32 protein-coding genes and 2 pseudogenes (1 of these 34 only partly in view) are annotated in these 40,816 nt (G+C 45.3%); 8 read left to right on the forward strand and 26 right to left on the reverse strand.

The features are described from left to right. From BK120_RS10170 to BK120_RS10190, 5 genes are all read right to left on the reverse strand, one after another. Window positions 1–741, reverse strand: the 5' portion of a protein-coding gene (locus BK120_RS10170) for a glycosyltransferase (RefSeq protein ID WP_076267363.1). Its footprint begins 381 nt before the window's first position; only the first 741 of its 1,122 coding nucleotides appear in the window; its start codon is at window positions 739–741; the stop codon falls past the left edge of the window. A gap of 6 nt (window positions 742–747) precedes the next feature. After that, a complete protein-coding gene (locus tag BK120_RS10175) occupies window positions 748–1,440 on the reverse strand; it encodes a glycosyltransferase family 2 protein (protein WP_076267364.1) in 693 nt (230 codons plus the stop codon). Next, window positions 1,416–2,291 carry a glycosyltransferase family 2 protein gene (locus tag BK120_RS10180; protein WP_076267365.1) on the reverse strand — a complete coding sequence of 292 codons (876 nt, stop codon included), beginning with the start codon at window positions 2,289–2,291 and terminating at the stop codon, window positions 1,416–1,418. Before BK120_RS10180 ends, BK120_RS10175 begins: the two co-directional genes overlap by 25 nt. Then, the gene (locus tag BK120_RS10185; protein WP_076267366.1) at window positions 2,275–2,475 is read right to left on the reverse strand and encodes a hypothetical protein; all 201 of its coding nucleotides are present in this window, start codon (window positions 2,473–2,475) and stop codon (window positions 2,275–2,277) included. Before BK120_RS10185 ends, BK120_RS10180 begins: the two co-directional genes overlap by 17 nt. A 187-nt stretch (window positions 2,476–2,662) precedes the next feature. Further along, window positions 2,663–10,192, reverse strand: a complete 7,530-nt coding sequence (locus BK120_RS10190) for a glycoside hydrolase family 3 N-terminal domain-containing protein (RefSeq protein WP_076267367.1) — start codon at window positions 10,190–10,192, stop codon at window positions 2,663–2,665. 333 nt (window positions 10,193–10,525) lie between these two features. Here BK120_RS10190 and BK120_RS10195 point away from each other — a divergent pair, with 333 nt between their 5' ends. Next, window positions 10,526–10,972 carry a tellurite resistance TerB family protein gene (locus BK120_RS10195; RefSeq protein ID WP_076267368.1) on the forward strand — a complete coding sequence of 149 codons (447 nt, stop codon included), beginning with the start codon at window positions 10,526–10,528 and terminating at the stop codon, window positions 10,970–10,972. Window positions 10,973–11,051: 79 nt separating this feature from the next. On the opposite strand, the gene BK120_RS10200 is transcribed toward BK120_RS10195, so the two are convergent. The 16 genes and pseudogenes from BK120_RS10200 to BK120_RS10270 form a co-directional block, all read right to left on the reverse strand. Beyond that, complete coding sequence (locus tag BK120_RS10200) at window positions 11,052–11,642, reverse strand: thymidine kinase (RefSeq protein ID WP_083681829.1); 591 nt, start codon at window positions 11,640–11,642, stop codon at window positions 11,052–11,054. Between the two features lie 53 nt (window positions 11,643–11,695). Further along, a complete protein-coding gene (locus BK120_RS10205) occupies window positions 11,696–12,262 on the reverse strand; it encodes a hypothetical protein (protein ID WP_076267370.1) in 567 nt (188 codons plus the stop codon). Window positions 12,263–12,575: 313 nt separating this feature from the next. Beyond that, window positions 12,576–13,670 (reverse strand): toxic anion resistance protein, encoded by a 1,095-nt coding sequence (locus tag BK120_RS10210; protein WP_076267371.1) that lies wholly within the window; start codon window positions 13,668–13,670, stop codon window positions 12,576–12,578. Window positions 13,671–13,688: 18 nt separating this feature from the next. Then, a complete protein-coding gene (locus BK120_RS10215) occupies window positions 13,689–14,381 on the reverse strand; it encodes a hypothetical protein (RefSeq protein WP_076267372.1) in 693 nt (230 codons plus the stop codon). Between the two features lie 170 nt (window positions 14,382–14,551). Then, complete coding sequence (locus BK120_RS10220; RefSeq protein ID WP_076267373.1) at window positions 14,552–15,580, reverse strand: ATP-grasp domain-containing protein; 1,029 nt, start codon at window positions 15,578–15,580, stop codon at window positions 14,552–14,554. Between the two features lie 48 nt (window positions 15,581–15,628). Further along, entirely contained in the window at window positions 15,629–16,426 is a 798-nt protein-coding gene (locus tag BK120_RS10225; RefSeq protein ID WP_076267374.1) for an HAD family hydrolase, read from the reverse strand. Then, window positions 16,423–17,577, reverse strand: a complete 1,155-nt coding sequence (locus tag BK120_RS35910) for a cysteine protease StiP family protein (RefSeq protein ID WP_256710844.1) — start codon at window positions 17,575–17,577, stop codon at window positions 16,423–16,425. Before BK120_RS35910 ends, BK120_RS10225 begins: the two co-directional genes overlap by 4 nt. Window positions 17,578–17,604: 27 nt before the next feature. After that, window positions 17,605–18,906: pseudogene (locus tag BK120_RS35915) on the reverse strand (phosphoribosyltransferase family protein); the annotation flags it as partial. After that, window positions 18,848–20,053: an HpcH/HpaI aldolase/citrate lyase family protein gene (locus tag BK120_RS10235; protein WP_256710842.1), complete on the reverse strand. Its 1,206-nt coding sequence runs from the start codon at window positions 20,051–20,053 to the stop codon at window positions 18,848–18,850. The gene BK120_RS10235 and the pseudogene BK120_RS35915, both read right to left, overlap by 59 nt. Before the next feature lie 100 nt (window positions 20,054–20,153). Continuing rightward, window positions 20,154–20,945, reverse strand: coding sequence for a TerC family protein (locus tag BK120_RS10240; protein ID WP_076267376.1), 792 nt, complete (start codon window positions 20,943–20,945; stop codon window positions 20,154–20,156). 23 nt (window positions 20,946–20,968) lie between these two features. After that, entirely contained in the window at window positions 20,969–22,249 is a 1,281-nt protein-coding gene (locus BK120_RS10245; protein WP_076267377.1) for a TerD family protein, read from the reverse strand. A 73-nt stretch (window positions 22,250–22,322) separates the two neighbouring features. Next, entirely contained in the window at window positions 22,323–22,901 is a 579-nt protein-coding gene (locus BK120_RS10250) for a TerD family protein (protein WP_076267378.1), read from the reverse strand. Window positions 22,902–23,069: 168 nt separating this feature from the next. Further along, window positions 23,070–23,651: a TerD family protein gene (locus tag BK120_RS10255; RefSeq protein WP_076267379.1), complete on the reverse strand. Its 582-nt coding sequence runs from the start codon at window positions 23,649–23,651 to the stop codon at window positions 23,070–23,072. Between the two features lie 28 nt (window positions 23,652–23,679). Beyond that, entirely contained in the window at window positions 23,680–24,273 is a 594-nt protein-coding gene (locus BK120_RS10260; RefSeq protein ID WP_076267380.1) for a TerD family protein, read from the reverse strand. A gap of 541 nt (window positions 24,274–24,814) precedes the next feature. Further along, window positions 24,815–25,510, reverse strand: coding sequence for a response regulator (locus BK120_RS10265; protein WP_076267381.1), 696 nt, complete (start codon window positions 25,508–25,510; stop codon window positions 24,815–24,817). Further along, the gene (locus BK120_RS10270) at window positions 25,507–27,099 is read right to left on the reverse strand and encodes an ATP-binding protein (protein WP_076267382.1); all 1,593 of its coding nucleotides are present in this window, start codon (window positions 27,097–27,099) and stop codon (window positions 25,507–25,509) included. The genes BK120_RS10265 and BK120_RS10270 overlap by 4 nt, the downstream gene beginning before the upstream one ends. Before the next feature lie 262 nt (window positions 27,100–27,361). Here BK120_RS10270 and BK120_RS10275 point away from each other — a divergent pair, with 262 nt between their 5' ends. From BK120_RS10275 to BK120_RS10295, 5 genes are all read left to right on the forward strand, one after another. Then, a complete protein-coding gene (locus BK120_RS10275; RefSeq protein ID WP_076267383.1) occupies window positions 27,362–28,378 on the forward strand; it encodes a Bug family tripartite tricarboxylate transporter substrate binding protein in 1,017 nt (338 codons plus the stop codon). A gap of 108 nt (window positions 28,379–28,486) precedes the next feature. After that, window positions 28,487–28,942, forward strand: coding sequence for a tripartite tricarboxylate transporter TctB family protein (locus tag BK120_RS10280; protein ID WP_076267384.1), 456 nt, complete (start codon window positions 28,487–28,489; stop codon window positions 28,940–28,942). Window positions 28,943–28,959: 17 nt separating this feature from the next. After that, entirely contained in the window at window positions 28,960–30,486 is a 1,527-nt protein-coding gene (locus BK120_RS10285; protein ID WP_076267385.1) for a tripartite tricarboxylate transporter permease, read from the forward strand. A gap of 39 nt (window positions 30,487–30,525) precedes the next feature. Beyond that, window positions 30,526–31,947 (forward strand): NAD-dependent malic enzyme, encoded by a 1,422-nt coding sequence (locus BK120_RS10290; protein WP_076267386.1) that lies wholly within the window; start codon window positions 30,526–30,528, stop codon window positions 31,945–31,947. A 29-nt stretch (window positions 31,948–31,976) separates the two neighbouring features. Continuing rightward, window positions 31,977–32,222 carry an HPr family phosphocarrier protein gene (locus BK120_RS10295; protein ID WP_076267387.1) on the forward strand — a complete coding sequence of 82 codons (246 nt, stop codon included), beginning with the start codon at window positions 31,977–31,979 and terminating at the stop codon, window positions 32,220–32,222. A gap of 105 nt (window positions 32,223–32,327) precedes the next feature. Here BK120_RS10295 and BK120_RS34860 read toward each other — a convergent pair whose 3' ends face one another. The 4 genes and pseudogenes from BK120_RS34860 to abc-f all read right to left on the reverse strand — a co-directional run bounded on the left by BK120_RS34860 (window position 32,328) and on the right by abc-f (window position 35,968). Then, window positions 32,328–32,633: a hypothetical protein gene (locus BK120_RS34860; protein WP_144376724.1), complete on the reverse strand. Its 306-nt coding sequence runs from the start codon at window positions 32,631–32,633 to the stop codon at window positions 32,328–32,330. A 519-nt stretch (window positions 32,634–33,152) separates the two neighbouring features. Further along, window positions 33,153–33,359 (reverse strand): annotated as a pseudogene (locus BK120_RS10305) (helix-turn-helix transcriptional regulator). Window positions 33,360–33,672: 313 nt separating this feature from the next. Beyond that, entirely contained in the window at window positions 33,673–34,122 is a 450-nt protein-coding gene (locus BK120_RS10310) for a DUF4362 domain-containing protein (RefSeq protein WP_076267389.1), read from the reverse strand. A 31-nt stretch (window positions 34,123–34,153) separates the two neighbouring features. Then, entirely contained in the window at window positions 34,154–35,968 is a 1,815-nt protein-coding gene (gene abc-f, locus BK120_RS10315; protein ID WP_076267390.1) for a ribosomal protection-like ABC-F family protein, read from the reverse strand. A 433-nt stretch (window positions 35,969–36,401) separates the two neighbouring features. Here abc-f and BK120_RS10320 point away from each other — a divergent pair, with 433 nt between their 5' ends. Further along, window positions 36,402–38,276 (forward strand): StlD/DarB family beta-ketosynthase, encoded by a 1,875-nt coding sequence (locus BK120_RS10320; protein WP_076267391.1) that lies wholly within the window; start codon window positions 36,402–36,404, stop codon window positions 38,274–38,276. Continuing rightward, on the forward strand, window positions 38,273–39,157 hold the full coding sequence (locus BK120_RS10325; protein WP_076267392.1) for a DUF6999 family protein: 885 nt from the start codon (window positions 38,273–38,275) through the stop codon (window positions 39,155–39,157). Before BK120_RS10320 ends, BK120_RS10325 begins: the two co-directional genes overlap by 4 nt. A gap of 65 nt (window positions 39,158–39,222) precedes the next feature. On the opposite strand, the gene BK120_RS10330 is transcribed toward BK120_RS10325, so the two are convergent. Further along, window positions 39,223–40,461: a TraB/GumN family protein gene (locus tag BK120_RS10330; RefSeq protein ID WP_076267393.1), complete on the reverse strand. Its 1,239-nt coding sequence runs from the start codon at window positions 40,459–40,461 to the stop codon at window positions 39,223–39,225. Window positions 40,462–40,816 lie beyond the last annotated feature (355 nt).

The raw sequence follows: 40,816 nt of genomic DNA on the forward strand, positions 1-40,816 counted from the left end.
CCGTCTTCTGCTTTCCGCCTGAATAAATTCCGCAAGTTCTGAAATTGCATTATATTTAGGACCATCCCCAACAACGATTAGCTCAAGCTTATCCCACCCATAACGATAAAGATCCTTCATCGCTCGCAGCAGGACATCACATGCTGTTGCCTTTCCCCAAGCCAATCGGCTAGCGTACGTAAGTACAATTGCATCTTCAGAAATACCTAAGTCTGAGCGAAGCTTTGCGCCGCTGGATGGATAGAACTCCGCTAGATCGATGCCATTCGGGACAACGATAGACGGAAAGCCAAACCGCGTGATATAGCTTTGAAGAGGAGCACTTACACATATGACCGATTCCGAGTAAACAAGCAGCGATTTTAGAGCAGTCTGCGGATAATAGGTGCCATGAACGGTGAATATGGACGGAACTCCTAATAAATTAGCTGCCTTTGCCGTAAACAAACCGGATGGAGTCTGATGCACATGAACGCAATCCACTTTCTCGCTTCGCATAATTTCCTGCAGCCTAACGATTCGCTCCGTTTGAACTGACGCTCCAGCTGGCTGGAATTCAAACAAATATACATGGCACCCGGCATCCTCAAACCGGAACCGCATAGGGCCGTCCGCGGCAATTATACTCACTCTTTGACCTATTTTTATTAGTGCTTTTGCTAGACTTAATACATGTGTTTCCGTACCGCCGGCATCCATACTGTCCAGAGCCATTAAGACGGATAACGGCGAGCCTGCCATTTCACCTCACTCCTTTTTTGCATAAAAAGCCAATGAACGTTGGCTCGCATGCAGACGATAGTAATAAAGTATTTCAGGAATATTTTCAATACGAGCTTTGTTATTCAAAAATTTAACGATGAACTCATAATCCTCCGCTCCGACAATTCGGCGGCTCAATCCGCCAATCTGGTCAAAAGCATCGCCGCGAAACATGATCGTCCCATGGCAAACACAGTGACCGCCGCTGCGGTAAACATCAAGAATATCATCACCGAAACGCAGCCATTTTTCCTGAACATACTGCCTCTTCTCGGCCGCATCAAAGCTAGCGTAGCTCGTTCCTACCAGTGCAACCTCTGCATGGCTTTGGAGATACGCTACTTGTTTCTCTAAACGCTGCGGATGAGAGAAATCGTCCGCATCTTGAACCGCGATATATTGTCCGCGAGCGTGGAAGAAACCCGTCGTAATGGCTCCAGAAAACCCAATATTTCTAGGAAGTCGAACGAGTACTATAGATTCTGTACCCGCTACTCCGTTTGCTTCGCACCAAGCCTCAATAACATCCAGCGACCTATCGGTCGATGCGTCATCTACAATGATGATTTCTTTATTCAAATACGTTTGACTCATCAAGCTGTCCAAACATTCAATGAGATATGCTGCACGATTATAATTTGCAATAACGATACTTACTTTTCCAAATTCCCGCTGCATCCTATCTCTCCTTTCTTGCCCTCTCTCCTATAAATGGCATGCAGAGCTTCAAAATGATCCCCTATTATTTGCATCGTTGCAATGGAATGGTCTCCTCCGGCATTTTTGTGTTTGATCGGACGATAACGGTTTAAGCGATCAACTTCCACGCAGTGAACAGGCTTGACGGTCAATCCCCCGAGCAGTCCGAGCGCATAAGCTTTCGGCGGACATAATAAATTGGACCAATGAATAACATTAAGCGCCCGTCTATTCAGCGCAAATGGAACATGCACGAGTGAAGCATTCGCCAAATCCTCGCGGCCAACTGCCATATTCAGTGCTATTTTTAACGTTGTCACGGCACTCCAAGGCATGCGCATGCTGAGGTGGTGATCCAGCTTATTAACAGCCAGATCACATTCCCTTAGCAGCGCATTAGGAAAAGGAGCAAGCTCCTTCCAAGGGATATGAAAATCACCATCCACAAACAGCAGCGCATCGCCAGTAGCTGCATATGCGCCAATAGCTCTGCCTACATCCGTTCCGAGCGGCTCCTGAAAAACTATGACCGACGCGCCAAGCTCTCTAGCAATACTCTCTGTACGATCATTGCAGCCATTAACAACTACGATAATTTCAGCTGGCGACAGCAATATAGCCTCTTGAATGACACGTCCTATTGTCCGTTCCTCGTTTTGAACGGGTATAATCACTGACAAGCGCTGGTGCACCCCGCACCGATTGCCAGCTTGGGAGAAATCTCTTCCTTTTCGTAAAGGAGGCAGCACATCCTTCTCCGCGATCAATCGCTCGACATAGTCACGCCTTCTTCCATCATCCGTACAGCCATTCCTATAAAATCCGGACATATTCGATGACCCGCAAACGTATCAACACATCTTCCGTCCCACCGTATCCAGGTACACTCAAGGTTCGAACCACAATGTATGAGAAGCCTACCGTCAGCAGCACACCTGCAACCACATCCCCATTAGAGAGAATAACTTCTACATCTCTCCCTAGGTACGTGCGCAGCTTAAAATAAAATGACACATAATCAACTCCTACCGTTTGATACCCTCATCCTATTCGCTAGATTAATAGTGAGAACGGCATACGACTATTTTGAAAAAATTTTCATAGAATAGGCAAAAAAAAGAGAAGCCCTCTTTCCCACTTTATCTGTGAGTTCGAAGGCTTCTTCCTTGTCATTCAATGCGCCGCATCGCTCATCCCAATCTTATTGCTTGTTGTAAATGGCATACATAATAACTGCTGCTTCCGCGCGGGTTGTATAACCAAGCGGGTTAAGCTTAGCGCCGTCGCCCTTCACAATGCCGTTCGCTACGAGAAGAGCAGCACTGTCCGTTGCATAAGCTGCTAGCTGCTTCAAATCGGTGAACGATTTCAATTGCTCCGAGCTTCCTGCTTGCAGCTTTTTGCCAGAAATATTTAACGCTCTTGCTGTCATCGCGATCATTTCTTGCCTTGTAATGGAGGCATTCGGATCAAATGTACCGTCCGCACGGCCAGTTACTACGCCAAGCTTCTTCGCAATGGCAACCGCATCATAATAATAAGAACCTTTTGCCACATCGGTAAACTGACTATCATACGCAGCATTAAGACCTAAAGTTTTCACGAGCAGGGTAATAAAATCTGCCCGCTTCACATTTTGAGCTGGAGCGTATGCTTTATCCGATATGCCGTTGATGACGCCTTTAGCCGACATTACCTTAATCGCTTGTTGCGCCCAAGGATATTTGCCAAGATCGTCAAACGTTTTGCTTACGAATACTATGCCATACGTACTGAAATGATTTACTGTGAAAAGCACAGCACCTTGCGATTTATCATACTTCCCGCTTGGCACTGCAATCACTTTACCTGCTGCGTCGAAATACCACACTGTAATTTGCTCGCTGCTCGCCAGCTCATCAGCTGTTGGAGTATAACTAAGCGATACGTTTACTGCAGCTTCTGAATTGCTCCATTCCACTTTAACGCCGTCAACGTAGAGATTCAGCTCAACCGCAGGACGGCTACCGATTGCTGCTCTCGCTTCTTCGCTAAGCTTTGTTTTATCGATGTTCGCAATCACAATGGATACGTTTTTCGCATCCGAAGGCAGTGATTTCAACATATGGCTTGGTACAACAATCGTACCCGTACCTGTCTGAATCTCATACTGTACCGATAGCTTAGCCTCGCTAATAGTCCCTTTAGGCAATTGCACCTCGTAGCCATTAGCTCCATTTACAATCGGTACTTTAATTGTAATGGTTTGAACGGTATCATTATTTCCTTCTACTGATTTCAAAGCTTCGTCGATAAGCGTTTGGCTTATCGCAGTTTTACCAAGTCCGCTAGCCGTGTCAACGACCGGTGTTGGTGCCGGTATTGTGCCCTTTCCACTCGGAGGCGTCGTAGGAGCTGGCGTTACAACTGGCCCCGTTGGTGACGTCGGTGTTGGTGTTGGCTCCGTCGGTGTCGTCGGCGTTGGTGTTGTTGTTGGCTCTTCCCCTGGCGTAATGATATACGTAAATGGTGCAACAAAGCTATCCTTCATTCCTGCTTTAATCGCAATCGTGCGGAGCACTGTAAGCTCCAAGAGCTTAAGCTCTCCTTTGTACAATTGCCCGTTTGTACTGCTAGGCAGCGATCCATCTGTTGTATAGTAAATGGCAGCCCCTTCTGTAGCAGTCGTTAAAGCAACCGTTTTGGTTCCTTTATAGGCTCCAGCTTTCAGCGAAGCAGTCGGAAGCGCTGTGGTACCTGTAATTTGCGTAACCGCTTCAGTCTGCTCAAGTGTGATCCAATCAAGGTTTGCCCCATCATTATTGCTAGTAAATTGAATCGTTTGTACGCCTTCCGCAAGCTCTACAATGCCAGAAGCCTCCGCATATTTATCCCATCCGCCACTTGCTCCTAGCGGCGTAGTAGACAACTTTTGCCCATTCACGGACAACGTTCCACTCACGCCTGCTTGCGGCGTTGCATAACGGTAGGTCACTTTGTAGAAGCTCGATTTTGCGATATTTACGTCAAAATAAAGCGAGCCTGCTGCCGCGATAAAACCTACGTTTTTGAATAACAGCGTTTGTCCGTCCATATTGCTTTGAACAGCAGCCGCATCCGCATGGGTGTAGCTTTCCGCTTCAATTTTCATAACACCGCTCTGATCCATTACCTGTACAACATAAGGCTCAAATTTAATGCCTCTAAGCTCGTAGCCGGATGCCCCAGCCAGAATACGAAGCTTTTGGTCACCTTCAACGAGATCAATGACAATTCGCATTTCAACGACCTGGTTGTAAAGGTTTGGTACGTTAATCGTTTTCCGAACAGCGCCGTCTTGCGCCTCCAGCACGATGCCATTCACAGCTTGGCCGCCAGATGTAGCCTTAAAGGTCGCAACATAGGAACCAGTAGCTGGAACGTGTACCAAATAATCGGCATAATCGCCCGCATCAATTTGAGTTAGCCTGCTCGCGCTTCCTGTTCCAGACACTGCGAATCCTTTTAATCGATTGAACTGATCCAAGGAATCAAGGGACAAAAGATTTACTGGCTCCTTCACATTTTCGGTTCCAAGCAGCACTGCCTTAGCGTTTAACGCCGTACCTCCTGTTGAATCATCGTAGGCTTGCAGTGGAACGTTAACCTGCAATTCCAATTCATTATAGTAAACGGTTCCGCTCCAGTTCAGCGTAAGCTTCACTCGATTAGGGCTGAGAAGCTCAGCCGAGCGCAGTGATACGCCTCCTTGCGAGGTCGCCGCTCCCGATACGGTTATCGCTCCAAGCTGACTCTGCACGAATGTACCGCCAGCAAGGGTAACGATTAGCTCCTTGTTATTTACGCCATAAGCAATCTGACTCTCTGACAAGGATAACGACTCCGCATCATCAGTAGCCTTAATGATAACTTTAGAGCTCATCGTCTTACCTGTGCTTCCAGAAGCAGCTTCATATGTGCTGGCTGTTACCGTAGCGGTACGATCAGAGTCATAGTCTCTTGTCGCCCCTCCTCCTAAGGTAAGCTTAGCCATATGGTCATCAACACGATAAACGCTGTCTACAACCGTTCCCGCATACCCTTCGATGGACCAGTTGGAGGAAGTCAGCTCCTCTTTATACGTGTCGTTAAGCAGCCGGACAAAAATATGGCTTCCAGCCTCTGCACCTTCTGTTACAGCTGACGCATCTGCGATAATAGCAGGCCCAACCGCAATGGCATTCAAGTTAAAGCCTTGATCAACGATTCGAACTCTTAACGTATGAACACCTTCAGTCAGAGCAACGGTATCTGAAGCCATTGCCCAAGCATCCCAGCTCTCGCTGTTTGGAAGCTCAGTCGTTTTCAGTACATTTCCTCCTAGTGAAAGCTCTGCTTTTGCACCGTCATAGGCCGTGGAATATTGATACGTTATACCGTAGTTTCCATCCGCCGGAACCTGCACCTCATATTCCATCCAATCATTTGGATCGGCATAGCTGACCGCTGAGCCGTTTACGAGTACATTAAAGGCAGATGTGAATTTACTCGCCTCTATAGATGCGGGAAGTAAAATAGCTGCCTTATCCGCCTTCGTGAACGCAATACTTCTAACATTGAAGTCGTTATTACTAACTTTCATCGTTAATTTATGCGCACCCTCTGGAAGCATAACGCGCTCGCGGCGATTAGCGAAGTACTCCCATTGGTACGTCGTCTGATTGATCGGCAGTGACACAAGCGGCTGGCCATCCAGTTCAAAGCTAACCAGACCATCCGTTTGGAAACCTGCAATCGCCAGATCGAGTTCATACTCGCCTGCTTCTGCTACATTTACAACATAATCGAACGAAGCTGTTCCATTTGGTGCAAAAGAACCTAAGTATCCGTTCGGATTAACCTGGAACTCGCCTTCTGCTGAAGCAAAGCGCGTGGCGTCAATCGTTGCTGGAACGTTTGTTATTTGCGTACGATTCCAGCGATAGGTTGCTGCTGATTTGGCTGGAATGACCGCTTCAATTTGAAGTCCATCAACTATAATTTTAAATGGCTGCGGGTCACTCGTTTGGTTGATGACAACCGTTACAATTTCTTTGCCGTCTGGGCTTGCAAACGCAACGTTGGTTACTGTCGCAGCAGAGCCGTAATTGCTATCGATTCGCACATAACCAGGCTTCACGAATTTCGTAAACTGCCCCATCAAATAATACTCCGGCAGCAGCCAGTAGTGATCTGGATTCGAAGAATCCTGTACGACTGGGGTCGGATCAGGAATGCCTACCCATTGATGGGATGAAATATCGCTGTCCAGCATCGTAACCCAGCTGTTATAGCTTTTGGCATAGTTGCGGAAATATTGTGCGATACGGTCAGCGCCCGTAGTACCCCATACCGCACGCTCCGTTAAATACACGCTTTTCTGCGGGAACAGCTTTTGAAGCTCCGTCATCATGGACAGCTCGCCGCCATAATCGTGGAACGCCGTCCCTTCTATGGCATCGTAAGCCCCTTCTACGGAATTGCCCAGAATTTGTGCTGGATAAGCCATCGTATCGCCGGGATTATGGTCGAACATCCACAGCTTTATACTTTTGATTTTTGCATTGCTATTCTGATCGAGCTTCGCCCGCAGCAGCTTGGCTAGACGTGACGCTTGCTGCCATGACATCGCTGTACTTGGATAATCAATTTCGAGCAGCGGCTCATTTTGCAGCGTCATGCCTTCAAAGTAGATGCCATGCTCAGCGTATGCCTCAAGAAATTTCACATAATAATCTGCAAGCACAGGAAGATACTCTTCCTTCACTTGACCTCTTACCATGCTGCCCGTTGTTTTCATCCAGCCTGGAGGGCTCCAAGGCGATGCAAAAAATTGAACATCGGGATTAATCGCTTGTATCTTCTTAACGGTTGGAATGATGCCAAAATCAATATCCTTCTGAATAGAAAATTTCTTAAGTTCAACGTCCGTTTCACCGGCAGGCAAATCATCGTACGAATAAAACTTTTGCGCTGTAAAATCGGAGGTTCCGATCGTTAGGCGAATCAAGCTCATGCCGATGCCGTTATCCTTGTCGATCAATTGGCGAAGCAGCTCTGTTTGCTTCTCCGGAGACATTTTCACAAGATTATGAATCGTCGCTTCTTCCATGGACGAACCGATTCCTAGCATTGTTTGATACTTTTTATCCGGATTTATCGTAATCGTTGTCGCTTTGCTGTTATCTGGAAGGGTAATATCTAAATTTGTCTGCTGCTCCAGCTTCTTATCGCCAGCTTGATAACGATCCGCATAATACCATTTGCGGTCACCCGCATCACGTTCACTGGAGATCCATGCCTCTACAGCTCCGCTAATCAGTGCTGGCTGTTCGCCGCCTCCATTACCTGGATCAGTGCCGCCACCGCCGCCGCCAGCTGGAACATCACCTGTGCGCGTAAACTCTACCCAGTTAAAATTAATGTCTCCGGCAATAAACTCAAGCCTCAGCTTTTGAATGCCTGCTTGGCTTAGCACGATATTCTCGACGCTGGCCGTTTGCCAGCTTTGCCAGCCTCCGGTGGAGCCTACGCTCAACGTACCAAGCGTCGCTCCCGCTTCGTTCTTGATCTTAATCCCCGTTGCGCCTCCGTTGCCCGCATAGCGGAAATCGGCTTTATAGGTACCAGGTTCGCTCACTTTCACCCTATAATCCAGCCATGCGCCGCCGGACGTCCAGCCAATATTTTTGCCGCCGCCAATGTCCTGCGTGTCCTCTGTATTCAATCCGCTGCTCTTCGCATCGAACGCTTCCGCCTCGACCTTGCCTGGGATAGGCAGTGAAGGCTTCTCTGGTTCTACAGGTTTGCTCGGCAGATCAGGCGTAGCCTGCCCGCTCGTCAAGCCGTATCCGATAGGAAACAACAAATTCGGGCTGGCTTCGGTCATAATTGGATAATTATTCGTTACATAAAATGGCCATTTGATCGGGTTTTTCCCTTTAAACGGTTTGCCCCCAATCAGTACATCAGCCACGCCTTGACCTTCCGTACCTGGAAGCCATGCTGCGACAAGCGCATCCCAGTCACCCAGTTGATCCGCTATCGTAAGCGGGCGTCCGGATACAAGAACAACAACGAGTGGAATGTTTGGATCAGCTGCACGAATATTTGCAATCGTTGCGAGATCCTCTTCGTCGAGATTTAGGCTCGTACGATCTCCATTCGTTTCTGCATAAGGCGTTTCGCCTACAACAGCAATAGCTACGTCATAACCAGCAGCGCCGCGGCCATGCTTGTTGTACGTTACCGTCTTCGCGGCTCCTGCAACCTCTTTGAGCCCTTCATAGATTGTCGTTCCGGTCGTAATCGCCCCGGATGCTCCCTGCCAAGTAATCGACCAGCCGCCAGATTGGTTGCCGATATCGTTCGCATTTTTACCTGCTACGAAAATTTTGTCCATATCCTTCAGCTGAGACATAATCGGTGAACCGTTCACCTCATCGTTCTTCAGAAGAACGAGCGACTCCGCCGCAGCTTGACGCGCAAGCGCACGATGCTCAGATGCACCGAAGTAGCCTGCCAAGTCTGTATCTGTCTTTGGATTCTCAAATAGGCCAGATGAAATTTTCACCTTCAAAATACGAAGAACTGCATCATTGATACGCTCTTCCGTAATGCTGCCATCCTTAACAAGACTAATTAAATGCTCAAGGCTAGCTCTCCAGTCACCCGTCAGCATGAACATATCTACGCCTGCATTAACGGACGCTTTCAGCTGATCCTTCAAGCCGCTGACTGCTTTGCCGTCTTGATCGCGCGTGATTTGCTGAATCGCGTTATAATCCGAAATAACAAAACCTTTAAATCCAAGCTCACCCTTCAGCACATCCGTAAGAAGCCGCTTATTCGCATGCATCTTAAGGCCTTGAATGCTGTGGTAGGATGCCATTACCGTTTGTACCCCTGCATCAACAGCCGCTTTGTACATCTCTAAATCACTTGCAATGAGCTGATCCTCTGTGTACTTCGTTATATTCCCTTGGTTGACGCCGTTATCCGTATAGCCTTCACCTAAAAAATGCTTCGCAGCGCCAACGACATGTTTCGTCTGACTGCGCTCCGCTGCTGTTTCTCCTTGCAGCCCTTGAATGTACGCTGCACCAAGCACCTTGGATATCGCTTGATTGCCGCTGTATCCTTCATAGGTCCGGCCCCATCGAATATCCTGCGGGGCTGCAATCGTCGGCGCAAAATCCCAATTCGCTCCGGTTGCTCGTATTTCCTTTGCTGTCGCAGCACCGATTTGTTTCACCAGCTCAGCGTTATTCGCTGCACCTAAGCCGATATTATGCGGGAACAAGGTTGCTCCCTTCACATTGTTATGTCCGTGTACTCCATCCACGCCATACAGCAGCGGAATCCCGAGACGCGTAGAAAGCGCGCCATCCTGATAGCCGTCTATAAGCGTCTGCCAATTTTCACGCGTGCTGTCCTGCTGCTTGCCGTTCGGGAAAGAACCGCCGCCGCTAAGCACCGAGCCGATAAAATATTGCTTTACTTCCTCAGGTGTAATATTCGACTTCTCTGGCTGTATCATTTGTCCTGCGCGCTCTTCTAGTGTCATCCGGGCAAGCAAATCCGCCGCCCTTGCATCAACGCTCTTTGATGGGTCCAAGTACGTCGGCAATCCCCCATTTGACTGCGTCAAAGGCGCTGCTCCTACTGAAAGCAAGCTCGTCATTAGCGATATGACCAGCAGCATCGCCGTCATCATCGACATTTTTCTTTTCAAACCAAACCCTCCCCATAACTATAATTGTCGTCTAACGGCATATCCCTTCTTTATTGAAATGGACAGCTGTAGACGAGATTACTTACAAGTATAAAATTGAAAACGATTTCATAATATGAGTCATTTTTAAGATGATGTGCGTTGTTTTTTGTATAATGTAATCGATTTCAAAAATACATCGTCTTTCCTTCTATCGTTCATCCTATTTCCTTCTCATTCAACGATCTAATCTAATAGCATAAACAGACAATTTACCGCAAAATTTGCTAAATGACCCCAATTAAATCTACAATAGAATAATAAGATTAAATTCACCCTAGGAGGCTGAGCTAAATGAGCTCTTTCAAATCATGGCTGCAAACAAGTAAGCAAGGACTAACCGATCAGGTCAAAAAATTCAAAAATAAAGAATTCCTAGATGCGGTAGTAGCCGGCTGTGCGATTGTAGCAGCAGCAGATGGTTCCGTCGACTCCAATGAAAAACAAAAAATGGCCGGCTACATAGGCCGCAGCGAAGAATTAAAAGTTTTTGATATGAGTGATGTGATTAACCGTTTCAATCACTTTGTAGGCAATATGGAGTTTGATGCGATGATTGGCAAGCAAGAGGCGCTTAAAGCGATTGCCAAATTCCGCAGCAAACCAGACGTTGCTCGTGTAATCGTTGGTGTGTGCAGCGCAATCGGAGCAGCAGACGGCGATTTCGATATGAAGGAACAAGCTGCTGTGCGTGACATCTGCAATACCCTTGGACTTAATCCGAGTGAATTCAGTCTTTAATAGCAAACCAAGCAAAAGAACCTCCAAAGCCACTGCAACAGTGGATCTGGAGGTTCTTTTGTATTGTTATTACCCCTGCTTACGCATTGCGAAAAGCTTCATTATAGCAGCGTCTGCATACAGGCTTATAATCCTCGTTGCCGCCAATCTGGATTTGCGCACCTGCATTCATCGGCTGTCCGTCATTATAGCGTATAACCATCGTTGCTTTCCGATCACAGAACCAGCAAATGGTTTTAATCTCTTCAATTTTATCCGCCTGCACGAGTAGGTTATAGCTGCCCTCAAATAATTGATTTTGAAAATCGTTTTTGAGCCCAAACGCCATTACCGGGATGTTAAGCTCATCCACGACTTGTGTAAGCTCCAAAATATGATGTTTCTTCAGAAACTGCGCCTCATCTATGAGTACGCAATAAATTTTGGATGGTGAAGCTCCTGCAACGAAGCTTTTCACACTTTCAAAAAGGTTCGTATCCTCTTGAACCGGAATGGACTCCCGCTCGAACCCTACACGAGAACCTACACGATCCACCCCGCCTCTTGCACTTACCGATGGTGAATAAATAAGAACCTGCTTGCCTTGCTCTTCATAATTGTGAGCCACTTTAATGATTTCGAAAGATTTACCGCTGTTCATTGTTCCATATTTGTAATAAAGCTGTGCCAACCTAATCTCCTCCAGAACCATTCAGTGCTTCTATTATACAGGAAGTGACTCCGTTATTGTATCGTTTGGAGCCTTGTTTTCGCTTCCCCATATGTTTTGACAATTTGTTGAATTTTCTGGAATTCCGGGTCGGTTGGACCTAGATCAGCCATGAACATTCGGTGCAATATTTGATTATAAAGATTTTGACGCGATTCAATCATTTGTACTTCGAGCCGAATAAGATCCTCCAGGTCATTTTCTTCAATTAACTGTTCGATATTGATCTCTTCTGGCTTGGAAGAACGCTCTTCGTCAAAGATCAGGTCCGAACCGCGCCCTATACGAGGAAGCGCTTCGTACTCCACCTCTGTCTCCTGCTGCTGTCCAAGCGGAATGGACGTATTCAGCTCGGAAAGAAGAATGCCTTCTTTCGCTAACATCACTTGAAAAGGTTTATGCTGGATCAAATCTGCTATGACAAGCCTGCTCATATCTTTATTGCGAATCAAAGAGGAATCAAAAGGATGAAGGACCCATTGCTGGTCTCGATTGAACAGATTAAAAGTAAACCACTCACCGCCATAGATGAACCGTACATTAATATTTGACTCCGAAATAATTTCATAGGTAAACTCCAATTGGAACACCTCCGATCAGCCAGTATAATTCATCCTATTATACCAAATCAGAGGTGAACACAAACAGCGATGCTTAAAAATCTTTCAAAATATCCTCCGCCCGTTCAAAGCTGGCAACAACAATTAAGACGACAATGAGTGCAGCTATGGCAATTTCGCCAATCATAGCATGATCACCTCGTTTTTTCTTTAAGACTATGCTGTTTCTTTATGCTTTATGAGCCATTACTTGTAGGACATCCGTCATTTCTTCTCAAAAAACGCAAAAAAACGAGCCCTTGGAGAGCTCGTCCTGCTAATTATTTTTTTTGATTTACTCCAAAAATCCTTTGGCTGCTGAAGAAGGAAGCTCCGCTTGACTAGCTCCAGAACCCGCTTGAATGCCTAAGCGTTGTCCAACCTTTTGATTAATTTGCGTCATTTTTTCCGTTTGCTGGGATACCGTTTGAATAATTTGTCGATTGGAGTTCTCGTACTTGTCCATCGCGGAGAAGAGATCCGACATTGCCCGCTCCACAAGCTCCATGCTCATAGCCGGCTTCGTTAATGCTTGATTAGCTCGCTCGCTCGTTTCATTCAAAAGACGCGCGTTCTCAGCAAATTGATTGCCTAACATTTCATTCGTTGAATTGACTGCTTCTATAGCCTTCATCTGGTCATCAATCGCACTCGCAATCAAGACTGAAACCGACATGAGATGCTGGGTTTTATCTATTGAGCTGTCCAGCGCATCCATCAGCTTATCATTTGTATCATTAATAATATCGGTTGCGGCAATCGCTTGCTGATAAAGCATGATCATTTCCGTATACGTTTGGAGCTTCGTTACAACCTTGCGAAGTCCGCGCTCCAAATAAGTTTTCCGGTGTTCGTTCTCGGGCTTAGCAATTTCCTCTTCGAACATTTTTTTGAGACGATTGCCATATTCGACAAGCAGCTGCAGGTCATATACATTGTCTAGACTGCTGCGCTTCAAATTTCTCATGTGAATGACGTTCTCTTCCAAGTTGTCGCGACCATCTCTGAGCGATTTGACGATCACCTGCACGTTAGACTTGGCAGATTGATATTTATAAATATAAGCCTTCATCGGTGCTTTCCGAAGCAGCTTCTGAACGAGTGAGAGCTGCTTGCTTTTGCTCAAATCCTCAACCTCGCTGCGAAGCTTAAGCATGTTGTTTGCTACCTCAGACCGTTTGCCTGACATGAGATCCGACAGCGGTCTCTCGAGCATCGTAAGCGTCTGGCTTGAGCGCTCAAGCGTCTTCTGGCCTTTTTTCGTAATCTCATCCATTAGTGTATCCAGATGCATAGCATCGGTTGTCGCTACCTTCTGCATCGTGCTTTGCACTTCTTGCTCCAACTTCTGAATATCTTCATTTTTTAATTGTACGAGTTGTTGCGCCATTGTTCATTTCCCCCTTCATTAGTCAGTAAGTCGATAACGCTGCTGAATTAACTCAGCCTTTGTATGAAGCTCCATAAGATCCTTTTGCTCAAGCGTCTTCGTATAAAAAGTAAGCTTGGAATCTACATCCTTAATGCCATCAAGCAAAAGCCGCCTATTCTGGCGTTTCGCTTCGCCGCTGAGCCGAAGAAATGGATTAATGGTCGAATTCAAATCCTTTCGCACCAATCGCAAAATATTGTGATTAATGCTCGAGTCTCCTAACGCCATTAAATCCGGAATTAGTCGGTTTAGCCGCGACAGCAATGCCAGCGTCTTTTGAACAATTTCATCGTCTAAATTATTTTTCTCGCCTTCGAGTAAAATCATATCTTCAATGATTCCGATGTATTCTAATGCAGAAGCAAGCTCAGGATCTAGAACCTGCGGCGGAATGACAGCTGCAGGAGCTGGCTTTGAAGCCAATGATGCTTGAGCAGTTGAAGCTGCACTGGGTTGTTGTATGGGCGGGTTTTGCGTATTTTGCTGCAGCTCTGGCTCGCGTGTTGGCTGATTAATTTCTTTCCTTGGACGCTGCTTCCATGATAATGCGATTAACAAACCGAATACGGGAACCGCCATAGCTATATATGGGGAGGTAATCCCATTAACAACTAATGCGACTGCATAAACGCCAATCGCGATGGCTGCGTTTTTTTTCAATGCATTCATTGCTGCACCTCCATATGAGCTTTCTGAACCTAATCTTTATGCTCGTCTTCTTCCTACAATTATCTCGTTATTGGTACATAGAAGTCAATTTTAAAAAAGAAAAAAAGGATGTTGTGCCAAATTAATGAGCACAATATTAAAAAAAAAGGGGCTCTCGCCCCTTTTTCCGGTTATTCTACTCTGTTCATTTCCATGATCAAAGGCTGCTCTACATAACCCGCTTGTATACCGAACTTCGGATCAGGCGGATCAATCGTTTTTCCTTGCAGTGCTTGAACGGCCAAATAAGGCATATTTACGCCAGACAAGCAGGTAATATAAAGGCCGCCAGACATCCGCGGGTTGATCTCCAGCAATTTCGGTATGCCATTGTTGTAACGCACCTGAATATTAAAGGCATAAGGAATGCGAAGGCTTGTCGCAATTCGATCTGCAATCGCCAGCAGCTCCGGCGTATCCTCCAATAGATAAGTCCTGCCCGTTGATTTACGGCGAGGAATAGCTGTAATGAGTTCACCCTCAGCAGATGCTACACAATCGATACTATACTCCGTACCGTCGAGCAGCTCCATCACCATCAGCGTGTCAAAATGCTCCGTTAATGACAACGTTTCATAAGCTTGTTCAAACGTTGTAGAAAGAGTTACATAGCCATACAGGTCACGCAGCGGATCCCGTTCATTATCAATAATCCGGAAACCCATGCCTCCTTCTGACTTCGTTGGCTTAAAGCACACCTTATGACCAGCAGCTGTGAGTTCCTCATAGGCTTGCTTAAACTGTTCTGCTGTATTTACGACACGATAGTCTGGAATCGTCACGAGATCTTTTCCTTGCAGCGCTTCATAAAATTTATCCTTCTCAATCATGGAGTCCAGCAATTCGATATCACGGCATACCATGACCTTCGTTCCAATCTCATCAAATAAATGAACATATCTTGATATTTCCTCCATATGCAAACGTGGAATGAATATATCAATTTGGTTTCTTTTGCAGAAATCCACACAAAAATCTACGTATTCGCGTCCAAAAACAGCAGGCTCTGTTCCGATATGATCGGATGCAAGCAAAGACATATGATTAATATCCGGGTGCGTGCCAAAAAACTCAAACGACTCGCCGTCTGGATTGTTCCGAATCATATTAATGTAATGGTAAGCTACCGAAAACCAACGATTCATATAAACTCGTGTCATGTATAAAAACCTTCTTCCATCTGATTAGATATATTTTTGCGATTGCATTTATAATCTTCGTGCATGCTCTAAGATGGAGTCTAGCAGTTCTTCCGAGGCAAGCGCGCCTCTTGCTTGTGTAAATTGAATATGCGGATGTGCCGAATAGGTTCGTCCTAATTCACCATGTACAGGCGATATGGCGTAGTCTGCTGCCAGCAGCAGACTCTCGTCGAGCAGGCTGTCGCCGGCTGCATATACGAAATTTGAAGCGAACTTCTCTTTCACATACTGGATGGCAGCCCCCTTGCTTACCTTCTCTGGAACCAAATATATTTTACGGCCTTGGAGTGAGTAGCTCCAGCCAAGCGAGGCAAGCTTCGGCTTCAGCTCCTCCAACGTTTCATGCGGCAGCTGATCTCTCTCTACTTTAATTGAATAAAATAGCTCATCACAAAGATCAGTCGACTTCACCCAGTGGGTAGAAGCAATTTCCGCAAACAGGCTCGCAATTTCCGTATGTTCAGCACAATGTTCCCTTACAGCTTCACGAACGAAGCTATGCCACTCCTGATCAATTTCCCCATTTCGGAGAACGGTACCGCCGTTGCTGACGATCACATATTCCGGACGGAACTGTTCTCTTATCGCGAAGATGCGGTTGTATTGCTCCGGAATTCGCGTCGTCACAGGAACAAAACGCATAATGCTGACAAGCTCTTGCAGCATCTGAATCGCCGGCTTTGTCATATAAGAAATATATCTTTCCTCATAACGCTCAACGGGTACCATTTCTTCAAGCTCTATCTCGCCCTTGGATCTTACGGAATAAATTAAAGTTTGGTCCAAATCGCTCGCAAAAATCATTCCGTCTCCCCCTTCAAAGCCTTAATAATACCGCAGCAGGAATAGGTCATGTTTGAATATTCCTCCACAGGTACACCACGGTCCTTAGCCAGCAGCAGTATATGCTTCAAGTTAGGATTATCAAGACGATCAACGAGTATTTTCCAAGGGACTCTGCGCAGAAGAACACGAGTCGTTTCACCTACGCCAGGCTTGATGAAATTAATATCAGAGATTGCAAAATCAGTTTGGATACGAGCAATATCCTGCATCCCTTGCCAAGTCATTTCATTTTCCGCAGGATTTGCTTCCATTTGAAGAGCTTCCGCTTTGGAATCATCAGCTGTCTGATCAAAATAAGCAGAAATCGTGTCCACAAATAGTTGAGACAGATCAGAGCTCTCCCACTCCTTATAATACTTTGCACCATGGAAATCATCGGCGCCAATAAGATCGCTGCGCAATACAGTCCGGCTGACTAAGCCTGACACCGTTGAATTAAGGCAAGCGCTTGGAATGAGGAAATCCTCTCGTGTGCCAAACGTACTTGCACAATAGCCGGGGTCTGCGAGCACCGCAAGCTCATCATTCAGTTCAATGCCGTATTTTTGCTTCATCTGGCTGCAAGCTGCTATGAGCACTTTGGCAATTGCGCCTTTGCCCGTCCAGCCATCTACAAATTGCACGCGTTTATGTGGATGGTTCTGATTGATATACAGCAGTGCATTCTCATCAATGCCTTTGCCTCTAATAATGGAAAGGCTATAATGCGGAACCTCAACACCATACATGTGCTTGATATATCGCTTAATTAATACGCCAATTGGCGTACCGCCTCGCGCTAAGGATGCAAGCACAACATCAAATCCATTTTTTTGAATGATTCGCTCGGAAACCGTTCCAACCGCTCTTGCGATTCGAATAGCCGAATCACTGAGCGTATTTTGAAACAATTGTATATATTCATCAGTAGGCTGATATTCAATCGGCAAGCTTTCCGAATAGTGGCCGCCTGTTTGCATGGCCGCTTCCCGGTCCTCCGTTCGCTGCTCTAACGAAATATCGCTAAGGTCTTTTAGCAGAAAAGTAACATCCTCCTGCTTATAGCTCCCGATAGGAGCCGGATCGGCAAGCCTTTTCCGACTGAAATAAACGATATGAACACGCTGGATTCCTAAGGAGAGAAGCACCTTATTAAGCTCCTCCATTTGCGCTCCTACAACCTCGCGCTCCATAAACAAAAACATCTCATCATAATAGCCATTCGGGATGTTGTACATAAAATTCATGACGTCAGCATGCTCAGGGGAAATAAAGGGATAAGCTGTATTTACTGCATATTGTGAACTGGAATCCGGATGAATGGGGCTTCTTGTACTCGATTGATACCATACATCATCGCCTAGTTCTGCTGCTACGCGCATAGGAATGAACATGAATTCGCCGGTTCCCATGCATAGCACCTTGCTGCCCGTTCGATGTTCTCGGAGGAACGCCGCCGCCTGTCCTACTTCTGCGTCAAGCACCAAGCTTTCTTCAGCCGTCAATCCGAAGCGGCCAGTATGCTTCAGGTAGGAAACTTCTCGATTTAATGAGGGAAGGCTAGCAAACCGATTGTTCACATAGAGAACATTAATGGCAGGCTCCGACTCATTTGTTTGCAACTCTGCTGTTTTGTTAGCAGTTTGAATAGGGGTACCGTTAACAGATATCCGCCCCGCTACAAGCGATAAGCAGTTTACCGATATGCCAAGCTCTTGCTCCAGCTCATCAAAACGTTCCATATCCTCTTTTGAACGCCAATCGAGTAAACTAGCAACAATATATTTTTTCTTCCCATACCTGGCATTCAAATCGTGAATTATATTGATGGCCGTTTTCCCGGTCGTCATCTCATCATCCACCAGCACAATCGTTTCTGCATTCTCGAATACAGCTGGGTTGTCAGCATAGCAGCGATGTGTGGTCGCATGGGAATGCTCTTCCTCAAAATCGATGCAGGACGTCATATAGTCGATTTTTTCACGCGTGGTATGCAAGAAAGACGCATTACCCTCGAACATATCGAACATGCTGTGTCCAAGCGCTGTTGCCGTTTCCGCAAAGCCGATAAACAGCGTTTTCTCATCTATGACCATTTTATTTTGCTTCATCTGTTCATAGATTTTACCTGCTGCCTCAGGAAATTCAAAGGCATGCAGCAGCTGCTCCATCTGGATAGGAAGCTTCTCGCCTTTAAACTGCTGATACAAAAGCCCAAGTGCCGCACCCGATAACAAAGACAAATGCGGGCGAACAGGAATATGCTTACCCAGCACCTTGCTTACGAATAAAAAACTGCGTTTTTTATTAATTCGGGCTGCCATTTGAAAAAGCTGCTCAAGCGGTATATGAAACGTATTACTCGTAACCTCAATGGCAATCTCTAAATCTCCAATAATATTAAACGATTGCTGATTCTCGTTCTTCTGCGAGCAAGCAGGTGAAGTTTTGGTTTTCATTTAGCACCCCATAAATGTCTGATCTGAACAATATTCGTTTGGCCCATGTCATATGCGGCTTAAACTCATTCATTTTGTTCGAATAACGGCTCTTCATCACACCCAAATCGCCTTGTTCATTTTCCATAATGTGCAGGGCATCCATATACTCCTCATGCGTCACCACAAGCATCGACTGTACAGGCTTAATATGGGTAGGATGGATAATGGTTTTGCCAATTATCCCATTTTCCTTGTCCATTGCGACCTCGCGAATAAGCCCGTCCACATATTTATTAATATAATCCATACGCAGAATCCGTCCGTGTCTTCCCATGCTTTCCTCAAAAGGTGTTTGTCTGAGCTGGGGCTTAAATACGCGATCACTCTTAAAGTACTCCCATACGGGACCGGAGATCACATAATGATTATCCATCCGTCCAAAAACATTTACGATATCCGCAATACAATCACGAATGACGCCGATGTCGTAGATCGTATGATCCGGACTTCTTCGAAGCCCAAATAAACTCGAAAAATCTGTTGCTCCAATACGAACATTCAGCACATAGGCCTTGTATTCATTCAGCAGCTGGGAAATGCCCATTAGCGTTTCCATTCTTTTCTCGCGATAAATGACGTCAGAGCTTTCCAAAATAGGCATGCCATATAACGTGGAGCTTGTTGAGCGTTTGTTCTTGTTGTATTCATGCAGCAGCTTTAAATACTCTCCACCAGTCTCCACGTTAAACTTTGGAAACACGATTCCTGTAATATATTCAATCTCTTCACCGAAAAACGAGAGCAGTCGTTTAAGCTGTTCAACAGAGCGAACTCTTATAAACATAAGCGGAATATCGTCGGCATGGAGCAAACCAATCGAAATGTAACGGCCAATCTTAATCAACGTTGCCTTCAACGTCTCTTCGGCAAATTCGATTTGATTATCACCTACTGCATCTTCAAGGTCTATCACCATAGACACGAGTCCTTCGTGTTTTCCGGTTACCAAATCATCTGCTATGTTATCCTTGGTGGCAGGCATATAAAGCGCTGCACCAATCGCGTGAGCAATAACTTCTTTGTCAGCATAATTATTGAACTGAGTTGGAAGGGAGTAAAAGAAATTTTGCTCTTCTTCATTGGTAAGATAGTTAAAATACCTCAAAGTGATCCCTCCTAAAAGTTGTGTAAAGCAATCTGAGAGTGAAAAAATATCCCTCGCGATCCATTGAGGGATATTTTCCATAAACAGAGTATTATCGAATCTAAACCGCTTTTGATTCTCTTTTCTTACGTGCTGCGCTGTAAAGAAGGGTACCACCGAATACAGCTATAATTAAACCGAAGAACAAAGCGTGCGGCACATGCAAGCCATACGCTCCGCCAATCATTTTTGCTGCGATAACGATGATTAGAATAAACGCCGCTTTCTCAAGCTCAGGGAACTTGTCAATCAACTTGAGGAATACTTGAGCGACGCCACGCATCATTAGAACGCCGAGAATACCGCCGAGGAACAGAACCCATACCTCTTCACTCACGCCGAATGCAGCTAGAACGCTGTCGATACTGAACGCGATATCCATAATTTCAACAGCAAGTACTGTACGCCAGAAGCCGTAGCCTTTATTTTGAACTTCAGCATCATCGTCGTTGCCCTTCTTGCCGATGTAAGGAATTAATGGAATGTTGCCGACACGAGCAAGCTTGAATTCCAGATGGAATAGATTGCTTAACGCAATCCATAACAGATACAATCCGCCCGCTACTTTAATCCATGTAATTTGTACGAGATAGACACCTACTCCGATTGCGATAAATCGGAAGATATAGGCACCAATAATACCGTAGAACAACGCTTTTTTCTGCTGGTCTTTCGGCAAATGCTTAACCATAACCGCTAGTACTAGCGCATTATCTGCCGATAACAAGCCTTCCAAAAGAACGAGTGTTGCGATTATTCCCCAGTTTGTCGGGTTGGTGAGAACTTGTGACAAGTTGTCCCAGTGAAAGAAGCTCCCGAAGTTGGCTATTACATTTTGAAAAAAGTCGACCATCTCTTAAACCTCCGCATTTTTCTTTATTTGCTTCCTTGTACCCATCTGAGACCCCAGCGATAAGCCTCGTCAAGCTCTTTATGGCCTGAGAAATATTGCACGAGCCGCTGAATGCTGAAGGTTTGATCATTTACATTCTCGATCATCGCAATCGCACACATACCCTTGCGATTATTATGCTCGTCCATCCGCACCTCTATATCAGGCCCGCCTGTTTGTGTGATGGTTACAATACCAGCAGCCTCCGCCCAGTTCGTAGCTCCTTCATAGATGTATGCGTATATGACGATTCTCTTAATCTCAGAAACTTTATTACCGTTGATTCTAAGATTTTCACCCGTTGTAATAGAGCCGGTTCGGTCATCCCCGTCAAGCGAAACGTACGGCGCTCGCGAAAAATCTCCGAAGCTGTTGCCTAGCGCTTGAACAGAACCTTTCATACCATTTTTCAATTCATACAAACAACCGACATCTAAATCTACACCGCTGCTTGAACGGCCAAAAAAACCAGTGGAGGCTTTTTTCTGATTCCAGTTCAAATTAACGACAATCTCACCAAGTGATCCGGCACCTTTTTGTAAGTTGATGACATCACCGCGTTTGGTAAGCGAGATTTTGCTGAGGCTTATTGGCGGACTGCTTGGTTCTGGTACGATTGGTGCGGGAGGTTTTGGTGGAATAAGTGGAGCTTTCACTGGTGCTGGTGCTGGTGTTGGCGCCTCAGCAGGAGCATCTGCCTTTACTTCAATACCAAAGCTATTGCAGAGTGCAGCAAGACCGCCTGAATATCCAGACCCAATGGCATTGAACTTCCATTCGCCATTATATCTATATAAATCTCCTACGACTATCGCAGTCTCAATAGAGAAATTTTTTCCAAGATCATACCGCAAAATTTCGCGTCCTGTTCCTTCGTCAATAACCCGGATATAGGCATCATTCACGCTAGAAAAATTTTGTCTCTTCGCTTCCCCATCATAAATGGTTAAAGTAAATGAAATACGTTCAATCGTTTGAGGCACATCGCTAATCGCGATCAATACTTGTTCGGTATCCGTTTTCCCTGCAATACTGCGTTTATTGCCGCTTGCCAGTTGAATAGAACCGCTGACATCCTTAGGATTGCTGTAAAAAATCAAATCTTGGTCTCCAGCTGTTTTTCCATTCGCTCGTAATAGAAAAGCCGAAAAATCGACATCTACACCTGCTGCAGTGTTCCATCCCATGCCAACTAGAAGGTTTTTTATGGAAGGATTATTTTTGGTAATATCCGCTTTTTGACCTTTCATTAATGCCAGCTCCATGCTTAAACCGCCCTTCGGTAATAATAGAATAGAGTGGCAAACCCTCAAACTGCCACCCTATACGCCAGATAAATTAAACCGTAAGCCCGTAATTGCGACAAAGCGCTGCTAGTCCGCCCGAGAAACCTGAACCTACCGCTTGGAACTTCCAATCGGCATCATGTCGGTACAGCTCGCAGAAGACAATCGCTGTTTCAACGGAGAAATCTTCTCCTAGATCATAGCGCAGCACTTCTCTTCCAGAAGACTCGTCTACTAGACGAACAAAGGCATTGGATACTTGACCAAAGTTTTGCAGCCTGGACTCGGCATCATGAATCGTAACGCTAATTCCGATTCGCTGAATGTGCGGAGGGACTTTTTGAAAATCAATTTTGATTTGCTCGTCGTCACCTTCACCCTCACCGGTACGATTATCGCCCGTATGCTCAACAGCGCCGTTATAAGCAATCAGTGCATTATAGAATACAAAGTCCTTCTCGTCCTTTGCTTTGCCATCCTGATGAAGCAAAAACGCGCTCGCATCAAGGTCAATTTCTCCGCCGCCTGAATATTTGTTCGTATCCCAGCCTAGACCGAGAACAACCTTCGTAAGACCTGGGTTTGTTTTTGTAAGATCAATGCGTTGACCTTTGGAAAGATTTATAGACATCGTTCTATTCCTCCTTGAATTGACTAGGTTTGAACGCCAAAGTCAGTGCAAAGGCCTACTAGACCGTTTTGATATCTGCTGCGACTTTCCGCTGTTCACTTACTTATAAATTGTTATATTTTAAAAAAGGGCCGCCACTGGCGACCCTTTACGGGTAGATAAGTATGACTAGCTAGCAGAAAGACCAAAGTTGCGAGCAAGACCGCCTAGGCCGTCTTGGAAGCCGCTTCCGATTGCGCTGAATTTCCACTCGCCGGAATGACGATATAGTTCACCAACGATTACTGCTGTTTCTACAGAGAAATCTTCTCCAAGATCATAACGGATAAGTTCTGTGCCGCTTTGCTCGTCCACGATACGAACGAATGCGTTGGATACTTGTCCAAAGTTTTGGCTGCGTTCTGCGCCATCATAGATCGTAATGCAGAATGCGATTTTGTCAGTTTCAGCTGGGATAGCAGAAAGGTCAACGTTTACTTGCTCATCGTCGCCATCGCCTGCGCCTGTACGGTTGTCACCTGTGTGAACAACTGAACCGTTTGTATTTTTTGGGTTGTTGTAGAAAATGAAATCAGATTCAGAACCTGCTTTGCCTTGTGCATTCAAGCAAAATACAGAAGCATCAAGGTCAAAGTCTTTTCCGCCGTCATATTTATTAGTATCCCAGCCTAGACCTACTGTAATCTTTGTAAGACCTGGGTTTGTTTTCGTGAGATCGATTTTTTGTCCTTTGGATAAGCTGATTGCCATTTTAAAAGCCCTCTTTTCTCACATAAATTTATTGGTATTGACGTGCAAGGATATCAACATGGGCAGCATGAGTGCCTTCCCCAATTGCATTAAACTTCCATTCACCATTGTGTCTGTAAAGCTCACCTACGACTAGAGCCGTTTTGCCTGAATAATCATCCGTCAAGTTAAAGCGAATCAGTTCTTGATTGTTCGCAGGGTTGACGATACGAATAAAGGCAGATTTGATCATGCCAAAATCTTGTCGTCTGGATTCACATTCGTAAATGTTAACTACGCAAAGGATTTTGTGAATATTAGCAGGAACACGATCAAGCTGCACGATGATTTGCTCATCGTCCCCATCGCCCTCACCAGTAATATTATCACCCGTATGAACGACCGAGCTGCATCCGCTTTGCTTGTTGTAGAAACAAACGAGATTTTTCTCGCCACTTAGCTTGCCGTTTTCATCAAGCAATAATGCCGATGCGTCACAGTCAACGTTAGCCGCTTTTTTCATTCCGAAAAAACCGCCTTTGGTTTGAGCCGGGTCCCAGCCTAAACCAACGATAACTTTGCTGAGACCAGCATTGCCTTTCGTTAAATCTACCTTTTGACCTTTTACGAGAGAGATAGCCATTGTATTTGCACCCCCTTTCCATAAGGTTCACTACTAAAAAAATATCCAAATACAGCGATTCTGAACCTACTAACCAACAATACGCCTATTCGACATGCAAGTTCCAAAAAAAATGTATGATCCATACATTATTCTACAAAACCTGAATATTACCTCTTCTTTACGGCAATTTTACATAGAAAAAAGTGCATTGGTAGCAGGCAGTTCCTTATCGCCTCTCCCAATCAATTTTATAACAATTGCTGCTCCAAATACAAATTTCTACAAATAATGAACCTTAAAGCAGAATAAACATAGGCTTAGGCACAAAAGCGTGCATTTTTTCCGTCACAAACTTAATATTCGCTTCATTTTTACCAAAAAAAAGGTGGAAAAATGAGCCCAAAAACGAGATAATTATATGTAGTAAAAAAAAGTGGCGAGGTGTTCGAATGGAATTTATAAAAAAGAATAAAACCGGCCTTATCTTTGGTGCGCTGCTCCTCATTAACGGGCTATTTTTATTATCCATTGTCCTCTCGAAAAACTAAAAATGGCAGCCTCACATTTGCTCTTTTCTTTTGTAAACCCGCTCCGGCCTTCCAACGGTCCCATAAGAAATATCAGCTATTAATTCACCCTTGGCCACATAATACTCCAAGTACCGCCGAGCGGTCGTACGGCTGAAACCAGCCTTTTTCCCAAGCTCCTCCGCCGTTAATACTTCAGGACCTGCGTGAATGAAAGAGAGTATTTTCTCATTCGTTATCTTATCGATGCCTTTTGGCAAATAAGAATCCTTATCCGTACGATCATTTACCCCCCACAGCAGCTGATCAATCCCCTCTTGATCCACTTGTTTATTTGAGCCGCCGAGCAGTGCCATTTGGTTATGATATTTTTGATAAGACTTCAGCTTCTCTTGAAAACGTTCAAATACAACCGGCTTGATCATAAAATCGTATACCCCGCCGCGAATGGCTTCACGAACCGTTTCAAATTCCTTAGCGGCCGTAATAATAATGACATCTGTTAACGGGTTGTTTTTCTGTATGTAGTGAAGCAGGTCAAGTCCGCTCATATCGGGAAAATATAAATCAAGCAGCACTAAATCCGGAGCCAAAATATCTAAATGCTCATGCGCCAGCTGCTTATCTGTTGCAATTCCAACGACTTCAAAGCCCTCTATCTTCTCTAGAAAGCGTCGATTGATTTGTGCAATTCGAAGGTCGTCCTCGATAATGACCACTCGTATCATATATCTTTCCCCTTTTCTTTTGGAATCACAACGGTAAAGATCGTCCCTTCCTGCGGACGCGATTCAAAACGGATATGACCCCTTAACTGTTGTATCGCCTGCGTAACAATCACTAGCCCATAACCCCGATGATCCTCATTTTTCGTGGAGAAACCGAGCTCAAACAGCCGCTCTGCGACATCCTCCTTAATGCCGCTCCCATTATCTTCGATAATGATTGTAAAAGCTTTGCCTATGTCAGACAGAAACACCTTCACGGTTCGATTCTCATCATTTTTCTCTAAAACAGCATCCAGCGCATTGTCAATTAAATTGCCGATAATCGTTACCAGATGATTGCGGTTAAGATCATCGGGGATCGTTTTGAAGGTGCTCTTGGAATCAATCTCAAGCTTCACCTTAAGCTCATTCGCACGATTGAACTTGCCAATTAGTATGCCCCCAATAATAGGATCGGGAATTTCCTGCAGGAGGAAATGGATCAGATTTTGATGAACATCGGTTTCATGTGTAATAATATCCATTGCTTCCTGATACGACTCCAGCTGGATTAGCCCATAAATCGTATACAGCTTATTGGAGTATTCATGCGTTTGTGAACGCAGCGCTTCGGTATAACGCTTCACCTGCGTCAGCTCCTCCGTTAATCGAAGCAGCTCGGATTTATTGCGAAAGCTGGAAACCGCCCCTACGACCCGGTGCTGATGATCAAATATCGGCAAGCGATTGACGACTACACTGCTTTCGTTAATGGTCATTTCTTGATCAATTTCCGATTGCCCTGATTTAATAACCTCCATTAGCCGCGATTCTGGAATGACATCCCGCACATGCTGCCCGGTAATCTCCATTTGCTCGAGCGGATCGATCAGTTTCAAAGCCGTTTGATTGACAAGAGTAATCGTTCCCTCTGTATCAACGGCAATTATGCCTTCATGGATCGTTTCCAAAATAGCTCTCTTTTCCTGATACAACAAGCCGATTTCCTCAGGCTCTAGACCATGGATCGATCGTTTTACGCTATTGGCAATAACAATGGCTCCGCCAGATCCAACCATCAGCGCAATGGCTGCAAAAATAATCATCGCATTACGGTATGTCACTGCCGATTGTTCAATGTCTTTTAATAAAATACCCACTGATACAATGCCTATAACTTCATCCTGATCATTAAAAATGGGAGTTTTCCCCCGCAAGGAGGGGCCCATCGAGCCAACGGCCTCTGAAATGATCGACTCTCCATTAAGCACAGGCCCATTGTCACCGCCGACCATTTCTTTCCCGATTCGGTCCGGCAGCGGATGCGCATAACGAATTCCCTCTTTATTCCCAATGACGATGTACTCAGCGTCTGTTTCCATTCTAATTTTCTCAACGATGGGTTGAATGATGGCTGAAGGATTCTCCTCTTCAAAGGCATGTCTAATGACGTCCATCAACGCTACTGTTTTTGCAATTTTCAGAGCTGATGCACCTACATTTTTCTGCAGCGTCGTCACTAGTATTCTCTCAAAGCTGAAGGTAAGAGCAATGATAATAATAAATAGCAAAGTTCCAATTAACAAAATCAATCTCGTTTGTAATCGCATTCAATTACCTCCATGCAAAAACTTCTCATCCGCGCGACGCTGATTTTATTGTATTCTACATGCTTCCCTGAACATAGTCCCTTGAGTCGATAATGGCCGTAAATTTTATGAACAAAATAAACAGTATGACTACTTTTCAACTTATGTGGTTATTGTATTCAACCCCAATTCGCGATGATAGTATGAAGCATATCAAACAGGTAAGCGCTTACAGTAATCATTCATACGTTTACTTGAATGAAACTAAAGGGGGATTATTCGTATGGGATACCAAACAAAAAATTGGAAAACTATAGTAGCTGCTGCTTTTGTTGCTGTTAGTTTGACGGCCTGCGGCGGAACAGCATCAAAAGGCGGATCGGCTAATTATCCTGAGAAACCTTTCATTGTGACAGCCCCATCGGGAGCTGGCGGCGGATGGGATAAGACAGCAAGGTCCTTGGCCAAAGTGCTAGGTGAAACGAAACTCGTTGATCAAACGATGACTGTTGAGAACAAGCCCGGCGGCGGCGGCACTGTGTTTTTAGCCGAATATGTAACCAAAGACAAAAATGACCCCTACAAACTGTTTGTCAGCTCCCCGCCTATTCTCATTAACAACCTCAAAAAAGAAGGGAACAGCCCGTACGGCTACAAGGATGTTACCCCGCTCGCACAAATAACGAAGGATTATGGCGCAATCGCGGTTGCGGCAAATTCCAAATATAACGATCTTCATTCACTAATTAACGACATTAAGGCAGACCCTTCAAAAGTTACACTAGCCGGCGGTTCGGCGCCTGGTTCTATGGATCATTTAATTAGCGTACTACCCGCCTTTAGAGCAGGCGTTGACCCAAAAACAGTCAAGTACTTGTCCTATGATGGCGGAGGCGAAGCCATTGCTGCGCTGCTAGGCAACAATGCTGATGCGATTGGAACAGACATCTCTTCCCTCGGCAGCTATTTAAAAGCAGGAAAAATCAAAATTTTGGCCGTTACTTCTGATGAACGGATTGAAGGCGACTTCAAGGATGTGCCTACGTTAAAAGAGCTGGGCATAGATGCAGAGTTCACGATCTGGCGCGGCGTGTTAGGTCCGAAAGGCATGACCAAAGAGCAAATCGCTTACTGGGATAAAACATTAAAATCTCTCTCTGAACACGAAGCGTGGGCGAAAGAATTGAAAGCAAACGATTGGGTCAGCGAATACAAAAACTCCGAAGATTTCACAGCCTTCCTTGCTGAGCAAGAAGTTGCGGTACAAGAGCTGTTGACAGCGCTCGGTATGCAGAAGTAAATGACTGAACGAAGAGCAAACGCTTGATAGAAGCATAAGCATGAGTGATTGGATGGGAGAGCGCTGGTCTCTCTCCTCTCCTTTCATTATTCATCGGAGGTGAAGGCCTTGAATAAAACATTTGATCGATACGCCAGCATCATATTTTTCCTTCTCGGTGTTGGATTCATGTGGCAGAGCACATTAATTAGCGCTTCATCCTACGGCAGCAAGGTTGGACCTAATATCGTTCCCTTTGGTCTGGGGGCGCTGCTTGTCATTTTAAGCTTACGTCTATTTTACGAAGTATTAAAGTTTAAAGGCTCTAGCAGCAAAGCGGGAAAGCTTGATGTGAAAAAGTTTTTAATTATTTTTGCTGCTGCATTCTTATACGCATTCTTCTTAGAAACGATCGGCTATATTATCGGGACATTTCTTTTCCTCCTAATCAGCTTTCAAGTGTTGGAAAGAGGAAAATGGCTGAAATCAATCTTGATCTCCGGACTGTTTGCAGTCGGCGTTTACGTCATCTTTGTTGTCATTCTGGAAGGAACAATGCCTGGCCTTCCGTCTTGGCTATCGTAATAAAAGGAGGCATCTGAATGGATACATTACAATTTCTCGCAGACGGCTTTGTGACCGCCTTCCAATGGCATAATTTGCTTTTTGCTTTTGTAGGCGTGTTGATTGGTACGGCTGTAGGGGTATTGCCTGGTATAGGCCCGATGAGCGGTGTCGCTCTACTGATTCCTATAACAGCATCAATGACTGGCGGCTTACCTCCAGAAGCAGCAGCGACAAGCTCTATTATCCTGTTGGCAGGGGTTTATTATGGAGCGATGTATGGAGGGTCAACGACCTCTATTCTGCTTAATACGCCTGGAGAATCCTCCTCTGTCGTAACGACTTTAGACGGCTACCAAATGGCCAAACAAGGTAGGGCTGGATCTGCCTTATCTATCTCTGCAATCGGTTCATTTGTTGCCGGAGTGTTTGCCGTCCTTGCACTTATCGTATTAGCAGAACCGTTATCAGAACTCGCCATAAGGTTTGGGCCAGCTGATTATTTCAGCTTGATGCTCCTTGGTTTATGCGCCGTCAGCGGTTTGGGCGGAAAATCCATTACAAAAGCATTAATTATGACGGTAATGGGCTTGCTTCTGGCTACTATAGGTATGGACACCGTTTCAGGCGTAGCAAGATTCACTTTCAGCATTCCAATGCTGTATTCCGGACTTGAGTTTTTGACAGTGGCAGTTGGTCTATTTGCCTTGGGTGAAGTATTCAAAACCATATTGGAAAAAGACTACTCCAACGATAAAATATCAAAAATCGGGCGTGTCCTCCCGACAAAACAAGATTTAAAGGATAGCGCAGGTCCGATTGCCCGCGGCTCATTATTAGGTTTTTTCATTGGTATTTTGCCCGGTGCAGGCGCCACATTGGCCTCGTTCCTCAGCTATATTTTGGAGAAAAAAATAAGCAAAAATCCTGAATCATTCGGCAAAGGCAATATCGCCGGAGTAGCCGCTCCTGAATCCGCGAACAATGCTTCATCTGGCGGGGCAATGATTCCGCTGCTTACGCTTGGCATACCGGGATCGGGAACAACCGCTATTTTAATGGGCGCTTTAATCATGTATAACATCCAGCCAGGCCCGTTGTTATTTGAGGAGCATCCTCAAGTTGCATGGGGATTAATTGCCAGCATGCTAATTGGAAATCTCATTTTGCTTATTCTTAATATGCCGCTGGTGAAGATTTTTGCAAAAATCATTCAAACGCCGCCGAAATATTTGATTCCGATCATAATCGCTATTTCTATATTTGGAGTTTATGCAGTACAGGCACAAATTTTTGATTTGATGCTGCTGCTGGGCTGTGGCATTGCCGGTTTTCTTTTGGTGAGAAATGATTACCCTCTAGCACCACTTGTGCTTGGTTTAGTGCTTGGGCCTATGATTGAAAACAATATGCGGAGAGCTTTAACGACATCTAACGGGGATTTTATGATTTTCTTGCAAAAACCGTTGTCGCTTGTTTTCTTAATTATCGCAGCGCTCTGGTTAATTATACCTATTTTGCTAAAGAAGAGAGGGAAAGAGGTTGTCATTAACGAAGAAGGTTAATTACGAACGATAAAAAATACAGATTTGATGGGGGTAGCCATGGATAACAATAAACTAGGTGGGAAAAGTGTAATACTGCGTCTCGAAATGAATACGAAAGAAGTACATTTCGGACAGGTTGCATCCTCTATTTTCGAAGCCGGTGGAGATATCGTGGCCATTGACGTCATTCAGACCAGTCAGCATATGACGATAAGAGATATTACCATTACCGTCACGGATACAGTCGATATTAACATTATTACCGAAATGATTAAGAACCTGCACGGAGTCAAGCTAGTGAATATTTCGGATAGAACCTTTTTGCTGCATCTTGGCGGTAAAATCGAAACTAAACTGAAATCGCCTATTCAGAACCGCGACGATCTCTCTCGTGTTTATACGCCCGATGTTGCACGCGTCTGCTTAGCCATTCATGAAGAACAAAGAAAAGCATTTACGTTAACGATTAAGAGAAATACGGTTGCTGTCATTTCGGACGGCAGCGCTGTCTTAGGGCTTGGCAATATTGGCCCCTATGCAGCTATGCCCGTTATGGAAGGAAAATCTATGCTATTCAAGCAGCTGGCAGACGTAGACTCCTTCCCTATCTGCTTGGATACGCAAGATACCGAGCAAATTATCGCAACCATTAAGGCGATTGCTCCCGGCTTCGGCGGAATTAACCTTGAGGATATTTCATCGCCGAGGTGCTTTGAAATTGAAGAAAGATTGCGTGAAGAACTCGATATTCCAGTATTTCACGATGACCAGCATGGTACAGCAGTTGTATTGTATGCAGCGCTAATCAATGCATTAAAAATTGTAAATAAGCCCATTGATGACATTAAGGTCGTTGTTTGTGGAATCGGTGCAGCAGGCGTCGCTTGCACAAAAATTCTTTTATCCGCTGGCGTTACAAACATCATTGGTGTAGATCGGAACGGCGCGATAACCGCTGGAACTGACTATGATAACCGCATGTGGAACTGGTATGCCGAGCATACCAACCCTAACCGCATTGAAGGCTCTTTACGAGATGTAATCCAAGGCGCTGATGTATTCATTGGACTTTCTGCTGGAGGACTGCTGCGACGCGAAGATGTTATGGCGATGGCGGAAAATCCTATCGTCTTTGCCATGGCGAATCCAACACCTGAGATCAAGCCTGAGGAAGTTGAGGATATTGTAGGGGTAATCGCCACCGGACGATCGGATTATCCGAACCAAATTAACAATGTGCTGTGCTTCCCTGGTATTTTCCGCGGGGCACTGGACTGCAGAGCAACTACGATTAACGAGGAAATGAAGCTGGCGGCATCAGAGGCGATCGCATCCGCTATCTCGGATGAAGAACGAAGCAAGCACTACATTATTCCGAGCGTTTTCAATCAGGCCGTTGTGAAAGCTATTCGCGATCTCGTCATTAGAGCAGCGATTAAGACAGGCGTAGCACGCAGAATACCGCGAGAGTACAGATAAACAAGAAAATTGGAACGGAGGTTATCCGAGTGACGGCTGGAATCAGAGCTATCGTTGATATTAATCAAATGGCGGCCGATTTTAAATCAAGCATCGTTCTCCGCACCAGTGATTCCAAATTTATCGATGTCAAAAGCATCCTTGGACTTAGCATCATCTTGTACCAAACCCATGCCTACCACCTTGAAATACATGGACCAGATGAAGAGGAAGCCAAAACCACCATGATTCACATTTTCAAAAAACATAATCTTCAAGTCGATGTGAATCGATAATCCCCCCGCTTCAATTGCCTCGTACGTTGGTTGCAGTGCTTTTAAAAATAGGGGTTGTCCCCTAAGCAGATGACATTGCTTATGGGACAACCCCTTTCCTCTTCCTCACGGACCCGTCCCTACACTCGCTACGTACCATAACGGCCCCAGCTTCTTCAAATAAACGGCTCCCAGCTCATCTCCCGTAGGGTAATGCATATACCCGTTCACATTGTATAAATGACCGTACTTTTCATCGACTCTGCTCGTTGTGGAAATATCCGCTTTCAAGCTATTGATAGGCTGCAAGCTCATTAGTATATGTCTGCGGATCGTCCACTCGGGAGATAGGAAGGTAAGAATCCATGTAAAAACAACTACAATAGCTACAACGATAAATATTGTCTTTTTCTTCTTTAAGATCGTACTCACCTCCGAGTAATGGTTAAATCATTAACGTTATAGATACTTATTACCGTTAATTGTAAATTCTTATATTGACCAACACTCAACACTCAACACTCAACACTCAACACTCAACACTCAACACTCAACACTCAACACTCAACACTCAACACTCAACACTCAATTATCAATCTCTACTAAAATCTTTCAATGCTTTAGTCCAAATGCATTCTAGTATAGTGGCTTAAATCAACCATCTGTGTTTTCATGTTCATGCTTTATCCTAACGAACTCAGTAGTCGTTATTCTTGAATATCAGGGCTATATTAATCTCTAACGAACTCAGGAGTCGTTATCTGCCCTTAATGGAGACCAAACGATCGAAATTACAAGAAATAAGGCTCGCTGTGTTCGTTAGATTCAAAAACAGAACGCTACGCAGCAAATAAGGCCTCTGGAGTTCGTTAACTAAAATGCCGAACGCATGATGCCCATACTTTTGCAACTCTGACGTGATCCGTTCATCTATGAGCTTCTAAACCTTCATCAAGATGCCTCCCAAAATAAATCATTTAACGTTTTGCCGAGAGTCTTGCAAATAGCGATACACAGACGAATACTCGGATTGTAATTGCCAGCTTCAATGAGTCCGACCGTCTACCTCGTAACACCAACCGCTTTAGCAAGCTGCTCCTGCGACATATCGTTCTCAACTCTTGCCAGCTTTAATTTCACATTTCCATGTTCACCCATCCGTATTCACACCATCTGCCATCATCCACATTGTAAATACTGTAATTTATATCCATATAGATGTAAACCATATATTGCATTTCAAACTTACAAATTCCAGTCATACTACTTTTCACTATTTCAAAGCAACAAAAAAAGGGGATATCCTAAAAGGGTAAATCTGAGTAAGAGAATCCCTTATATTTGCAAAAAAACCTTCAAAACCACTTTGAAAGTGAATTTGAAGGTTCTTTTTTTCAGATTATTACGTGGAAAGTGGGGGCTGTATATTCGGAGATTGCTTTAAGGAGAGCCCCTCCCTTATATCTCCTGCCTAAATCGGAACGTCCAACAAATCTATCGGCTTATTGGCTGCGCCACAGCCACTTAGCTTATAGGCGTAAGAGCGCCCCGTTTCTTCTTTTTTCAACCCGTCACATGAATAGGTTTTTACGCTTGATGATCCATACTGATCCTGTGATGTATCGTAGCGCACCTCGATCTGATCCTCCGCCCTCGCAAGATTATAAAAAATCGGGTTTCCTTCCGTTATAAAACGTACAACTCGCACCTGATCTATAGCTCCGCTCACAAAAGCATCTAATTTCTCGCTATTCGTTACCTCACTGGACCTTGCAATAACATCCTCCGTCTCATTAATCGTATAGTCATAGGATTCATCTGAAGCTGAAGTTTTTTCCCCAGACTTAACCTGCTCCTGACCAGCACATCCAGCCAGCATGAGCGCCGCTAAGACTATAAACGCCATATTTTTCCAAACCATGTTGTAAATCCACCTTCCTCCAGCCTGCCCATCAGCTATTTATTTGCGCGCGCAGCTGGCGAATTTCATTCATCAATTCCTTCTGCTCCGCTGGATCTTCCGGCTCAGCGCAGCTCATAAGCTGCGTTAATCGCAGCTGCAACATCTCCCGCTCATTTTGGCTTGCCTGTTCATCCGCTGAAAGCAGCCGGCTTCGATCCTTAGACATATACTCCTCATACGATCCGTGGAACAAGCTCGGTTCATTTTTTCCATCGAGTACGAGCAGTCGATTAGCCGCTTGGCGAATTAAATAGCGATCATGCGTAACAAGCAGAACGGCACCCGGATAATGCTGTAGCGCCTGTTCAACCTGCTCTCGCGTGCTAATATCCAAATAGTTCGTCGGTTCATCAAGCACGAGCAGATTCGCTTTGCCAAAATAAAGCTTCAAGAATGCGACTCGGCATCGCTCACCCATGCTTAAGTCCCCGATTCGCTTAAATACGTCCTCCTTCGTAAACAGGAAGCAGCCCAGAATCGTCCTTGCATGCGACTGCGTCATCTCCGGCAGCAGCAATAAGCTGTCAAGAATGGTCATCTCATTGTCGAGCTTATCAAGCTCCTGCTCAAAATATCCGATTTTCACCTGCGGATGAATGCTAACCTTGCCTGTGCTTGGCAATAAGCTGCCTGTCGCAAGCTTAAGCAACGTCGACTTCCCTACTCCGTTTGGACCAAGCACAGCTAATCGCTCACCTCTACCTAAGGTGAGGTTTAACCTGCTTATAACGTTCCTATGCCCCTCATAGGCAAAACTAACGTCCTCCATCCGAAGCAGCGTAGTCGCTCCAAAACCGCCCGACTCCAGCTGCATCCTCAGCTGTGAGTCCTCGCGCGGCTTCTGCACCTTATCCTTGTTCAACCGCTCAAGCGCAGACTCCTTCGCATGCAGACGCGACACGTTTTTTTTAGATTTTGATCTAAGAAAATCATTTTGACCCGCCGCCTTATGCGCCTGCTGGAACCATTCGGCATACATGCGTATGCTCTCAAGCAGCTTCTCCCGCTCCAGCTCCTGCTTCTTATACAGCGCCTCCTGCGTCCTTAGCTCCAGCTCTTTCTGCGCCTTATACTGCGTGTATCCGCCAGAATAGCGCCGGCATCCATCTCGCTCAAACTCAAGAACAGTCGTTGCTGTCCGGTCGATAAACGTACGATCATGCGACACATAAATAACCGTTCCCGGGTAATCCTGCACCCATGCTTCCAGCCAATCCAGCGCCGAAGAATCCAAGTGATTCGTCGGCTCATCCAGCACAACGAGCTTCGGCTCTCTTACCATCAGCGCGGCTAATTGTGCTTTCGTCTTTTGACCTCCGCTTAGCTGTGAAAATGATAAGTGCCACAGCGAGGGATCAAAGCTTAACTGCGTTAAGCATCTCTCCACCTTCATCTCCCAGCTATAGCCATCAAGCTGCGCATAACGTTCGTACAGTTCACTGTACTCGCTTAACAGCGACTCACTTGCATCCTCTTGCATTCGCCTAGTTAACTCCACCATCGACCGTTTTAATCGGAACAATTCTTCTGTGCCGGCCTGCACGAATTCAAGCAGCGTGAGTGAGGAATTCATCTGTGCCTGCTGATCGAGCCAGCCCCACTCTGCAAGAGGAAGCAGCCGCTGCACCTCACCGTCATCGAATGGGATTCTGCCTGTCAGTCCTTGCAGCAGCGTCGTTTTGCCCACGCCATTTCGTCCAAACAGAGCCAGCCTTTCACCTTCTCTGACTTCAAAATTTATATTTTCGAACAGGATATTGCCATCCCATTCCTTGTTCACATGTTTAACTTTTAATAGCATCATTGAACATTCCCCATTTCAAAAAAACATAATAAAAAACCGTGGCTAGCGGCACACGGTCGAATACGCAGGGGAATATCAGGTAAACGAAAATAACGATGCGTCACACCGCTAGTTAGCGGGTAAACATCTCGTATCTATCGCTGCTGATTGACTATCCATAAGTCCCCAAATCGACGCACGTATCCCTGACCGGTTCTCGCTATGAGAACGCCGCTTGTACTTAAACAAGTTGTTTACAGGAATCGTGTACTTACTTCATCGGCTGGGTTACCTCCGTCAGTCATCAGTTTTGATATGCGTTTATTATATAAGACGATCATGCATATATTCAAGCCCTACTTTAATTGCGGTACCAAATAAAGTTAGTACTAGGCTTGAAACGCTGCATAACCGATCATAAGACTTATAAATATTTCTTATTTGGAGGTGCTTGATGAATCCCGTCTATATAACCAGCATTGGCAAATTTCTTCCCGGCCCCCCTATCGGCAATGATGAAATCGAGAATTATCTCGGCAAAATAAACGGTAAAAGCTCCAAGTCGATGCGGCGCATTCTTGATCAAAACAAAATACGCTTTCGGCATTATGCGATAAACAAAGAACAAAAGAGTCTATATTCAAATGCAGAAATGGCAGGACTTGCGATACAAGATGCGCTCTCCCGCAACCAAGCGGCACTGAGCGATCAAATCTCATTTCTCGCTGTCGGTACGACCCAAGGTGATTTGCTTGTTCCCGGCTTCGCGAGTATGGTGCATGCCGAAACGAAGCTGCCTGTTATGGAGGTTGCGACACATCACGGTGTTTGCGCCAGCGGTATGCAGGCGATGAAAAACGCATTCCTTCATGTGCAGTCCGGAGAGCAGCAAACCGCCATTTCCTGCGCCAGTGAATTTCCGAGCCGCGTATTCAAAAATACGAGGTTCGAAGCGCAAAAGGGTGTCGTTGATCATCCCATTCCTTTCGACACTGACTTTCTTCGGTTTATGTTATCCGATGGAGCAGGTGCAGCGGTTCTTCAGCATCAGCCTGCCGCCAGCGGTTTATCCCTGCGCATCGAATGGATCGACAACAAATCCTACGCTAATCTATACGATGTCTGCATGTATGCAGGAACCAACAAGGATAATGCCGAGCAGCAAAGCTGGCTTGACTATGTCACCATTCATGAAGCTGCTGACAACGGGGCTCTTAATCTTAAACAAGATATTCGGCTCGTTAATGAAATGCCTAAGGTCGGGGTTAATCGGTTTTTCGAGCTGGTGGATGAGGGTAAAATCGAACCGAGAGCTATCGACTGGATGGTTTGCCACTATTCATCTCATTTTTTCCGCGACGAAATATTTAAGCTGCTGCAGCTTGGCGGTCTCACCATTCCTGAGGAGAAATGGTTTACGAATTTATATACGAAGGGCAATACTGGCGCTGCTTCAATCTACATCATGCTGGAGGAGCTGCTTAACGAAGGCCATTTGAAGCCAAGCGAGCAGGTGCTATGCATGGTGCCGGAAAGCGGCCGATTCCAAACCTCTTATATGCTGTTGACGGTTGTAGGCGACACAGCTGATGTAGGACATATCGCAGAGCCGGTGTTTGAAGAAAGGCAGCCTGAGGCACCTCATCTCGAGTATAACGAAGCAGACCACGTTCAAGCGCAGCTCGTTAGGCAGCTCGTACAGGTTTGGATTGATTTTGAGCAAAAGCTGGCTCATGTCCCGGTTATTCATAAGCTGTACAACAACAAGTTCACCCTCCATGACTACAAGCTGCTAATGGAAAACATCCGCCAACAGGTCATAGATGGTTCTCAGTGGATTGCGCGGGCTGCCTCGTATATCGCGATCGAGCATATCGATCTCCGATCGACGTTCATTGCCCATGCGCGCGATGAGCATCGTGACTTTCAAATACTTGAACGCAACTACGTCGCCATCGGCGGCGACCTAGCGCACATCCAATCAGGCGAAAAAAATATTGGCAGTGAAGCATTGTCGGCTTATTTGTTCCAGCGTGCTAGCCGCGAGAATCCTGTTGATCTCATTGGCGCAATGTGGATTATAGAGGGACTTGGATGCCGTATGGCGCGCTACTGGGGCGAAATGATTCGCGATCAGCTTGGGCTGAGCGATGAAGAAGTGTCATTCCTGCTTTATCATAGCGACTCCGATGAGAAGCACTTCGAGAGACTCGAGGCAGTCGTCCAGCATCCGATGCTCACTGCAGAGATCGCAGGACGAATAGTGAAAACAGCTAAAACGACGGCGCGCTTATACTTGCTGCAATTAGAGGAGCTGGGCAATGTATGAGCAAAACTGATTATTTTCATCAAATGCCGCATGACAAAAACGATCCCAATCCGTTTCTAGCCATCTTTATGGATCAGAGCATTCCCTTTAATGAGGAGGCCAAGGCTGCCTACCTCAAGGATTGCTCTAGCAGATCACGGCAGTTTCTGCTGCCCGTACTGCGTCCTTTTGCGAGATTAATGATTATTGTTCTTCAGGTTTACAAAATAATCGTACCTAAGGCACTCACCTCATCCCGGCTGCTGCACCGCGTCCTGCATTTCGGAATGAAAACCTTCGTAAGCCCAGATGCTAATTATATGATTTTGCGCCACTTCTATCTTGGCTCTGAGGTGCTTGGCTTCATTCGTGATAATGTGCCTGACGTTCAGATTGAGATGAACCCGCTCAAACCAACCAATCTGGAGCCGGTAAAAGATGATCTTTTTCTCATTCACGATCTCAATTTATACAACTTCGTCATCAATCTTAATCGCGAGCTGCGTCACAAAGGAATTGAGGTTACAAAGCAGGACCGGCTTAACTTTAACACCATCACATCGGAACCTCTGCCTATTGAGCAAATGCCTAATCGCTGGACCAATTTTATGGATTTGACGACCGCCATTGAATGCTTCACCCCTGTCTATCAAATGTTTCTAACCTATAATGACTTCTGGCGTGCGACGAACTCCCTTCAGCTAGATGAAACGATTGGCATCCTTGCTTCCAAAATTATCGGCAGCAACGACCGACTGGCGCTTATCAACAACAAACATCCCATGGTGCCGCTCACGACGCTTAAAGCAGGCTTTCGACTCGTACTGCATGGCCTAGCGACAGAGCAGCTGCACGCGCTGCTCGTTGAGCTTAAACTTAAACAGCAGCAGCATATCGGCTGATCACACCATGAACAAAAAGAAGGCAATCACGCTCACTGCGTGATTGCCTTCTCTCTTTCATGCTGCTATTGACGAACTACAGTAAAACCTTTCTTCTCCAGCAGTGGAACGATACCGTTCTCGCCGAGCATATGTGCAGCTCCTACGACTACGAAATAGGATTTTTTTGTCGTGTCATTCAAGTAACCCGTTATTTTCTCAACCATTGGAGCATTGCGGTCAGTAAGCAGCGCTTTATTAAGCTCCGCATTCGACGTGGCTGATTTCGTCAGCTCGAGCAGCTGCTCCTCATTTCCGGTAACCCACATTTTCGTAAGATCTTCAATCCCTGATACTTCTGCAAAATAGTTCTCAATAGAACCTTTCAACATTTCTTCTTGCAGTTTGTCTGAAAAATTATTAAACATATTAAGCTGGTATTCGATCGATTCCAGCTCTAGGATTGGCTTCTTGTTCTCCAGCGACTGCTGCAAGAAATGGGCATCAATCCCTATGCCTGAATCATAACCTTCTTTTGCTGAGCTAAGATAATCAATAGTAGACGAAACGCTCCAAGGCTTATAGGTATCCAGTGTATTTTCCGGTAAACCGTTCTCCTTCAAAATCTCGCCAAGCTTCTTGTAAGAATCAGCTGAGATATGATCTTTAAGCGTTGTATTATCCTTCAATACGCTTAAATCAAGCACTTGCTTTTGTACCTTCTCATCATTCATCTTCGAAATATCAGCCTCTACAACCAAATAGTCGGATGCTTCATAGGCTTTTTGAATTTCAGAGCGCAAAGGGTACATCGCTTTGTTCGCAATATGTATCGACCCCAGCAAATATACGGTGCTGCCGTCCTTTTCTACTTTCCAAAGGAAACCTTTACTTGGCTCATTCTCCTTAAGAGAAACAGAGCGCTGCTCTTTATTCCAAGTAATTTCATAGCCTGCTGCTTCACTTACCGTACGCAAAGGAATATATACAGTTCCTTTAACGACCTTCGGCGCAGCAAGCAATCCAATTTCCGTCTCGTTAGCCATTGCCCCTAAGTTGTCGATTTGGAATAAAAGGGTTAGTCCTTGCTTCTTGCCTGAAATGACTTTATTTTTCTGATCCCAAGTTACTTGGAAATCAAGCTTTTGAAGAACCGTCTTCGCCGGAACAAGAATCGTTCCCTTTTCCATCGTAGGTTGATTCTCACCAAGCTGCACCTGCTCGCCGTCTATCCAAACTGAAATAGGCTTAGCCTCTGCTTGGATGTTCGTTACGAAAGAAAATAGTAGAGCTAATGATAGAAATAATGCTGCAAACTTTTTCACGAATAGACCCTCTCCCTCTCATCTTAGCGGCTTCATTCCATCTACATATAACCAATAATTACCGCTCTGCCTAACATATTTTACACATTTTCACCACGCAATAGCTAGTTCGGAAAATACGAATCTAGTTTTCGTTGCTTTACATCATATTCATAACATATAATGCCTCATCTCATAAGTGATCAGCAGACTTTTAAAAAAGGGGCTGTCTCAAAAGTCATTTTGCGATTTTTTGAGCACTACATAGAACTTATTTTCATCGAGAAAAAGGACCTCAAGCTCCACTATACAGTGGAATTTGAAGTCCTTTCATTTGAAAACGGGGATGTTTCCCTGATGCAAAGACTTTTGCGGC

It is taken from the genome of Paenibacillus sp. FSL A5-0031 (assembly GCF_001956295.1).
In the GTDB taxonomy this organism is placed as follows: Bacteria; Bacillota; Bacilli; order Paenibacillales; family Paenibacillaceae; genus Pristimantibacillus.

Coding starts and splice junctions, on each gene's coding strand:
- BK120_RS10175 (WP_076267364.1), bottom strand. CDS start 1,440: ATGCAGCGGGAATTTGGAAAAGTAAGTATCGTTATTGCAAATTATAAT.
- BK120_RS10180 (WP_076267365.1), bottom strand. CDS start 2,291: ATGTCCGGATTTTATAGGAATGGCTGTACGGATGATGGAAGAAGGCGT.
- BK120_RS10195 (WP_076267368.1), top strand. CDS start 10,526: ATGAGCTCTTTCAAATCATGGCTGCAAACAAGTAAGCAAGGACTAACC.
- BK120_RS10210 (WP_076267371.1), bottom strand. CDS start 13,670: ATGGCGCAACAACTCGTACAATTAAAAAATGAAGATATTCAGAAGTTG.
- BK120_RS10215 (WP_076267372.1), bottom strand. CDS start 14,381: ATGAATGCATTGAAAAAAAACGCAGCCATCGCGATTGGCGTTTATGCA.
- BK120_RS10220 (WP_076267373.1), bottom strand. CDS start 15,580: ATGACACGAGTTTATATGAATCGTTGGTTTTCGGTAGCTTACCATTAC.
- BK120_RS10225 (WP_076267374.1), bottom strand. CDS start 16,426: ATGATTTTTGCGAGCGATTTGGACCAAACTTTAATTTATTCCGTAAGA.
- BK120_RS10240 (WP_076267376.1), bottom strand. CDS start 20,945: ATGGTCGACTTTTTTCAAAATGTAATAGCCAACTTCGGGAGCTTCTTT.
- BK120_RS10245 (WP_076267377.1), bottom strand. CDS start 22,249: ATGGAGCTGGCATTAATGAAAGGTCAAAAAGCGGATATTACCAAAAAT.
- BK120_RS10250 (WP_076267378.1), bottom strand. CDS start 22,901: ATGTCTATAAATCTTTCCAAAGGTCAACGCATTGATCTTACAAAAACA.
- BK120_RS10255 (WP_076267379.1), bottom strand. CDS start 23,651: ATGGCAATCAGCTTATCCAAAGGACAAAAAATCGATCTCACGAAAACA.
- BK120_RS10260 (WP_076267380.1), bottom strand. CDS start 24,273: ATGGCTATCTCTCTCGTAAAAGGTCAAAAGGTAGATTTAACGAAAGGC.
- BK120_RS10265 (WP_076267381.1), bottom strand. CDS start 25,510: ATGATACGAGTGGTCATTATCGAGGACGACCTTCGAATTGCACAAATC.
- BK120_RS10270 (WP_076267382.1), bottom strand. CDS start 27,099: ATGCGATTACAAACGAGATTGATTTTGTTAATTGGAACTTTGCTATTT.
- BK120_RS10275 (WP_076267383.1), top strand. CDS start 27,362: ATGGGATACCAAACAAAAAATTGGAAAACTATAGTAGCTGCTGCTTTT.
- BK120_RS10285 (WP_076267385.1), top strand. CDS start 28,960: ATGGATACATTACAATTTCTCGCAGACGGCTTTGTGACCGCCTTCCAA.
- BK120_RS10290 (WP_076267386.1), top strand. CDS start 30,526: ATGGATAACAATAAACTAGGTGGGAAAAGTGTAATACTGCGTCTCGAA.
- BK120_RS10310 (WP_076267389.1), bottom strand. CDS start 34,122: ATGGTTTGGAAAAATATGGCGTTTATAGTCTTAGCGGCGCTCATGCTG.
- abc-f (WP_076267390.1), bottom strand. CDS start 35,968: ATGATGCTATTAAAAGTTAAACATGTGAACAAGGAATGGGATGGCAAT.
- BK120_RS10320 (WP_076267391.1), top strand. CDS start 36,402: ATGAATCCCGTCTATATAACCAGCATTGGCAAATTTCTTCCCGGCCCC.
- BK120_RS10325 (WP_076267392.1), top strand. CDS start 38,273: ATGAGCAAAACTGATTATTTTCATCAAATGCCGCATGACAAAAACGAT.